Origin of the sequence: Bacillus sp. UMB0893, from assembly GCF_002858905.1 — a bacterium.
Taxonomy (GTDB): domain Bacteria; phylum Bacillota; class Bacilli; order Bacillales; family Bacillaceae; genus Bacillus_P.
Genome location: NZ_PKLB01000001.1, coordinates 317,442 through 375,112 on the forward strand (window position 1 = coordinate 317,442; position 57,671 = coordinate 375,112).

The following is a 57,671-nucleotide window of genomic DNA, read 5'->3' on the forward strand; positions in this document are numbered from 1 at the left end:
TTTGATAATACGAATTTGCAGTCTTTAGGAAAACGGGAATTGAGACAAGCCAGAACGAAAATTGGCATGATCTTTCAGCACTATAATCTTGTGAATCGTTTAAGCGTGATTGAAAATGTGCTGCATGGAAGACTTGGCTATAAATCAGTTTTCGCCGGTATGCTTGGTATTTATAAGGAAGAAGAAAAACAGAATGCTTTGAAAATCCTTCAAGCATTAGGACTTGGCGATCAGATTTATAAGAGATGTGATCAGCTGAGCGGCGGACAAAAACAGCGTGTTGGCATTGCAAGAGCATTAATTCAAGATCCAAGGCTGCTGCTGTGTGATGAACCGATTGCTTCGCTTGATCCAAACGCTTCAAAAATTATTATGGATCATTTAAAGACTATCTCCACATCGATGGGAATTACGGTCCTTGTTAATTTGCATCAAGTGGATGTTGCATTAAAATATTCTGACCGCATTATTGGTGTCAGTAAGGGTGAGATTGTTTACGATGGCCCTCCGAAAAATTTAACAACAGATCAAATACACAGTATATATGGCTCAGAAGCGGGAGAATTGATTATGGATGCAGGTGGTCGCAATGCAGTCTAACTTCTTTATGAAAAAACGAATTCAATCTGCAGTGATCTTGGCCGTTCTTTTATCGGTCACATACGGGGCGATGATGATCACGCAATTTAGTTTGCAAGATGGGCTAGCCTCCATTCCAAAAGCGATTGTTTGGGGATTTTCAAATTTTTATCCAACTAGTGAATCTTTAGAAAATCTTCCTTCAATCTTTGAAAAGCTAATTGAAACATTGCTGATTTCCATTGCAGCAGCATCTATGGCATCTGTGCTTGCGGTTTTCTTTGCGATTGCCGGTTCGAAAACAACGAAAGTAAATGGTTTTTTTGCAGGTGTAAGCAGGGGAATTGCTACTCTATTTCGGAATATCGATGTTGCTGCCTGGGCCATGATTTTGCTTTTTTCCTTTGGACAAAGCTCTCTGACTGGATACTTTGCTTTATTCTTCGTATCCTTTGGCTTTCTGACAAGAGCATTCATGGAAACGATTGATGAAGTCGGTCATGGCGCAGTTGAGGCTTTGCAGGCAACAGGTGCCGGTTATTTTACGGTAATCATTCACTCTGTCATCCCTGCAAGCCTGCCGCAGATGATCAGCTGGGTGCTGTTCATGATTGAAACCAATATTAGAAGTGCAACGCTGGTTGGTATCTTGACAGGGACAGGAATCGGATTTTCTTTTGACCTTTATTATAAAAGTCTTAATTATTCTTCAGCGAGCCTGGTCGTTCTTCTTATTGTTGCTTCCATATTGCTCATTGAAACCATCTCTAATTATGTGAGGAGGGTGATTTTATAATGAAGACAGATGGCTTTTCCATACCTCCTAATGCTGAAGGAAAACGGATTAAAGTAAAGCCGTTTAATAAATCGTCATTTATTATACAGCTGACGATGATGGCCCTTGCTATTCTTACAGTTTATGGGTTTATAAGCTTTGATTATAAGGATGTTACTTTGCTCGGAGGTCTTGCGTCTACATTTGATAACTTTAAAGTCATGTTTACTGAGGCTCATTTTGTTCACTTCACCTTTTCAGAAGCGATTTATCAAGTGCTTATTACAGTTGGGCTCGCAGCTCTTACTACCTTGTTTGGAGCTGTGATTGCCTTGTTTCTTGGGCTGTTTGCAGCACGGAATTTATCGAATGAAAAGGTTTCAGCTGTGATTAAAGGCGCTGTTGCTTTTATTCGTGCAGTTCCAACAGTTCTCTGGGTATTAATTTTTGCCGTGGCTGCCGGACTTGGCAGTGTAGCTGCGGTTATCGGGATGACTTTTCATTCTGTCGGATATTTAATCAAGGCCTATTCCGAGTCCTTTGAAGAGATGGATGAAGGTGTGATTGAAGCTTTGCGGGGCAGCGGCGCAAGCTTCTGGCATATTGTATTTCAGGCCGTTATTCCTTCGACTATTACTTATCTTATTTCATGGACATTTTTAAGATTTGAAATTAACTTCGGTGTAGCTGTTGCAATGGGTGCAGCAGCAGGTGCAGGCGGAATTGGCTTTGATCTGTTCATGGCAAGCGGTTTTTACTTTGATCTCAGAGAAGTAGGTATGATCACTTACTTTATATTAACATTTGCGATATTACTTGAAATTTTAGCGATACGAATTAAATCAGGACTTCATGTCCGCTAAAGGAACGCCGAATGCTTCGGCGTTTTTTTGTTGGATCTTAGTCTGCAGGATCCACCTTCTCTTTATCCCGATACATTCTAAACCGTATGAATGTAAAAAAACGACAATCAGGTCTTTAGCCCAAACATCTACTTCTCACTCAATAAGAGTTCCGTTTTTCGTTGCTTTACTCATTCTTAACCTTTTTTTACATTCCCTTAACCTTTGAAACTTGGCGACAAGTTAGATTGTAAGTAAGGTATATATCTTAAACATGATCTGAGAGGAGAACCTATGAAAAAATCAAGGTTATCAAAGATTTTAATCGAAGGAAATCCGCAGCTGCTTGAGAAATTGGCAGCACAAGTGCAAGAAACTCATACTGTGAATGTTAAGAGGTCACCAAGTACGGGTCTTGTCATGATGAAAACGCGTGACTCGGTATCAAGGCAGCCGTTTTATATGGGTGAAGTTCTCATAACAGAATGCACGGTCGAAATCGATGGCATTTTCGGAATGGGTGTGCTGATGGGTGAAGAGCCTGACCGTGCCTACTCAATCGCGCTTGTTGATGCAGCCTTTAATGCAAAGCTTCCAATTACAGACGTTTGGCTGACAGAACTAGAAGAGGAAGAAAGGAAAATAAATTCATATCAGCAAATAGAGATGTCAAAACTGGCTGGATCTAAAGTGAATTTTGACACCATGGAGGATTACAATGACAAAAGTTGACCTGCTGTTTGATGCTGTGCATGATACACAGCAAATCTACCGCAAGCTATTAGATTGTATGGCCAGGCCAGGAAAATTGAATTCCATTGAGCCTTTCGTTCAAAGTCTTGAACATGGTGATTTATTTCCAAAACCGCTGCTTAGTCTTGCCTATACCCTTGTTGATCGGGAAGTGAGCTTCCATGTCATTTCAAATCAAACGGAGAACATTCAAAAGAATATCCATTGGCAAACCTTTAGTCCGTATGCAGACCTGCATGAAGCAGACTATGTTTTTATCGGGAAGCAGCTGAGCAATGACGAAATCGGAGAACTTATGAAGAAGTTAATGATTGGAACACTTGAAGATCCTCACTTAAGCGCGACGGTCCTTATTGCAGTAAACGCATTGGCTGAAGTTCCTGGCGATGGATGGAAGCTGAGATTAACCGGACCTGGCATTCAAGGTGTAAAAGATATATATATTGATGGCCTGCCATGTGCCTGGATTGCAGAAAGAAATAAGTTAACCAGTGAGTTTCCTTTAGGAATTGACATGATTTTAACAACCGATACTGGTGATATGATAGCCATTCCCCGTACAACGGTGATTGAAAGCGAGGCGGTCTAGGGTGGGGTATGTTGCAGTGACTGGAGGCCAAAAAGCCATTCTGCATGCTGAGAGTCTAGTTAAATATTTTCGCCTGAGACAGGCAAAAGAAACGATCACAACGGATCAAATTGAGAGTCAAATGCGTTTGCTGATCGATCGGGTTATGGGGGAAGGCGGTCTTTACGCACCAGAATATGCGGCCCTCGCCCTAAAACAATCAGAGGGAGATCCAGCTGAAGCAGCCTTTTTATTAAGAGCATACCGTTCGACGCTTCCAAGAAACTACTATTCTCTAACCATTGAACCAGGGGATATGAGAGTCATGAGAAGGATTTCTTCATCCTTTAAAGATATTCCAGGCGGACAGCTCCTTGGGCCAACCTATGATTATACCCATCGGCTGTTAAATTTTGATTTGAGAACTGAGGATGACGATGAGATTCAATCATTTTTGGAATCTATGAACCTTGAAGCTCATGATTTGGAGTCTGAGCATTCTTTTCAAAAAGTCGCAGACTTGTTAAGAGAGCAAGGGCTGCTTTCGAATCGGGAGAAAAATGATGAGGAGCCGTTTGATATTACTCGTGAAAAAATTACGTTTCCAGCTTCGCGTTCAGCCAGGCTTCAGTCTTTAGCAAGAGGTGAAACAGGAGCCATGACAGCAATGGCCTACAGCAGCATGAGAGGATATGGAGTTGTCCATCCGACAATTGGGGAATTGCGTGTCGGACACTCAGATGTTCACATCCCATATCCGTTTGGAGATGAGGATGACAGTCTCTATATTGGTGAAGTCATGCTGACTGAAGTTGAAACGATCAACTCTTTTACTCAGAACGATCAAGGTGAAGTTGAATTTATGCTTGGCTATGGGCTGACTTTTGGTCAAAACGAAGTAAAGGCCATTGCGATGGCGATTTTGGAAAGAAGCCTTGAAACAAAAGGAACATCACCTGCACAGGATGAAGAGTTTGTCCTGCTGCATATTGACAGCATTGAATCAAACGGCTTTGTCTCTCACTTGAAACTGCCGCATTATATTACGTTTCAATCAACACTTGACCGAATTAGACAAGCGCAAACTGAATCTGCTTCTAAAAAGCCTCATTCTGAAAGAGAAGGATCATTCAGTCATACGTAATAAAAAGAGAAAGGAGTGCCTATTCATGAAACAGCAGCTGAAGCAATCGTATAATTATGCTTTTTTAGATGAAGGATCAAAAATGGAAATCCGCCGTTCCACATTGAAGGCCATTGCCATACCAGGTTATCAAGTGCCTTTTGCATCAAGAGAACTGCCAATCGGCAGAGGCTGGGGAACGGGCGGACTGCAGCTTACCTTATCACTGATTGGTGAAAATGATTGTGTAAAGGTCATCGATCAAGGCCATGATGACAGCGTGAATGCCGTCAGCATCAAGAAGCTGATTGAAAATTGTTCAAATGTCACAACAACCAATGATTCCAATGAAGCAACCATCATTCAAACAAGGCACAGAGTTCCTGAGGTACCTCTGCGGGAGGATCAGATTTTAGTTCTTCAAGTTCCGCTGCCTGAACCGCTTAGAAGAGTGGAAGCAAAGGAACAGGAAACGAAAAAACTCCATGCTGAAATGGATTACAGTACGATGTGGCTCAGATTATACGAAGATATTGTTCACTACGGAAAAATTACGATTGGCGCAGACTACCCAAGCTTGGTTAATGGCCGCTACATTTTTAATCCAAGCCCCATTCCGCGCTATGATTTACTGAAGCTTCATCAAGCGGAAGGGCTCTATCTATTCGGAGCAGGAAGGGAAAAGAAGATTTACGCGATTCCGCCATATACGAACGTGGCTCCGCTTGAATTTGACGATTATCCATTTGAAGTTGAACAGTTTGAAGGCAAAAGATGTCATGCTTGCGGAAGTGAAGATACATTTCTAGATGAAATCTATAATAGTGAAACTGGTGAGAAAGTGCATCAATGTTCTGATACCGGCCACTGTGCACAGGTTCAGGCTGAAAGGGGATTAGAAGTATGATACAGCAGGCAGTGGAAATCCAGGAAGAATCCCCTCTTTTAAAAGTAAGAAACATGAACAAACGATTTGGAAAAGGATGCACTCAATGTGAAACACCTCAGGCACTTAAGGGCGAAGACAACCGCTGCCCGCATTGCGGAAGTGTCTGGGCCTGCATTGATGTGAATTTTGATTTGTACAAAGGAGAAATTCTGGGGATTGTCGGGGAAAGCGGATCAGGGAAAAGCTCCCTGGTTAAAAGCCTTTATTTTGATGATACGATTACATCGGGTATAGCAACAATCTCCACTTATAAAGATGGAAATACAGATATTTTCTCAGTATCAGCCCAGCAAAAGCGTTACATTCGCAATTATATGATGGGAATGGTTTATCAAAATCCATGGCTTGGTCTTAAAATGTCCTTTTCAAGCGGAGGGAACATTGCTGAAAAATTAATTGCCTCCGGGACATATCATGTTGGGAACATTCGTGAACGTGCATCAGAGCTGCTGGAACATGTGGAAATACCGATCAGCCGAATGGATGAGCTTCCTAAAAATTTCAGCGGAGGCATGCAGCAGCGCGTTCAGATTTCAAAAGCGATGGCGAATAATCCCCCCATTCTTCTGCTTGATGAGGTCACAACCGGACTTGATTTATCGGTTCAAGCGAAAGTATTGGATCTGATCCGCAAAATTCAGCGTGAGTTAGGCGTATCCATGATTGTAGTTTCACATGACCTTGGAGTAATTCGAATGCTTGCCGATCGTACAATGGTAATGAAAAGCGGAAAAGTAGTCGAGCAAGGATTAACCGATCAAATTCTCGAAGATCCGCAGCATCCGTATACACAGCTGCTTGTGCATTCTCTTTTATAAATTCATTTTGATGAGGTGACCTATGAAAATTTATCATGCAAAAATTGTGACCCCTGAAAAAGTCATAGAGAATGGAACGATTGAAATTCTCGGCGAGAGAATCGTCTCGATTACAGAAGGCTATCCGGAATTGATTGATTTTGACGATATCGATGCTGAGGGAAAATGGGTACTTCCAGGATTGGTTGATTCTCATAGCGATGCGATTGAATTAGAGCTTGAGCCCCGTCCGAACAGTACATTTCCGATTGAAATCTCATTTTATGAGCTGGAAAAAAAGCTTGTTGGAGAAGGTATTACAACAATATATCATTCTTTATCGCTAATGGAAGAAAACGCGAAAAAATGGATCCGTCAAAACAATACGGTCCTGCAGGTGATTCATGATATTAAACGTTTGTCATCCGGAAGACAATTAATTCGCCACAAAACTCACTTAAGATATGAGATTACGAATACTGTTGCAGTCGAAAACGTGAAAAAAATGATGAAGGATGGAAAAATTGATCAGCTTTCCTTCATGGATCATACACCTGGACAAGGTCAATTTCGTGACCTCGAAGTTCATAAAAGGCTATTAATGGAGCACCGTCATTTTTCAGAGGAAGAAGCAAAGCTTGTCATTGAAGAAAGCAAGCTGATGCCAAAATTAGATGGTGAAATTTTAGCGGAGCTGTCAAAGCTCGCAGCTGAATACAAGATTCCCCTTGCCTCTCATGATGACGATACGCTTGAAAAAATTGAATTAGTGAAATCATGGAACGCTGTTATCAGCGAGTTTCCGATTGAACTGGAAGTAGCAGTGAAAGCGAAAGAAGAAGGGCTATATGTGGTAATGGGTGCACCAAATGCACTGCTCGGAAAATCTCACAGCAACAATGTTTCGGCATTAGAAGCCGTTATGCATGGAGCTGTTGATATTCTATGCTCTGACTATTATCCTTCATCTCTTTTGCATGCAGCTTTTAAATTATATAAAGAGGGAATGCCAATCTATCAAGCTTTTAATATGGTGTCATTGAATCCTGCAAAAGCACTTGGCATTGTGAATACAGTAGGTTCAATTGAAGAAGGAAAGCTTGCAGATCTGATTCTGGTTAGTGAAGAAGAAATGAGTCCGGTCCTGCAAACGGTCTTAGTGAACGGTCAGGTTGTCTGTCAGATGAATTATCACCGCCCGGCTGCAGTTCCAATCCCAATGTAAAGGAAATGAGTTCAGTGAAATTATCAGAAAAGCCAACCATTCACGAAGGTGCAAAGGTTTTTGAAAGTACACTTGGCGCTTGGACAGAAATTGGACCAAATTCGGTTATAGAGGAATCAGCAATTGGCGATTACACCTATACAGCAGGAGATGCTCAAATTACGTATTCTGAGATTGGGAAATATTGTTCGATTGCCTCTCACGTCAGGATCCATCCGGTCAATCATCCAATGTGGCGTGTGACGCAGCACCATATGACATACCGCAAAGTTCAATATGATTTAGGCGATCAAGACGATATGGAATTTTTCGAGTGGAGAAAAGATCATAAAGTAACAGTTGGCCATGATGTCTGGATTGGTCATGGTGCCATCATTATGCCTGGTGTATCGATTGGTACGGGTGCTGTTATTGGTTCAGGGGCTGTTGTTACAAAAGACGTCCCGCCATATATGATTGCAGTTGGAGTGCCGGCAAAGCCTATAAAGGAGCGGTTTCCGAAAGAAATTGCAGAAAAACTGCTTGAAATTGCCTGGTGGGAATGGGACCGCGCTACATTAGAAGAACGCTTTGAAGAGCTGAACGATGTCCGGCAGTTTGTCGATAAATATGGGAAATAATCTCCAGCATGTGAAGGAGGAAGAAAATTGAACGAATTACTGATAGTTGAAAACTTGCAAAAAACATTTAACATGCATCAGTTTAACGAAAAGCAGATTGTAGGCTGCAATGGAATCAGCTTTTCGTTAAAAGAAGGAGAATTCATCGGAATTACCGGTAAAAGCGGTTCAGGGAAATCAACGGTTCTTAAAAGCATTTACCGCACCTATACACCAACAGGCGGTGCCATTCATTACAGATCGGAGCTGTTTGGTTCCATCGATTTAGCGAAAGCAACAGAGCGTGAAATGATTGCTATTCGGAAAAATGAAATCGGCTATGTCTCTCAATTTTTAAATGTCATGCCAAGGGTCACTGCCATGGAGGTTGTTGAAGAAGCACTGATGGAAATGGGTGAAAAAAGCGAAGCTGCAATCGATCAGGCAAAATCGATACTGGCTCATTTCAAACTGCCGTCTTCCCTGTGGGATTCTTATCCCCGCACGTTCAGCGGCGGTGAAAAATTGCGTCTTAATCTGGCACAGGCCATGGTAAAACGGCCTAAATTATTATTGCTTGATGAGCCGACAGCTTCCCTTGATGATGCATCAAAAATTTCCGTAAAAGAAATGATCCTGCAGCTGAAAAATGAGGGAACGAGCATGATCGGCATTTTCCATGACCTTGATTTCATGGAGACAGTTGTGGATCGGGAATACAGTCTAGCTCAAGGTGTATTAAAGGATGAAATGATCGTATAAGAATGGAGCTGAGGTGAAAAATGATCGATTTGCATTGTCATACTAAGATTTCAGACTGCTCATATCCTACGGAAGAAGTCATTTCGATGGCTCAAGAAAAAGGTGTGAAGCATCTTGCGATCACGAATCATGATACTACTTATGGGTTAAATGAAGCAGTGGAAATTGGAAAATCACACGGTGTTGCTATTATACCAGGCATAGAAGTCTCAGCCTTTGACTACACTCGCGGAAATCGCGCCCATATTCTAGGACTGTATGTGACACCTGGACATCAAGCAATAACACAGTTATGTCAGCCATTAATAGAACAGCGGCATCGCGCATCACAGATCATGGTCAATACCTTGATAAAGGCAGGCTATGAAATATCCTGGGAAGAAGTCGAAGAACTTGCAGCAGGCGGAACAGGTGTCTATAAACAGCATATCATGCATGCTTTACTGAAAAAGGGATATACAAATTCCATCTATGGGACACTCTACAAAAAGCTATTTTCAAAAGGAAGTGCTGATGAAGAAAAAGGTGTGGCTTACGTTCCTATTGAATACGTTCCAGCAGAGAATGCCATTCAAGCTATACGTGATGCAGGAGGAATTCCTATCCTTGCACATCCCGCTCAATTTAATAACTTTGATGCTGTCGAAGAATGGGCAAAGCTTGGCTTAGAGGGAATCGAAGTGAATCATCCGCTGCATAATGAGCATGATAGAGAAAAAGCCTTTTATTTAGCAGAGCGCTTAAACCTAATACAAACCGGCGGTTCTGATTTTCATGGTTTTTACAGTGATACACAATCTGAAATTGGAGCATTTACAACCCATCAAGAGGAATTTGAAAAACTGATCGTGAGAAAAGAGCGAATGATGAAGATCTGATGGCAAGAAAAGATATCCAGCTGGGTATCTTTTTTTGAATTTTTTTGCTTGAGGTTAGTAAAGTTTCTGTTTCAGATTATAAAAACGGTTATTCAGATAATAAAAACGATCAATCAGATGGTATGTGCGGCTTTCTGGATAATAAGGCTGGGAACTTGGTATTCTGTAGAGCTGATTTTATTGAAGAGAATGTTTTCCATCTATATAATTAACCATATAATGGAGCAGATGTTTTCCTTTTGAGTATGGATTAATTATAAAAAACAGTAAAGATATCAGCAGAAAATTTCAAATACCCGTATCTTTTCATCCCCCTTCATCCGTTTAAAAAGCAGAGAGGGTTAAAAGGAGTGAGATCTATGCATGGCAACAGGCTGTCAGATATGAAAAAACAGGAATGGGCAACGTTTCAAATGGCTGAATATTATCCGAAATTGCAGCAATATTGCCAATTTCTTACCCAGAATAAATATGATGGAGAAGATGTGGCTCAGGAAGTCATGATAAAAGCAATTCAAAAGTATGAGCATAACCAGCTAAGTTCTGCCCTCTTGAATAAGATGGCCTATCATCAATGGGTAGATGTCATCCGCAAAAGGAAAAAGGAATTTCTTGGCGAGATGCCAGAATGCAGTGTGCAGGATCACGCATATCGAATGAATGAACTTATAGGATTGATCGATCATTTAACTTCAAAGTGCACTCCGAAGCAAGCTGTCCTTTTCCTGCTGAAAGAAGGATTTCAATTTCAGGCAAATGAGCTGGCAGAAATGCTCGATACATCCGAATCGTCGATTAAATCTGCTCTTTTTCGGGCTAAAAAGCGATTGGCTAAAGAGAAGGATGAAACAGATTCGTATTGGGAAGAGGAAGAACGAGAGCTTCTTTCTGATTTGATGTATACCTCTCTTCAGTTTCAGGATCCATCTCCATTACTAGAAGCATTGCCTGATATTCTTACATTTGACGGGACTGAACATCCAAAGCTTGTTCTTTCTTATGTGCGTCCGTTGCCGAGCTTCTCTTCTTCGACCTCTCTTCGCATGGCTGCATAGCCTGCTATAACGAAACGAGGAGGAACTTGGATGAGCACGATTCCATATGTAATTGAACAGTCAGGACGCGGAGAGCGTTCGTACGATATTTATTCCCGCCTTTTGAAGGATCGCATTATTATGATTGGTGATGAAATAAACGATCATGTTGCAAACGTGGTTGTTGCGCAGCTGTTGTTTTTAGCGGCAGAGGATAATGAAAAGGATATTTCAATCTATATAAATAGCCCTGGAGGTTCGACATCAGCAGGATTTGCCATTTTCGATACGATGCAATACATTAAACCGGATGTTCGGACGATTTGTACTGGAATGGCTGCTTCATTTGGAGCAATGCTGCTTTTAGCTGGAACAAAAGGAAAACGTTTTGCACTCCCGAACAGCGAAATCATGATTCATCAGCCGCTTGGCGGTGCCCGCGGACAGGCGACAGAAATTGAAATTTCTGCACGCCGGATTCTGAAACTCCGTGAACATATAAATGAAATTATTGCCGAGCGTACAGGTCAATCGGTTGAAAAGGTAGCAAGAGATTCTGACCGTGATTATTACATGAGTGCTGCTGAAGCGAAGGAATATGGGATTATTGATGAGATTATTGAGTCGAAATAAATGAAGAGATACACATTTGCCTTAATGGTAAATGTGTATCTCTTTTTTTGATGGAATTTTCAGAAAAATATTTGACCGATTGTTTAAAGGGTGTTTTAATTAAGATAATTGGTTGGGCCACTGGGGTGTGCAAGCAAATTCTATATTTTAGACTATTTCAAAGGTAGAGGTGAATGTGGATGAAAATATTAATTACTGAAATGATTTGGGATGAAGGAATTAACGAATTGGAAGAGTTAGGATTTGAAGTAGATTATGAGGAAAGTTTGTGGAAAGAAAGAGAGCGCTTACTTATTAAGGTAAAAGAGTATGATGCGGTTATTGTAAGAAACCAGACGAATGTAAATCAAGAGCTTTTGAGCGCGGGCCATAAAGTAAAGGTCATTGGAAGATTGGGAGTAGGACTGGATAATATTGATCTCCATGCGGCAAAAGAGAAAGGAATCAAAGTTGTATTTGGACGTCATGCAAATGCTACTTCTGTAGCGGAATATGTGATGGCTGCTATTTTGACCGCAAATAGACCGCTCTATTTAGCTGATGCAGATATTCGAAAAGGCGGCTGGGATCGTAAACAATATACAGGAGAGGAAATATATCAGAAAACAATTGGCTTAATTGGAATGGGAGAAATTTCACACCGAGTTGCTAAAAGAGCAAAAGCCTTTGGCATGAAAGTTGTCGGATATGATCCGTTTGTGACAGAGTATGATCACATCGTATCAGAGACTGATGTTGACCAATTGGACTCCTTGCAGCAATTACTGCAAATCTCGGATGTGGTTTCTTTACATATTCCATTAAACTCAGCTACAAAACATCTCATTTCATTACGTGAACTTGAGACTATGAAAACAAGAGCTTGTCTAATTAATACATCCAGGGGCGGCATTATTGATGAGGAGGCTCTTGCTTATGCTTTGAAAAATCAGCTGATTGCGCAAGCGTATCTTGATGTTCTTGAGGTCGAACCTGTCTCTCCATCAAATCCTCTCCTAACATGTAAAAATGCCGTTCTTACTCCCCACATTGCCGGGCTGACAAATGAATCTCAAGTGAGAACCTCGCGGCTTGTTGCTAAAGAAGTAGGCAAGATCTTAAAAGGAAAAGTTTCACTATGCAATGTGTAACGTGCAGAAGAAAATATGAATTCAAAAGTTGTTAGAAAATTTTAATTATTATATTGACTGAACAATAGAAAGATGGTTTAATAAATTTAAAGATATTGGTTGGGTCACTCAACCAATAAATAAAAAGGAGGATAAATAATGAGTATTGAAGCTCAAACTAGTACACTCTCCGAACAGACTAAAAAAGTCAGCACCCACAAATTTTTAATCCATCATAAAGGTGATCATGTTGGAGTAGCTACAAGTCCTATCGAACAAGGAGAAAAAGTAATTGGAATCTACATGGATCATAATGAAGAAGTAGAAATTACTTCTCTGGGAGACATTCCTTTAGGGCATAAAATTTCATTAGTATCACTTAATGAAAATGAATCCGTAGTAAAGTATGGCGTGCAGATTGGATTAACTACACGTAAATGGGCAGTAGGAGACTATGTTCACACTCACAATATTAAAACGGCGAGGTGGTAAATATGGAACAACAGCTTTTTGGTTATCGCAGAGAAAATGGAAAAGTCGGAATTCGCAATCATGTTATTATCCTTCCAGTAGATGATATTTCCAATGCTGCATGTGAAGCAGTAGCAAAACAAATACAAGGAACAATGGCACTGCCCCATGCATATGGAAGACTTCAATACGGGCCGGATTTAGACCTGCATTTCCGTACGATGATCGGCACTGGATCGAACCCAAATGTTGCTGCTGTTATCGTCATTGGAATTGAAGAAAACTGGTCTAAGAAAATTGCTGATGGCATTGCTGAAACAGGAAAGCCTGTCGCCTATTTTTCCATTGAAGGAAATGGAGATTTAGAAACGATACGCCAGGCATCTTGGAAAGCAAAAGAGTATGTTCAATGGGCGTCTGAGCTTCAGAGAGAGCCAATTCAATTAAGTGAGCTAACCATAAGCATTAAATGCGGAGAATCAGATACAACTACAGGACTTGGTTCTTGCCCAACTGTTTCTCAGGCAGTTGATCGTTTAGTTGATGCAGGTGCGACCGTCTTTTTCGGAGAAACTTCTGAATTGACAGGAGGAGAACACATTATCCGTAATCGTATGGCAACATCGGAACTCGAAGATAAATTTATGGCTATCTATGATAATTACGTAGGAGAAATTGAATCCAAAGGGGTAGACTTATTAGGTTCTCAGCCCACTCAAGGAAATATTGCTGGGGGCTTATCTACTATTGAAGAAAAGGCTTTAGGAAATATTGCAAAGACGGGTTCAAAACAAGTTATAGGTGTATTAGAACCAGCTGAGAAGCCTGAAAATGGAAATGGATTATATTTTATGGATACATCATCAGCTGCAGCTGAATGCATTACATTAATGGCTGCTGGAGGTGCGGTGCTTCATTTGTTCCCAACAGGACAAGGAAACATCATTGGAAATCCAATAGAACCGGTTGTCAAAATTACAGCAAATCCAATTACTGCTGGCACCATGAGTGAACATATTGATGTTGACGTTCAAGGGCTTTTATCCCGTCAAATTTCCCTTGAAGAGGCTGGAGATCAGCTAATGGAAGTTATCTGCAAAACCGTTAATGGAAGATTAACGAGTGCAGAAGCATTGGGCCACCGGGAATTTGTCATGACTAAATTATATCGAAGTGCTTAATTCAAATTCTCCCTGTGATGGATCAGCAGGGAGAATATTTTTTAGAAAAGGAGCCTGTTAAATGAAGCAATATGCAGAGGCTGATTTAAAGCGCTTTTGTGAAAGTGTGCTGATGAGGATTGGGATGAATCAAGACAATGCTTTGATTATTTCTGATTCGTTAATAAAAGCAAATTTAGAAGGAATTGATAGCCATGGAATCAGCAGGCTGCCGATCTATTCAAAACGCTTTAATGATAATCGTATAACCTTAAATCCGAAAATTCGGTTTGATGAACAGAGTTCATCCGCTCTCATAGTAGACGGTGATAATGGACTTGGTCATGTTGTCAGCTTCTTTTCCATCGAAAAAGGAATAAAAATGGCAAAGAAGTCAGGTGTTGCGGCCATCGCAATTCGCAATAGCAACCACTTTGGAGCAGCTTCTTACTTTTGTCAAATTGCCTGTGAACATAATGTCGCATGCATCGGATTTACGAATTCACCTCCTGGTATTGCACCATGGGGAGGGAAACACGCATTTTTTGGCACGAATCCAATCGCTTTCGGATTTCCGACTGGTGATGATAAGCCTGTCATTATTGATTTATCAACAAGTATTGCTGCTAGGGGGAAAATTATCATGGCTGCAAAACAGGGAGTGAAAATACCTGATGGCTGGGCAATAGATGAAGATGGATTGCCAACGAATGATCCAGAAGCTGCATTAAAGGGTTCTGTATTGCCCGTAGGAGGCGCAAAGGGTTCTGCTTTGGCCTTAGCTGTAGAAATCCTGACAGGTGTTTTATCTGGAGCTGCCTTTGGTCCCCATGTGAAGAATTTATATAACGATGACGAAAAAAATCATGCCAATGTAGGTCATTTTTTTATTTTGCTGGATATCGAAAAATTTATGAATATGGAGTTATTTTTCACTTCATTAAAGAATCTATTAAATGAAATGAAAATGGTTGACAAGAAACCAGAGATTGAAGAGATTCGCTATCCAGGAGAGCGAAGAAGAAGAGATGAAATTCAGCGCAGGCATAATGGGATACAGCTGTCACCCGAAGTAGTAGAGGAATTGATTCTGCTTGGAAATCATTATCGTGTTGAATTTCCATCTCCAATAACCAATGAAATGGTTTTATAAACGGATGAAAGAATTCCTAATAGATAATGCCCATTCATAACGGATGATAGATTTATTCTTATCACAGATGAATAGGCATTTTTTTATTCTATTTAGTCTGTTGTTTCCGATAAGCTGTTGCTGGTAATCGATTTTTCCACACTGTCCAAATGTTCCTGCATGCATTGCTGTGCTAAAGCTATGTCTTTCTTTTTAATGGCTTCAAGAATTTTAATATGCTCCTGAACAGATTGATAAGCTCGCCCAGGTATTTGCACTGATTTCATACGTGATTCTGAAAGCAAATCGACCAGGTAATTCATAATTCGTATAAGTACAATGTTTTTAGAGTTGTCAGCTAATGTCAAATGAAACTTGTGATCAAGTTCTGCCAGACGAACAAAGTTATTTGGATCTTTAGCTGTTTCTATAGCCTCTTCAATTATTTTTTCGAGTTCATTAAACTGATCTGTATCTGAGTTTTCAATAGACCATCTTACTGTCCACTCTTCCATAATTTTTCGGACAGAAAAAAAATCTTTGATTTGATCGGAAGAAACAAAAAAAGCTTCTGTCATTTTTTGAATTTGATGTTCAGGAGTCGCTACGAAAACTCCTGTGCCATGTTTCGCAGTCAGATAGCCGTAAGCTTCCAGAATTTTATAAGCCTCACGAACTGTATTTCTGCTGACAGACAGCTCAATTGCCATATCTCGTTCACCAAGAATTTTATCGCCTGCTTTATATTCTCCATTTTGAATTTTCTTTTTTATATTATCTGCAACTTGCTCTGAGACACCTTTTCTATTAAATTCCATCGTATCGCCCCGATTCCTGCCTTAAATAAATTAAATAGTCCAGCCTGCAATTGGCCCAACCTTACCTTAATTAAATCATTACATAAAGCAGTTTTCAAATAATTATTAAAAAATGGCCGTCATGAAAGAGACAGCCAACTCCTTTAAAGATGTGTGAAGAGTATTCCGAGAATGACTAAAGCTGCAGTACCTAAAGCACCTGTAAATAGAACCTTGGTGCTTAGTTTTTTAAATTCCTTGAAATTAACTCCAAGTCCTAAACCAGCCATAGCCATAGATAATAATAAAATGCTTAAAGCAATTAGAAATTGTGTAAGAGGTTCTGACAAAATACCTATCGTATTGACGAGGCACATAGCCAAGAAACCGAAGATAAACCAGGGAATGGGCAAATCTTTGAATGTTTGTTTTTTTAGGGGCTGCTGATCCTTTTTCTTGAAGAATAACCCCAGAACAAATGCAACAGGAATCAATAGTGCAACTCTTCCTAATTTTACTAAAATAGCAGTATCACTGCTTACATCACCGCCTGGTGCGGCAGCTGCAATCACATGGGCTAATTCATGAAGAGTTGAACCTGTCAGAATTCCATAATTATATGGATCCAATCCAAGAAAAGGATATAGAAAAGTATAGAAGATGGTCACAATTGTTCCTATTATTGCGATAAATGCTACAGAAATAGCAGTTAATTCCTTTTTTGCTCCGATAAGGGGGGCAACGGCTACAATAGCGGCTGCTCCGCATACGGCAGTGCCTACTGCAATTAAAGCGGAAAGGTGACGGTCAATCGACAGCAGCTTTCCAATATACATCATCAAAGTCAAAGTAAACACAATAACAATAACGTCTATTAAAATAATAGAAAAGCCAGCAGAAAGAATTTGTTCAAAATTAAGTCTTAATCCCATTAATATAATGCCGGCACGAAGCAAAAACTTGCTTGTAAACGTAATGCCAATTGGAGAATCAGCTGGTACATCCATAATTCCTTTCCAGGCCATTCCTAAGATGATCGATATGATCATGACACCCATTACTGAGAAAAATGGCAATTTTCCAATCATTCCTGCCAACAACGCCAAAACTAAAGTTAACAGGATGCCTTTCACTAATCCTTTATGATGATTTGAAAATTTTGGTCTTGAATGAGAACGGAAGGACATTGGGGCATGATTTTTTACTTTTGCGGCACCTGAATGATTCAAAGTAATTCAATACCTCCTTCAAAATTGAATTCTCTATAAAATTACGAATCTGACATATGTTAATTGGTATAGTGACCCAACCACTTAATATTATTAAACCACTTTTTACAAACTGAATCAACATTATTTTAGAGAATGAACAGGACATTTTATGATTTGGTTTAATAAATAAAAAAAGAAATAAATCTTAATTTGGATGTAAGAAGTTTTTTTAATTGCTTTTAGAGTTTTTATTAACTGAATATTTAAAATATAGTTGCATTTTAATTCAGTGTGTGTTTAACTTTAGTTAATATGGTTGGGTCACTCTACCACAAATGCGTCAAAAGTAGCAGGAGGAGTGTGAAAGAATGCAGGATCTATTTAAATGATCCTGCAAAATGGTTTTCATTTTAATATTTGCAATCAGCTATCCACCATTTTTATATCAGATTTACAACAGGAAACTATTTAAAATGAAAATCTCTGAATTATGGGGTTGGTTATTTTGTAAGTGCTTACATAATCATGAGGGGGGATTATTGTGAAAGGATTTTTTTATCTATTTCTTGTTATTGCTTTACTGACTGCCACCGGCTGTTCAAATGCTGCAGCAGGCAATAAACCGTCTGCAGAGTATGTCCTTAGACTGGGCCATTTACAGACAGAAACTCATCCATATCAAAAAGGGGCCATAAAGTTTAAAGAATTAGTTGAAAAAAAATCTGAAGGCAGAATACAAATTGACATCTTTCCGAGCAGTCAGCTTGGAAATGGAAGAGATCAGATTGAAGGCGCCCAAATTGGATCTATTCACTTTCATATTGGATCTGTTGCACCAGTAACTAATTTTGCCCCGAAATTTAACATTTTGAATTTGCCCTATTTATTTGAAAGCCGAGAGCATGCATTTCGGGTTCTTGATGGTTCTATTGGCAAAGATATTGCGGATGATTTGCAAAGTAAAGGACTGATCAATTTAGGATATATGGAAAATGGCTGGAGGCATCTTACAAACAATAAGAAACCAATTAAAACGAGTGAGGATGCATCCAACATGAAACTGAGAGTGCAGGAGTCTCCGCCTTATATCTCATTTGTCAAATCTCTTGGATCGACACCTGTTCCAGTACCATTTGGAGAGCTGTACACAGCACTTGAGCAAAAAGTAGTTGATGGACAGGAGAACCCGCTTGCACAAATTTACTTGAATAAACTGCATGAGGTTCAAGGTTATCTGACACTAAGTGCGCATAATTATGATGCTGCCATATTCCTGATGAGTAAAACAACCTTCGATACATTACCGCCTGAACTTCAAACCATCATAGAAGAATCTTCACAAGAAGCGATTAAATATGAAAGAAAAGTAGCATTAGAGGAAGAAAGTAAATTGTTGGATGAGCTTAGGAAAAGTGAGATACAAATTGAAGAAAATCCTGATTTAGAATCGTTCAGAAATGCAGTTAAGCCTGTTTATAAAGAGTTTGAAGCCTCAATCGGAAAAGAATTATTCAAAGAAATTGATAAATTAAAATAAGAGGGGGTTAACAGGATGGAGGCATTAAAAAAACTAAGCCATAAAATTGATCAGATAAGCCGATTTATTATTATCTCGTTATTTGTAATAGCATTTGTTGCTACTGTATATCAAGTATTCTCGCGTTTTGTTCTGCAAAGTTCGTTTGTTAATAATTCTTTGCCGATGATCAACTTTTCTATTTTTAACCTAACTTGGATTGAAGAGCTGATTCGGTATCTATTTGTATGGATCGTTTTTCTTGGGATTGGAATTGTATATAAAAATAATGGCCATGCAAAAGTAGAGATATTTTACAGTTACTTATCTGAAAAGTGGCGAATAAGATTATCAGGATTTGTAGAAATTGTAAACTCTTCTCTTTTTATCTTTTTAATGTTCTATGGTTCTAGCATTCTAAGATTTACCAGTCAGCAAATTTCTCCTTCTATGAGTCTTAATATGTCATTTATCTATGGCACTGTGTTAGTTTTCTCAGTAATATGTCTGGTGCATTCCGCAAACAATCTATGTGAAATTTTTGTTGCTAAATCAAGTAAAATCCATGTTACTGCTAAAGAGATTATGAAAGAGAACACAAACATTGTTTGAGAGAGGAGGAGGTCCTGAATGACAGTAGGTATTATCGTAATTGCGGTTTTGTTCTTCTTAATGATATTAGGTGTTCCAATTGCAATATCTTTAATATGGGCGTCCATTGCAGGATTTATATCTAGTGTTTATTATATACCTCTTGAAGTTGTACCGCAGCGCATGTTAACATCTGTAGATTCTTTCCCGCTTTTGGCCATTCCATTTTTCATGCTCACTGGAGAATTTATGATGTCAGGAAGCATGGGCAAAAGAATTGCGGGTTTTGCCTTTGCGACTGTTGGGTGGATTAGAGCAGGTTTAGCACAAGTGTCTACATTAACAAGTATGTTCTTTGCAGGCATTTCTGGGTCAGGGGCAGCAGATACGGCAGCTGTTGGTAAAATGATGATTCCTATGATGGAAGAAAAAGGGTATGATAAAGGATTTGCCGCCGCTACTGTAGCCAGTGCCGGTACAATCGCAGTCGTTATTCCCCCTTCGATACCAATGATTGTTTATGGTGTAACAGCAGGAGTTTCAATTGGAGATCTTTTTACTGCTGGAATTATCCCAGGTATATTAATTGGTATTTCAATTATGATGTTAAACTACTGGATCACGAAAAAGAAAAGGTATTCTGAAGAAATGGGAAAATTTGAATTTACTTCTTTCCGGAAGGCTTTCATAGATGGAATATTAGCTTTAATGCTTCCTTTGATAATTATACTAGGTATTCGAGGAGGAATCTTTACACCGACTGAAGCAGGAGCTGTCGCAGCTGCTTATGCTTTTATTTTAAATAAGTTTGTGTATAAAGATATGGAATGGAAAGACGTACCGGAATCATTTCTGAATGCAGCAAAAATGACAGCAATGGTTGTGTTTATCATTGCCGCAGCCAATCTATTCGGCTGGCTGCTGACAGCTGAACAAATACCTCAGGTGCTTGCAGGGCTTGTTACAGCATTCTCTGAGAATAAGTACATCATTTTACTTCTATTTAACATCATATTCTTTATTGCAGGTTGTTTTTTGAATGCTTCAGCAGCCATCACGATCCTTACTCCTCTTCTATTGCCAATTGCTTTAGCTGTAGGAATTGATCCTATCTTTTTTGGAGTAGTTATGGTCGTAAATCTTTCAATAGGACTTATCACCCCCCCTGTTGGTTTAGATCTATTCATCGTTCAAGGGATTGCCAATGTATCGTATGATAAACTCATTCGTTCAATCGTTCCTTTTATCCTAATCATGGTGTTTGATTTGCTCCTTATTACTTATATTCCTGCTATTTCAATGTTTTTAACTACTTTGTAAAGAAAATTATCTGCTTTAATGGATCTATTATTATCAGCTTCTATTAATAAAATATATTTTGTTGAAAAGAATTGCTGCTGGCAATTCTTTTTTATTGAAGGAAAAAAGAGGATTAAAACAAATTAATATATAAAGGAGGCTAAAGCTTATATGAAATTAAAATTCCAAGAATTCCCCCTTCCTCACCCAGACTCAGGTCCTTATAGCATAACAGCCGGTCTGGACGGGTCTCTTTGGTTTACTGAAAATAAAGGAAATCGGATAGGGAGAGTTTCTGATGCAGGAGTAATTCAAGAGTTCGAAGTTCCAACGTCAGATGCTGGTCTTTCAGTCATCACAGCTGGATCTGATGGGCATTTATGGTTTACGGAATATAAAGCAGATAAAATTGCGAAATTGTCTATGGAAGGTGAGATAACGGAGTATTCATTGCCAAGCAGCCAATCAGGCCCATACGGTATAACAGAAGGACCTGATGGAGCCATTTGGTTCACTGAACTGACAGGCAACAAAATTAGCAGACTGTCAGCATCAGGAGATTTCAAAGAGGCTGCATTACCTTTTCCAGGAGCGTTTCCATCTTTTATTGTTGCGGGTTTAGATGGAGCCCTCTGGTTTACTGAAAATCAAGGAAATAAGATTGGAAGAATTACATTGGATGGCGAGATCACAGAATACGAGATACCAACTGCAAAAGCAGGTCCAGTGGGAATAACAAATGGTCCTGATGGTGCACTATGGTTTACTGAAATAACAGGAAACCAGATTGGCAGAATTACAGTCTCTGGAGATATAAAAGAATATAAACTACCAGCAGAAAATGCAAAGCCTCATGCGATTACTGCTGGAAAAAATAACGATTTATGGTTCACTGAGTGGGGGAGCAATAAAATTGGGAGAATCACAACTGAAGGGATTATTGAAGAGTTTCAGATTCCGACTGACAATGCTGAGCCTCACGGAATTGTACTTGGAAAGGACGGTGCCATTTGGTTTGCAGAAGAATGCAATCAAATTGGAAAATTGACTAGAAAAGGCTGAACTTTGAGAGATAGCATTCTGCATTTTTATGAGAATGGTATCTCTCTTTTTTTGACTGTTTTTCTCATATAGATTGCAGGTATTCGTCCTAAAGCATATTAATAACGTTGAACGCACCTTAGAAATGAGCCTTTTCTTTATAAAAACTTAATAAAAACTTTCCTTTTCATATGGAAGAACTTAGCATATAATTAACTGTACTAATCATATTAATACAGTAGATACGATATTGAAAGAAGTTGGGAGGGCGGATATGTTTGATCTCGATCCAAGAAATAGAAAACCAATTTATGAACAGCTGGTGGAGAGGTTCGTTGAGCTGATTATCAGCGAGGTGCTGAGTGTGGATGAACAGCTTCCTTCTGTCAGGACACTTGCCCAGCAGCTGACAATTAATCCAAACACGATTCAAAGAGCCTATCGCGAGCTTGAAAGTCTAGGATATATATATTCGATCAAGGGGAAGGGCAGCTTTGTCAGCTTATCGAGTGAGCGGTCAAAATTAGAGAAGCTGAATAGTGTTATGGCTGAGCTTGAAAGGCTTGTAGCTGAAGCTATTTCTTTAGGAATGACAGTAGATGAGCTGCAGCAGTTTATTTTTACGATCAATCAGATAAGCGGAGGAGGGCATTCAAGTGATTCACCTAAGTAATGTTAAAAAAAGATTTAAGGATATTGAAGCAGTGGAGGATGTCACACTTCAGGTGAAAAAAGGATCCATTTATGGACTTCTTGGATCAAATGGTGCAGGGAAAACGACATTGCTGCGAATGATTGCAGGCATTCTAAAGCAGGACACAGGAGAAATTTCAATCAATGGCAATCATGTATATGAAAATCTAGAAATGAAAAATCGCCTGTTTTTCATTCCGGATTATCCGCTTTTTTTCTCACAATATACAATTAAACAAATGGCTAAATTTTATCAGCATACGTATGAAAACTGGAATCAGGAACGGTTTACCCGTTTAGGGGACGTTTTTAAAATTGACGTCAATAAAAAGATTCAATCCTTTTCAAAAGGTATGCAAAGACAAGTTGCATTCTGGCTTGCAATGTCAACGATGCCAGATGTGCTTATTTTGGATGAACCAATTGATGGTCTTGATCCGGTGATGAGAAAAATTGTTAAGAATTTAATTATTCAAGACGTAGCAGAACGTGAAATGACGGTTTTAATATCTTCGCATAATTTAAGGGAAATTGAGGATTTGTGCGATCATATTGGTATTTTACATAGAGGAAGCCTGCTTCTTGAAAAAGAAATCGATGATCTTAAATCAGATCATCATAAAATTCAAGTTTCCTTCAGAAATGAATTACCTTCAAACTGGCTGGATGGTCTTGATGTTGTATACAAAGAAAAACGCGGAAGTGTCTTTTTATTTATTATCAGAGGAAAAGAAGAAGCGGTGTCAGCGCATATAAAAGAATTTCAGCCAATCATTTTTGATCTTTTGCCGCTTACTTTAGAAGAAATATTTATTTATGAAATGGGGGGTGCAGGCTATGATGTCAACAACATCCTTGTTTAATAGAGAATTGCTTACTCAAATTCTCAGGAGCAATGGCTGGATTGCGGCGCTGTATTTATTAGGATTATTTTTTGCCTTGCCGTTATCAATGATCATGATTTTTACCAGTGACCAGCAAAATGCAATCCCTGCTAGGCTGGATAATCTATTTTCTCTCTTGATTGAGGTGCAGATCATGCTGCTGATTGCTGTACCTGTTTTGTTGGGAGTGTTTCTATTCCGCTATTTTATGGTTAAGCAATCAGCTGATCTGATTCATAGTTTACCAGTGAAAAGGGAGAAGGTTTTTCATCATTATGTTGTTATGGGAATTGCTTTTCTGGTCATCCCTGTTTTATTGATAGCTTTATTTATGCTTGGACTGCATCTTCTATTCCATTTGGACATGTATTATAGTCTAGGAGATATTTTTTATTGGACAGGTGTGAGCATTCTATTTAATCTGCTATTCTTTTTTGCCACAGTCTTTATTGGAGTTCTAACGGGAATTTCGGCTGTGCAGGGAGTCTTAACGTATATTTTTCTATTATTTCCTGCGGGAATTATGTATCTCCTATTCTATCAGGTGAACTTTTTCTTGTATGGTTTTTCAAGGGATTATTCTTTGAAACTCAGTATAGAGAAAGCATCACCCATCACTTTTTTGATTAATATCAACCATGAAGTTTTATCAATTGTGCAAGTGTTAATTTACATTGCTGCGATCATCTTATTTTATGTATTATCCATTTATCTTTATAAAAACAGAAAGCTTGAGAGAGTATCAGAAGCATTTGTATTTAGCGGCGTAATCCCTGTTTTCAAATATGGAACAGCCTTCTGCTTCATGCTATTGGGCGGTACGTATTTTGGAGAAACACAGGGTCATTGGATATGGCGGATCTTTGGATATGCAGCGGGTTCCTTATTCGGCTACTTTATTGCCGAAATGGTGTTGCAAAAATCATGGAGAGTGTTCAAATCAATTAAAGGCTATTTTCTCTTCTCTGCTGTGATGATTGGAATATTTGGAGTGTTTCAGCTTGATGTAACTGGATTCGAAAAAAGATTGCCGCAGACAAGTGAAATAAAGAAAGTTTACTTTGGAGATAGCCCATATTCTTATATGGATGATCCAAACGTTCGTTTTTTTGAAGAGGAAGAAAACATTGAAACGGTTCAGAATCTTCACAAGGAAATCTTAGAAAATGATGAACGTAATCAGAGTGCATCTCGTTTTAGCCGTTCCGCATTTTTCATCTATGAATTGCATTCCGGGAAACAGATTGTAAGAGAATATTTGATTTCAAATATTGATGACTATGCATCATTGTACAAGCCGATTGTTGAATCGGAGGAATATAAAGAAATGCATAACGAGATCGTAACAATTGATCCTGATGATGTTGACAAGATTTCGATTTACTCACATAGAGATTCACTTCAAGATGGTGCATCAATAACTGACGAAAAAGACATTCAAGAAGCGATCAAGTTAATAAAAGATGATATTTATAGTGAAACATATGAAGAAACCGAAACTTCTTCTGCATTAGAATCTAGTATCGAAGTTCTGCTTGCGAATAATAAATCAATTCATCTGACATTAAAGAATTCATATGAAACAGTGAATCAATGGCTTAAAGATAAAAAATTATTTGACTTGGCGACAATAAATGCCGATGATGTTTCACATGTGTGGGTGATGAAAAATGATAGACACAATCAAGAGGATCTTCTCAATATGGATGTTGAAACTATCATTAGCACGATGGAAAGCAACGGGATAAAACTAGAAAATAAAAGTGAGATTCAGGAAAGCCTAGATGCTTTTCAATGGGATTCCGACGGCTTATACATGATTGCCGTTATTTATAAAGGAAATGACTTTCATGATATCGGAAGTTTTTCAGGAGATGCCGCTCCAGATTTTATCAGAACAAAACTAGATTAATTGAAAGATGGGTGAAAGATTATTATGCCCGCAGAAGCAGCAGTGAAATACGAACAAATTTATTTTAATGATATTTACCAGTGCTATTATTCATCTGTTTATCGCATAGCCCTGCGTATAACGAGAGATCCTCATCTGTCTGAAGATATTGCCCAGGAAACCTTTCTAAAGGCTTTTCTGAAAATGGATACGTTATTCGAAAAAGAAAAGCTTAAGAATTGGCTATCTGCAATTGCAAGGAGAACAGCCATTGATTTATTTATAAGAAAAAAGAGAAATGAGGTTTCAATTGAAGATGACTATTTGACTCTGGCCGATCAAGGGGAGCGAATAGAGGATAGAATCGACTATTCCTTATTAAAAGAAAAAACGCAATATGTTATTAATACCCTTAAATCTGATTATCGTGAGATCATGATCTTAAAACTATTTTTTGAAATGAAAGATCATGAAATCGCTGATTTTCTTTCTTTGAACACATCAACTGTTAAAACAAAAATTCATCGGGCCAGAAAACAGATAAAAGCTGCATTTTAATGAAAGCACCTAGTTCCCATAGGTGTTTTTTCTTTACAAAACCAATACGAAAAAATTACAAAAATCTGATAGTTTCCGACATGGTTTTCACGCTACTCTAGTAAATAGGTCGTAAGAATAGCAGATGTCCATTAAACCATGTTCAGGAGGAAAAGGATGAAAAGCACAAGTTTGTTTCGTAAGTTAGGCACATTTTCGTTAGCTGGTGTTTTATTGCTGACCAGTAATCCGGCAAGTTTTGATTTGACAAGCGCTGAAACAACTGCTGAGACAAAGGTAATCATTAATGAAGTATATGGCGGCGGAGGAAAGACTTCAAAAGATGGTGCGGTCGAAGCTCCTTTTAAAAATGATTTTATTGAGCTGTATAATCCTACAAATGAAGATGTGGCATTGAATGGTTTTGTTCTTACTTACACAAACAGCAGCGGTGACACCGTTCAGACATATGAGTTTAACGAAAAACATGTTATTAAAGCAAATGATTATTTCCTCCTTCGGGGCGAGGCGACAATTGGAAATGAGGGAGACAAGGACTTCGGCGAAATATTCGAAGCAGATGTCTATTTTGATGCACCAGAAGCAGGTATTGGAATGAGTGATGAAAAAGGAAATGTGGAGCTGAAAAAAGAAGAATCCGTCATTGATGCTGTCAGTTATGGCGAGCCAAAAATCATAAAAGGCGAAGGATCTCCGATTAGCGGCTTGACCTTCGAAACGTCGGCACGAAGAATGGCGTTTGCAGATACAAATGAAAACAGTGCAGACTTTGAAGCTGTAAAGCCATCACCAACAATGTCTGGGAAAAAAGAAGGCGACGTGGCCTTGATTGAAATGATGAAGATTTCGGATATTAAGTCCGGAGAAAATCTTTCCGGTAAGCAGATTACTATGGAAGGAATCGTTTCAGCAGGAAGCATAAAAACAAGTGCAGAAGCTGCAATGCCTGTCACTTATGTACAAGATAGCAGCGGAGGAATAGCAGTAGCTGGGCTGGATGCTAAAAAAGGACAGCGTGTGCGTGTAACGGGTACGGTCCAAGACGTCAATGGCACCCGTACCCTGTTAACGCAGGAGACCATTGTTCTGGATGAAAAAGAAGCCGATGTTCCTGTTTTGTCAGTTCCTGCAAAAGATGCAGCAGCGAATGAAGGCTTTCTGGTCAGTGTGACTGGAGACATTACAGCAAAAACAGAAAATACATTGACAATTGATAATGCACTTACTGTGTATGTAGATGCTTCAATAGGTTCAACGAAGGATTATAAAACGGGAGATTTCATATCTGCATCAGGTGTCATTGCTTTAAATGAACAGAAACAGCCAATACTGGTCCTTAGCAGCTTAGGAAATATCGTTTTAAATGAAGCAAAATTGCCGAACACGCTTGAACTTGAAAAGATAGCAGGTTTCAGTACAGGTGTGACGGATGAAGAAGGCGGAGTGGCTGAGATTGTGAAATACAACTCAGATAACCGAAAGTTTTACGTAATTAACGGAAAGAGCCAAACCATTGATATTGTAAGCCTTAATGAATTAACATCCGATAAAGGGCAGAATCTTCAAAAAGAAAAATCCATTAATATCGCAGCTGCAGTCAATACAGCAGCTTTTCAATACGGGGATCTAACTAGCATTGAAATCAATACAAATCATAAAGTAATCACTGCAGCGGTTCAAGATGCCGACTATACAAAACAAGGCAAGATTGTTGTGATGGATTATGATGGAAAGATTCTAAAAACTTTTGATGCAGGCATTCAGCCTGATATGGTGAAAATGACAGACGATGGAAAATATATTTTGTCAGCCGATGAAGCTGAACCAAGAGAAGGACTAGAAAATGGAGTCGATCCTGAGGGATCGGTAACTATTGTAAACTATGAAACTGGTGAAGTAAAAAAAGTGAAATTTAATGATGCCAGTGTCATTGATAATAATGTCCATATCCGCAATAACGGAACGAAAACAGATGCAGTTCGGGACCTGGAACCAGAATACATTGCGCTTTCTAAGAATGGAAGCAAAGCGTATGTCACCCTGCAGGAAAACAATGCAATTGCTGCAATTGATGTTGCTGCAGGCAGCGTTTTATCAGTTAAATCACTGGGCTATAAAGATCATTCTCTCACAGGTAATGAGCTAGATGCCGCAAGAAACGGAAAAATAGAGATTGAGCAGCTGCCGATCCTTGGCGCCTATATGCCTGATTCAATTGTACAGGTGGAAATGGGCGGGGTGAGCTATCTGATTACTGCAAATGAAGGCGATGCAACAGAATGGGAAGAGTTTGAAAACATCGCTGAATTTGCTGATGTTAAAGACAGCATAACTCTTGATTCGTCCCTTCTTAAAGGGATGACTGGTAAGGAAGCAGATGCAGCTCTAGATAAAATGAAAAATTCTGGAGATTACGACAAGCTTGAAGTGCTGACAGACCGAGGAACAGATGCTATCTATACACTTGGCGGCAGATCATTCTCCATTTGGAAGGCAGACACGATGGAGCTTGTCTACGACAGCGGCAGCGATTTTGAAAAAATAACAGCTCAGCGTTACCCTGAAGTATTTAACTGGTCAAACGATGACACAGCATTTGAAAAACGAAGTGCAAAAAAAGGACCTGAGCCTGAAGATGTAAAAGTTGGAATGATTGGCGATGAAGTATTTGCATTTGTAGGCCTGGAAAGAATCGGCGGAGTCATGACGTATAACATTTCAAATCCTGAGAATTCTCAGTTTGCAAATTATATCAATACAAGAGATTTTTCAGCCGTGATTGCTGGTGATGTTGCGCCTGAAGGACTTGATTTTGTACCGGCGCAAATGAGTCCGACAGGCCGTCCGCTTGTACTTGCTGGAAATGAAGTGAGCGGGACGGTTGCAGTAAATGAAGTACAGGTTGAACCTATGAAAGAAATAGAAGGCATTAAGCTTGATCGTACGGAGGCAAGCCTGGAAATAGGGGAAACAATAGAGCTTAAAGCGTCGATTCAACCCCAAGACACGACTGAAAATAAAGCTTTAACATGGACTAGCTCAGATGAAAAAACTGCAAAAGTTAGTGGCGATGGAGTAGTCACGGCTTTAGCTGAAGGAAAAGCAGTTATCACTGTTCAGACTCATGACGGGGAACATACTGCAGAAGCATTGGTTACGGTAAATCAGCCAGCTGCTGTTCATGAGGAAGAAACGGAAGAAGAGGAAACCATTGATGAAGAAGATACAGTTGTAGAAGAAATTGAGAATGACACAAACTCGAATCAAGATTCAGATGAAACTGCCAGCAACACACTTCCAGAAACAGCAACTGCAAACTATCAATATATCCTATGGGGTTTGCTGCTTGCATCGGCTGGAGGAATTCTGTACTTGAACTACAGACGCAAAACCTCAAAAGAGTAAAATAAAAAAAGCAGGAACTCCGAACCGTTAGGCTGGAGTTTCTGCTTTTTTCTTTGGTTTTTTAACAGGAACTTGATTCATGCCAAGTTCTTTTGCTTCTTTTGTTAATGCCTTCATTAAGCTTATGGTCATCAGTGCCATGATGACAGAAAATGGCAAGGCTGCAATAATCATTGTGTTCTGCAGAGCCTGCAATCCGCCTGAATAAAGGAGGACAAGAGCGATCGCGGCCAAGAATACGCCCCAGATCACTTTTACGCTGCCGCTCGGATTTTGCGAGCCATTCGTTGTCATCATACCAAGGACGAATGTTCCAGAGTCTGCCGATGTAATGAAGAAGGTACCGACTAAAAGCATGGCAATAATAGAAAGAATGGTGCCCATTGGATAATTTTCAAATACACCAAAGAGTGACTCTTCTGTTGCTAATGCTGAAATTTTCGCGACTCCCTCATGTTCAAGCAGGAGAGCTGAACCGCCAAAAGTTGCAAACCAGATAAATCCGATAAGTGAAGGAATAAGCAAGACGAAAATAACAAACTCACGAATCGTTCTGCCTTTTGAAACACGTGCGATAAAGATGCCGACAAAAGGAGACCATGCAATCCACCATGCCCAATAGAAAATTGTCCAGCCTTTGATCCAGCTGCGGTTTTCTTCATCAAGAGGAGAGATACGGAAGCTCATATTCATCAGGTTTTGCAGATACGTTCCGATCGTGTCTGTAAACAGATTAAGCGTAAATAAGGTTGGTCCAAAAATGAACATTAAAAGGAAAAGAGCAAATGCTAAAATCATATTGGCGTTACTGAGTATCTTTATTCCTTTGCCTAATCCGCTAAGCGCAGAAAGGACGAAAAGGATTGTAAATACGACAACAATAATGAATTGAACTGCCAAATTTGAAGGAATGTCATATAAGAAGGATAAACCTCCGTTAATTTGCACAGCTCCAAAACCAAGTGTTGTGGCTACGCCAATTACAGTTGCAATAACAGCGATGACGTCAATTGCTTTTCCGATCGGTCCATTTGCATGGTCACCGATAATAGGTTTCAGTGTCGCACTGATTAATCCAGGCTCGCCTTTTCTGAATGTAAAGTATGCCAGGACTAATGCAACAATTCCATAGATGGCCCAAGCATGGATCCCCCAATGGAAAAAGGTAAATCTCATTGAATTCCGAATCGCTTGATCTGTGCCGGTTTCACCAGTAGGAGAACTGATCGCATAATGACTGATCGGCTCAGCCGCTCCCCAGAATACCAGACCGATTCCCATTCCCGCACTAAAGAGCATTGCAAGCCAGGTTGGTCGTGAAAACTCAGGCTTATCCTCCTGTTTCCCAAGTTTAATCCGGCCAATCGGACTTACCAGCAGATACAAACAAACGAAAACAAATACCGTGACAATAATCAGATAATACCATCCAAGTTTATCTGTAATAAAACCTTGCATACTGCCTGTGACACTCTCAAGTGAAGATGGTGCAACTACACCAATCAAAACAAGAAGCGTCAAAATAGCAGCTGAAACATAAAAAACAGCTGAAACATTTTTCATATTAAAATAAAATCTCCCATCTTTGATAGATTCGCAGAGGGCTTTACTTCAATTGGAAAACACAAAAACATGCAAAACCAACAATTTCTACTTTTCTCTTTTTTTATGAAGCAATAGTAACTAACCCTTAAAGATTGCGTTAATAAAATACGTTAACTAATCATTTTCACTTAGCTATTATTTCCTCATGAACACTAAGCTGCCTGAACATTAATTCAGGCAATAACACCTTGTTTTTGGATGGATATTTGATTGTCTGTTTATTTTTCTGTCTCGCGGACAAACTGCTCGAATGCGGGGGAGTTATGGGTATTTTCCTAAAAGATACTTCAATAGTATATACTACTGAGCAGAAAATGTCTGTTCCTAAGGAGTCTTTTAACAAACTTGTAATCGGGAAATTAGAATGATTGTTTCGCAGATTTTTGTGTTTTGAAGCAAACCTATGAGAACAATTCCCTATATGATCGGGATACAAACCAAAAATGAACATTTATCCATCATCTATTATTTTTTCAATCAGAAGAAAAACTAAATATGGATCATTTTTCCTGAAAAATATGAAACTTTCTGTCTGGTGATTCGTACCTATAGTACGGTTCGAAAAGCTTAGGAGAATACATATTTTTTAAACGTCTTCCAATCTTTGCTCACGAATTGAATTTTAACATCCGATCAGGATGAAGATGACCAGGGGGAAATGAGAATGTCGATCGCTAAAGCCTATTCATGCAATGGAAGAAGTTCATGGACAGAAGATGTACGTACAGAAAATGAAGGGTATCAATGGATTGTAAATACGTCTGACAAGGGATATGTTCAATCTGGCACAGAAATATGCGGAGTTGTTCTAAGCAATACTACTATAGACTTTGGATCTGCGTACCTGGCCAAAAATGGCTATTCCGGTAACAAGGCTTCGTATGTAACGGGTATCCAAAGAACACTGTCATGTCTTGGGTATTCACCAGGTGCAGCTGATGGTATATTCGGAAGTCAAACGGAAAGAGCAGTCAAGGAGTTTCAGGCGGATAAAGGACTTGCTGCAGATGGTATTGTTGGAAAGGATACGTATTATTGTCTTTCAACTGCGAGAAGCTAGATGGAAAAACTGGTTCCTTAAGGGGGAATCAGTTTTTTTGTGAATTTAGGAGGTGAATGGTAGAAAGTATTTTACATGTTTTGGCAAGTAATTCAGGTGTTTTGAGAAGTGAATTTAACGAAAAGGAATGCACTTTTGAAGATTAGCCTTGCAAATTCATCATAAACCTATGAATAAAAAAGAAAGAAGCTCTGACAATTGTTAAATTGCCAGAACTTCCATGTTTAACGCTTATTTTTTGCCCATCCATACAATCTGCACAAATGATTTCTGCATCAATCCGCAATTTGGCTTTGATTTCATTAAATAAGATCCTGGCCTTTAATTCTTTCTTGCAGGTTGATCATTTTGTGCATTTTCAGACTTAATCATCAAGCTTTAGTATTCTCATTGGATCAAATTCAACTAGCTCCGCACCTTCTGGAGGACTTGTATCAAATAATTTATGACCTTTTTCTACTTCAATCACGTTGAATTCGAGAAGTTTTGGTCCATCATCATTGGGCAATCTTTCTCCATTTTCTAGCCTATACTCATTAATAATCCAGTTTGTTTCCTTGTCAAACCAGTATTCAACCATTGTTCCGTCACCAAAGTCAATTTCATACATATTGGCTTTACGCCCAACAATTGTCGTTTCTCCTAAATTTTTAATTTGATCAGGATCGAGATCCTGAAAGATGTCCTGTGTCATTTGCGAAACTGTACCGCTCAACTTTTCAGACGTATAAACATTTTCTTCTTTATAGTAGGTGATGAGCACGCTGCCATCTATAATTTCAAGATTTCCATTTTCGTACTCACGTCTGCTTTTAGAACCTGACTGATAAGAGATAAATTTATTTCCTTTAGGAGTTTCATGAACCGTATAAATGATCCTTTCTATATTCTTCTTCTTCTCTTTATCCTCACCCTTATGCTCGAGCGGTTTGTCCATTTCCAAAAACTTATTCCCGATTAATTCGTTCAGCGCTCTTTCAATCGCTGCTTTAACTGGGGGTGTGTTCCACGCGGCAAGGCATATAATGAATAGGGATGCACAAATGAGTGCTGCGCGTTTTAAATATTTATATGGATTTGGTTTCTTTACCATTTTTTGCGGAAGGATGGCGACTTCATCTTGAAGGATGACGTCCAGCGCTTCTTCTACTTGCAGAAATTGTTCAAAGGCTTCCGAACATTCATCGCATTCTCCAATATGTTCAAGTAAGGTATCTTGTTCAGCCTCTGATAGCTGATCAAAGATCAGAATCTTCTCTTGGCATTTCTCGCAGCTCATTTATAGCACCCCCTTACTTTTAAGAGCGTCCATTAATTTCTTGCGGCCCCGAAATACTCTTGTCTTCACTTTTGCAAGGGAAATTTTAAGTGCTGCAGCGATTTCTTCATATGAACGGCCTTGATTTCTTAAGACGAGGATATCTCTTGTTTCTTGATCAAGTGTTTGAAAGGCTTCTTTTACTTCCCCAATCATTTCTTTTGATAGAAAAGCTCTCTCAGGTGTTTCAGGTTCTACATTGACATGATGTTTATATTCTTCACTCACATGCTGAACCGTATCTTGATTGCGTTTCATTTTTCTTAGATGATCATAGGTTGTGTTTTTCGATAGTATTGTTATCCAAGCTTCGATATTTTCAGGAAATTCTCTCTCTTTTTCTGTAAAATACCGAAAGATTTTGATGGAAGCGTCTTGAAGGATGTCGTCAACAAGAGAAGGATTCTTGATTAATTTCCTGATTGTCTTCTCCATTCTTGGACGGTGCGTTTCAATCAGCTTTTCAACATTCACTGTATCCAATCTTCCCCACCCTTTTTGCTTACTGTAATGACGTCAATAAAATCAATAAGTTTCAAGAATATGTAAATTAGCTGATAAAAAATCCAAACCTATGTCATTATATCAAAGGAAAGCTTGTTCAAATTAAATAATTTTAAGATAATGGAAACTTTTTTCCTGCTGCTGCGTATTACAAATGAATACATAAATTGACAGAAAGAAATGAGGGACTAAAAACATGACGCAGTATGCACTTGAAGTGCAGTCTCTGACAAAGAGGATTGGTAAAAAAACGATTGTTGATGATGTCAGTTTTCAGGTTGAAAAAGGAGAAATATTCGGACTGCTCGGTCCAAATGGAGCAGGCAAAACAACCATCATTCGAATGATCGTAAGTCTTATCAATCGCACAGGCGGAAAGGTTATCATTAATGGCCACAATTTAGATGATTCTTTCAAGGAAGCAATGAGTGAAATCGGTGCGATCGTTGAGAATCCGGAATTCTATAAATATATGAGCGGATTAAAAAACATCCGTCATTATGAACGGATGGCTGTAAAAGAGATTTCAGAAGAACGCCGAAGCGAAGTCATCAAGCTGGTTGGTTTGGAAGATGCGATTCACCAAAAGGTAAAAACGTATTCTCTTGGAATGCGTCAGCGGTTAGGCGTTGCGCAATCATTGCTGCATAGTCCTTCTTTATTGATTTTAGACGAACCGACAAATGGACTTGATCCACAGGGGATTAGGGAATTCAGGGATTATTTGCGGGGACTTGCTAATCAGGGGATTTCAGTTTTAGTATCATCGCATCTACTCTCTGAAATGCAGCTGATGTGCGATCGTTTTGCCATAATTGAAAAAGGAAAATTAATCCACATTTCTTCAATCAACGAATCATTTGATGAAAATGAAAAAATAACGCGCGAGGTTCTATTTGAAGTGAGTGACTCTTCCAAGGCAGCGATTCTCATAAAAGAAAATGGTTTATATAAAGAGGCGATTGAAGTGAATGGTGAACAACTGAAGCTTCATATTGACAAGGAAACGACCATGGAAATCAATCAGCTCCTTGTTTCAAATGGAATTGGCGTTTATGGAATTGCAAGCCATAAAGCTACCCTCGAGGATCGTTTCTTAGAGCTGACGAACAAAGAGAAGAAGGAGCAAATGATATGATCGGGCTTATTCAAAATGAATTGATGAAGATATTTACGAAGGCGTCCAGCTGGGTCTATCTGGTTTTAATCGTTGTGATGGTGACAGGAGCTGGTTTGATTTATGACAGATTTACAGACGAGCCAAGTGAGGATTGGCGTCAGGATCTGCAAATGGAAATTGGTCAGCTGGAGAAGGATTTGACAGAAACACCTGCAGAAGAACAAGAATGGCTTCACATGCAAATCGCTGAAAAGCAAATGTATTTAGAAGAAGATATAAACCCTAATGCAGAGAGTGCTTGGCATTATCTTAATGATATCGTGTCTATGATGACAACCGTTGTAACATTATTTGCAGTTATTGTGTGCAGCGCAAACGTAGCATCCGAATTTTCTGACGGAACAATCAAACAGCTGCTGATTCGCCCCCATAGAAGGTGGGCCATTCTCCTTTCTAAATATATCTCAGTAACATTATATTCGCTGCTGTTGCTGGCAGTATTAATGATTATGGGTTATTTAGCAGGACTTGTGTTGTTTGGAGCAGGCAGCTTCAGCGAAAAAATGTTTGAGATGTCAATGGATGGACAAATGAATCCAGAAAACATCGTTGCGGTTGGGGATCAAGTTTTTCTGAAACTTCTTTATTTCTTGCCAAGTCTAGTTATCGTTACAGCAATTGCATTTATGCTGTCAACTCTATTCAAAAGCCAGGCACTTGCAGTTGGAATTGGAATCTTTGTTCTCTTTTTCTCATCGACAGTGGGGAATGTCATTCTCTTTGTAGCTGAAAAATACGCGTGGACAAAATTTTTGATTTTCCCGCATCTCGATCTTACGGTTTATGCGTATCAGGATAAGATTCTAGAAACGATTACGCTTCCAATTTCTTTAACCATTTTAGCTGTCTATTATGCGGTTTTTATGACAGTGACGTTTCTTTATTTCCAAAAAAGAGATATCAGTATATAATTTTCCTCCTTAAAAGAACCTATTTATTTGGTTCTTTTTTGAATTATAGAGTAAAATAGGTGAAAAAGAAAAGTGGAGTATTCAGGAGGAGAAACAACTTGCACAGAAATCAAAAGTTCTACAACTATTTACAGCAGCGGGCTCATCATTTGACAGAAGAATGGTATCAAACTCTTGATCAATCCAAAACTGGCGGTGTTTATGCATCCAATGATCCTGAAGTTATTCAGGCGCTTAAAGCGCAGAATCAGCAATTTCACCAGCAATTTATACAAGTCTTCGCAGAAGATGAGATCGATTTTCTCGAACTTTTTGAAGAGTGGGTCGTTAAAACGGCTCAGGATGGCGAACATTTAAGTACGCCGATTCAGTTCATTATAAAAGAATTTATGAGAACGAGAAGCCAATACTTAAATGAAGTGGCGACTTTCGTAAGCCTTCATCCTGATGAATATTCCCAAGGTCTGATCGATGCTTGGAAAGATATTATCGTCAGAGCGCACGATCAAGTCATTTATAAATTTGTTGAGGAAACTCAGAAAAGCTCAGAGTTACAATTAAGAGCACAGCAGGAAATGATCTATGAACTTAGCTCGCCTGTGATCAGACTTCAAGATGACACAGCATTGCTTCCGCTTGTAGGTGACATTGATACAGCAAGGGCTAAAATGATTCTTGAAAATACACTGAATCAATGTGCTGAAAAAGGAATTTCTCATTTGTATATCGATTTATCTGGTGTTGTAATGATTGATACGATGGTAGCACATCAGATTTTCCAGCTTATTGATGCATTGAATTTAATTGGCATTGAATCAACCCTATCTGGCATTCGCCCAGAAATTGCTCTGACTTCCATGCAATTAGGACTTACTTTTGATAAAATCTCCATTAAATCGACGCTTTCTCAGGCACTCGCTACTTATACAGCAGAATAATGTACAATCCTTTTATGCATACCAATTCATTAAGAATTGGTTCTTTTTTAACTTTGAAATAGCAAGGTTTAACTGCATAATTAAAACAATTTATTACATGTATACAATAATAAAACTTCCATATGCTCTAGCTTTTAGCTAAAAAGGGGAAATGAACATTGGAAAGGAAAATTCTGCAGCTGACAAAAGAATTGCAGCAATCAACAGGCGGCCACATCTTTTACTATTTTAATGATTTAGATCGATATATTGAAAATACAGTTTCCTATATTCGCTCAGGAATTGATCAGAAGGATCGCGTGATTGTCATAGAAAACGAAAGAGTATATTCATTAATATATAAGAAATTGGTGCTTCATTTAACAGAAGACGAGCTTACTAAGGTACACTATGTAAATAATTTTGATTTCTACTGTTTGAACGGTGATTTTCATGCTTCTACGATACTCAGTTATTTTTCTTTAATATTAGAGCCATACATAATAGAGATCACCCCGATTCGAACTTGGGCCCATGTAGAGTGGGGAAATGTAGCAGAAATTACAGAAGTGATCGGAGAATTTGAAAAACAAGCAAATAGAGCAGTGTCTTCAATGGGGCTAATTTCAGTTTGTGCTTATAATGCTGACAGAGTACCTGCATCGCTTAAGGCATCATTAAAGAGGTCCCATGGATTTTTAATGACGGATGATGACATCATTCCTTTATTAAATGAGCAAGAATAGCTTGTTTCTTGCTTTTTACACTTAAGAAAAGAAGAGCGGGGAAAATCCTAACGGGTTCGGTTCAGAGGTGCAAAACATTAAAACAGCATAGTAAATAACACATCGTTTAACACACCAATTAGCAGAATAATTGGTGTGTTTCATCTTGCAAAATACCCTTTTTAACAGTGTATTTGTGATAAAATGGAAATAACAGTTATTCAGCAATCAGGCAGGATTGTTGAATAAGCAGGAATTAAATTAAAAGGCGTACACTATATTAATGGAAAGGCAAAACAACTGTTTCAATGTAAGGGGAGACGTTATGGGAAAGTACATTAGGATTTTCTTCTTAACCATAATGGTGAGTGTGGTTTTCTATTTTATATTTAGTTCTATATATACGGGCGGTGGCAATCCCGCAGAAGAAGCAGTTTACACATTTGGCACCATCATTATTATTTTTCTTTCATTTTTAATTTCACAAATTTACTGTTTAATTGATTTGATTAATAAAAGAAGGTAATTCTTGTTTCGCTAAAGGGCTTTAATGGAACAAGGGAACTCCAAGGAAATATGGAGTTCTCATTCTTTATTTTAAAAATCAACATTATTCTTTAACATAGATTATTTATTAAAAATAAGCATTTACTCAACAATCGGGGGCAATAATTCAAGAAGGAAAAGGAACTCCATAAAAATCTGGAGTTTCTCATTTTTATATACGCACTTAAAATGGTATTAGAATTAGCAGTACAAATAAACGCACTCTGCTGACCGGCAGATGCTTGCTAAATCTTATGCTAATATGTTTGCACCCCGCAACCGAACACGTTAGGAAAATCCGTTCTTCTTTTTTGCAATGATAAAAAGTCAATTTGCTATTTTCGTTTTTATTTTGGCTAATATCGTTGTGATTTTGCCATTCAGCTCTTTTTCCTTTATGGGAATCACGCGCCACCCTCGTTTCTTAAGATATCTTCTTTTTTTGATATCTTCCACCTTGTTTCCTTCTGTATCACATCGCAAGGCGATTCTATAATAGGGAAGCACTAAATCTAATGTATAGGGTCCGCATTTTTCTTTAACTCTTACATAATAACCGTTGTTCCTAAGCGTATCATATAGTCTGCGTTCCATCCTATTTTCACATTTTTCATCTTGATTTTGAAAGAAATCATCCCTCTTTCCTTTATGAAAATAGATGAGTGCAATCAGTAAGGGCAGCCATAAAAAGAATAAAAATAAAAGCGTAATTTGTGTCACTTTATCACCTCTGCACATTAGCATTTGCCAGTTTCCGAGGAAACATTCTAGTTAGAATTAGTGGTAAATTATACAAACATTCATGATAAAATAAATGGGGGCAGTAACAATCTCAAATCGCTTCGCTTCTTTTTATTGCACTCTAACCTGTATAATGGTCATTATCAAAATCCAGAAAGAAGTGGAAGGCTTGAAGCTAAGTATTCTCGATCAATCGCCAATCGCAAATGGTGCCACACCGCAGGAAGCTTTGCAGGCATCCTTGAAGCTCGCACAAACAGCTGAAAAATTAGGGTATACCAGATATTGGATCGCGGAACATCATGATATGCCTGGATTAGCCTGTTCAGCGCCAGAAGTGATGCTAAGCTATATCGGTGCTCAAACGGAAAAAATCCGCATTGGAGCCGGAGCCATTTTACTGCCGCACTATAAACCTTATAAAGTAGCTGAAACATTTCATATGCTATGCACACTTTTTCCCGGCAGAATAGACTTAGGTATTGGAAGGGCACCTGGAGGATCAGCGGAAGCGACGATGGCGTTATCTGATAATTTTCTCGGCAACGTGAAGATTATGCCTCAAAAATTGGATGAATTGCTTCATTTTTTACATAATGACTTTCCTAAAGAGAATATGTTCTCTAAAATTAAAGCTGCACCCATTCCTAACGATTCACCTGAAGTGTGGATTTTAGGTACAAGTGATAAAAGTGCAAAGCTTGCTGGACAAACCGGATCAGCATATGCGTTCGGTCAGTTTATGAGTGACCGTGACGGAGAGGACCTGCTAAGTATGTACCATGATCATTTTCAGCAAAAAAATGGATTTCAGCACCCTAAATCTATTTTGACAGTGAATGCTATTTGTGCAGAAACAACAGAGCAAGCTGAAAACATCGCTCTTAGTTTACATCTTTGGCGAATTCTGCAGGCACAGGGGAAAACTACTGGTATTCCATCTATTCAAGAAGCAAAAGCTTATGAATTCAGTACTGAGGAACTTGAAATGATCAAGGCTGCCAATGAAAAAATGTTCATTGGCAATCCGGCAAAAGTAAAGAAGCAGCTTGTGGAAATCAAGCAAAACTATGGCGCAGATGAACTAATGATCGTTACGATCACACACAGCTATGAAGACCGCTTAAAATCGTATCAATTACTTGCAAATGAAATGGGAGAGATGATCAAATGAAAAAAATAGGTTTTGTCATCATGACGATGTTTCTGCTTCTAATGGCAGCATGCGGAACGCAAACAGATAATTCAGGCTCTGCTGATAAACCGGCAAAAAAAGTTGAGAAAAATCCTATTGTAACGATTACAATGGAAAACGATAAACAGATTAAAGTAGAATTGTATCCAGAAACAGCACCAAATACAGTTGCCAATTTCATTTCGCTTATTCATGATAAATTCTATGATGGCTTGATTTTTCATCGCGTCATTCCAGACTTTATGATACAAGGAGGAGACCCTGAAGGGGTTGGAACGGGTGGCCCCGGCTACTCCATAAAAGGTGAATTTACTTCAAATGGATTCGAAAATAAGCTCAAGCATGAACGCGGCGTGATTTCTATGGCACGGGCACAAGATCCTGACAGCGCCGGCTCACAGTTTTTCATCATGGTTGCTGACTCACCAAGCCTTGATGGCGAATATGCGTCTTTCGGGAAAGTAACCGAAGGCATGGAAGCAGTTGATGAAATTGTGAATACGGAAACAGAAGGTGAAAAACCGCTCAAGGATCAAAAAATTAAATCAGTCACTGTTGATACATTTGGCGAAGAATATGAGAAGCCGGAAACGGTGGAATAAGGAAAAGCAGCGGGAAACCGCTGCTTTTTGTTTTTATTTTCTTTTTCATCATTTTAAATAGATTTACACATTTAAAAACTTCACACACACCGGATCTGGAACTTTTACGTCTGATTGAAGCAGCTTCAGCGTTCCTGTTTCAGGGTTTCGTTCAAATAAGACAAGGTTGCTGCTTTCCTGGTTTGTTGCAATCAGGAATGTTTCAGTTGGGTCAAGGACGAAGTCACGAGGCCAGTTACCTTCTGTTGACGTGCGGTCGACAAATGTCAATTCTCCGTTGTCTTGATTGACACTGAATATCGCAATGCTATCATGTCCTCTGTTTGCTGCATATACAAATCGGCCATCTGATGAAATGTGAATGGCGCTGCCCTGGTTATTTTCAGTGAAATCATCCGGAATCGTAGAGATGTATTGTTTTTCAGTAAAGCTGCCATCTTCTTCATTATAATCAAGTACAACAACTTCATTGCTTAGCTCAGTCATTACATAAGCCACTTTACCATTCGGATGGAAGGTCAAATGCCGTGGTCCGCTGCCTGCATGTAAATGAAGGCTGTGGATTTCATTTAGTTCACCGTTATTTAATTTGTACGTATACAATTTATCCGTTCCCAAATCAATGGCGGCAACATATTTTTGGTCAGGAGTAAACCCCGCATAATGGGCATGAGGTCCATCCTGTCTGTCTTTATTCGGGCCAGAACCTTCGTGCTTTTTAATTGATAGAGCGGGGTAAAGGGTTTCGCTTTCAGCGTTCATTTCATAAGACTCAATGGTGCCGTTATGATAGTTGGCGGAAACAATGAAATGATTTTCACTGTCAACACTGACGTGGCAAGGTGAAGCGCCTTGAAGCAGCTGGCGATTTAATTCCCTTAAATCACCTGTTTCCTCGTCTCTGGAAAAGGCAGCCACTCCTCCTGCTTCACCTTCTTTTGCAACAGCATATACAAAGCGGTTATCCTTGCTGATCGTTAAATATGTAGGATTGTCGAGAGCTGCAGCGACGCTTGCTTCACTTAATTTTTTTGCTTCTGCATCAAGTGTAAACGTGTAGATGCCTTTGCTGTCCCCTTTTGTGTATGTACCGATATAACCAGTAAACTTCATTTTAACTCCTCCTCGTATAATACGTCCTGAATTTATTTTAGCACATGAAGCATGTGAACTCTTCATTTAAGCGTTTCTCTATTATCTATACCCTAACTTCTGTATGAGAAAAACTCATTTTTTGTAAAAATATGCGGGGGCAAATCCCTCATTTTCGACACATTTTTCACAAATTTTCACTATGCTATAAGGTATTATAAAACATCTTTAATAGGAAGAAATGGAGGTCTATACCTTGAGTTTACATGAACTTTTTAGCCTGAAAAATAAAACTGCGATTGTAACAGGCGGGGGAAGGGGTCTTGGCGCAAGGATGGCGATGACACTTGCAGAAGCTGGAGCGAATATCGTCGTTTGCTCACGTGACTTGAAGAATTGTGAGCAATTTAGTGAAAAAATAAAGGGAAAAGGTGTTCAATCATTGGCCCTATCATGCGATGTTACAAATCAGCAGGATATTGAGAGAGTGATTGCTGAAACACTCAGCAAGTTTGGAACGATTGATATCTTAGTAAACAACAGCGGAACATCTTGGACGGCACCAGTGCTGGAACTTCCTGCTGATAAATGGGACAAAGTCATGAATGTAAATGTCAGAGGCTTGTTCTTGTTCAGTCAGGCTGCGGCAAAAGTGATGACGAAGCAAGGCAGTGGAAAGATTATAAATATCGCATCTGTAACCGGCATGGGAGGGACTCACCCTGAATTGCTGGATACAATAGCTTACAGTACGAGCAAGGGCGCAGTCCTGACATTTACAAAGGATTTAGCAGTTAAGCTTGCAAGATACAATATTCAGGTGAATGCTATTGCGCCAGGATTTTTTCCTACAAAAATGTCGCGCAGTGTTCTTGAAAAAGAAAATGCGATGATTCTAAAAGGAGTTCCGGCAAGACGGTTTGGACAAGAGCAGGATTTAGATGGTGCGATTCTTTTTTTATCAGGCAAAGCGTCTGATTATGTCATCGGGCACGTCTTAGTTGTTGATGGGGGAATAACGACATTAGTTTAATCGATTTTTTAAGGAGGAATCCGTTCAAATGGAACGCAGTTTTTATGACCTTTTGAGTGAAAAAGGAGGAGAGCTTGAACACCTTCTGAACAATAAGATTCATAGTAAAATCAATCAAAAGGAAGTGGTTGAGTTTGCCGGTATACTAGTGAGATCAGGAATTGGGAAAATAAAGAGGGCAAAGGAACTTTCAGAAAAGCATTCAGAAAATCTTAATCTGGCGAAATCAGCAAAGCTGATGCTGCAAATGGATGAAAAAATAGCTCATATGTCAGTCTGGCCGAACGAGATGAAAAAAAATCCCGGTGCTTTAGTGGAGAAAGCGGAAGTTATGATTGATGAGCTTGAGGATAAAGCCGCATGCTTATGCAAAGCAGTGCAAGATTTGAAAAAAAATCATACATTTTCCTGCGCGGCAAAAAAGCTTGAAGCACATCTGGAATGTTTGCAAAAGTCAGTTTGCGAGCTGAAACACAAGCAAACGCATGAAAAAAAACGGAACTCTTCTGAGAGTTTGATTATTTCTAGTCAAAGAAAAAATGAGAATACAAAGAAGGGAAGAATTCTTTTTGACGATTGATTTGGATAATGAGATGGAGCGGTGGAAAAATTTCATCAGCAGTCTGAATGATAATGAAATACGAACAGGCTTTACACCAAGAGTAGCCGTGTGGAAAAAGAACAAAGCAACCTTATGGTGTTATCCTGCTTCAGAAAAGAAATATCGTACCCCTTTATTTATGGTGTATTCACTTGTGAACGAACCATACATTCTTGATTTGCAGCCAGGCATCAGTGCGATTGAATCCTTTGTCAACAATGGCTTTGATGTTTATTTATTGGATTTTGGAATTCCTGACTACGAAGATAAAGACTTATCAATTGCAGATTATATTTTAAGTTATATAAAAGAAGCAGCAAGGCATGCTCTAAAACATTCAGGTGCAGGAGATCTGACAGTGATTGGCTACTGTCTTGGAGGCACACTTGCTGCGATTTATGCTTCCTTGGCTGACGAACCAATCCGAAATCTGATTCTATATTCCGCTCCAATCGATTTTCGTCATTTTCCTTTATTTGATGAATGGACGAAAGCGCTCAGAAAAAATAAAATTGATTTTGATGAAGCCATAGATTTATACGGTCTGATTCCTGCAAGCCATGTCGAAGCAGGAATCAGACTCCTGACATCACCAATCTACTACAGCCCCTACCTCACCCTCCTTGCAAAATCCGACGATCAAGAGTATGTCATGAAATGGAGACGTTTCAACAAATGGACAAAGAGCTACGTTCCTTTTCCTGGTGCAGCTTTAAAGGATTTGATTCATGAACTTGTGAAGAAGAATAAGCTGGCAAAAGGAAAACTGCGGATCAATAATCAAAATGCAAATCTAAAAAAAATCAAAGCAAGTGTTCTCGTGATTTCATCAGCATTTGATCGTTTAGTTCCGAAAGAGCAAAGCGAATCTATTATGAAACTTATCTCAAGCAAAGATAAAGAATTTCGCCTCATACAAAATGGTCATGTTCCTCTGACTGTGAAAGATGGAATGCTGCCGGAAGTCCTTTCAGACTGGCTGCCGCAGCGTTCAAATCCAATTTTATGAAAGGTGGAAAAGAATGTATTATTTCGAAGAAGCTATGAAACCCGAGCTTGCCCCAGTACTCGAATATTTCGGTTTTGCAGGCATTGTATATTATTACTTTTTAATAAATCTTACAAAATAAAGTGGATAAGCAGAAAGAGAATGCTGATGGTATTCTCTTTTTTTATATTTTCAAACTATTAGAAAAATTTATATTGAAAAAAGAACGGTCAACTAATATGATAGAAAAAAAGTGCATTCATGTTAAGAAAGTTCACATTTCGTTATTTTATAGGAAAAAAGGAGGTGGAAAACGAAAGGATCGAACGAGCAAAACGTATGACAAACAATTAGAAATGGGGAAAATTCTATGAAAAACAACAGTAAACTTATATTTGTCTTATTATTTTCATTCGTTCTCATGTTATCAGGCTGCGGAAATAGCGAAAAAGCGAGTACTGGTGCTGCGTCAGAAGAGAAAAAAGTTCTTAAAGTTGGAACCGATGCAGCATTTGCTCCATTTGAATACATGGATAAAGATAAAATTGTCGGCTTTGATGTTGATTTTCTGGAAGCTGTTATGAAAGAAGCAGGCTATAAGCATGAACTCGAAAACATCGGATGGGATCCATTATTTGCATCTGTACAAGGCAAACAAATTGATTTGGCTATCTCAGGGATAACAATTAATGACGACCGCAAACAAAGCTATGATTTTTCAACTCCTTATTTTGAATCGACACATATGATTGTTTTTAAAGAAGGTACTGATATTAAAAGCGCTGAAGATCTTAAAGGGAAGAAAATTGGCGTACAGAATGGAACAACCGGCCAGTCAGCAGCTGAAAAGGTAGTCGGAGCAAATAATAATATATCAAAATATGAAACTACAGCTGTTGCTTTTATGGCACTTGAAAACAATGACGTTGAAGTAGTTGTGACAGATAATGTTGTTGCAAGTGAATATGTAAAAAATAATCCAAACAGTAAAGTAGAAGCAATTGAAGATAAAAAGAGCTTCGAATCAGAATTTTACGGCTTAATGTTTCCGAAAGACAGCAAGCTGAAGGCGGAGTTTGATAAAGCAATTAAAGAGGTCATTGAAAGCGGGAAGTATGCAGAAATCTATGAAAAGTGGTTTGGCAAAGAGCCTAGTGTTGAGACTCTCTTAGATGCTGAATAAGCAGGGCTTTTCATTCGATTTACATTGCAAAGGAGACAACTATGGATTTCCGTTTTGATATCATACTTGATTATTTACCGCTCTTTTTAAAAGGCACTCTATGGACAATCGGCATCACATTTTTCGGAGTTTTGTTCGGGGCAATCTTAGGTCTTTTTATTGGAATAGGAAAAATGCTGAATCATCCATTAGCTAAACTTCCTTTTGTCTGGTATGTCAATTTTTTCAGAGGGACACCTCTATTGGTGCAGATATTTATTATTCATTTTGGCGTGATGCCATTGTTTATGTCTACAGTGAATCCAATTATCTCAGGTGTTGTCTCTCTAGCTTTAAATGCAGCCGCCTACATTGCAGAGATATTCAGGGCTGGCATAAAATCAATTGACAGAGGACAGATGGAAGCAGCAAGATCTCTTGGAATGAACCATTTTCAAGCGATGAAAGAAGTAATCTTGCCGCAGGCTGTGAAACGAATGATACCGCCGCTTGGAAATGAATTTATTGTGCTGTTGAAAGATTCTTCGCTGATTTCGTTAATCTCAGTGCCTGAACTAATGTACTGGGGCAGGGCAGCAACGGGTCAATATTACCGGATTTGGGAACCGTACTTAACAGTCGCTTTCGTTTACTTAGTACTCACACTCAGCCTAACCTATTTACTAAATTACGTAGAAAGAAGGTTAGACACAGAATGATCTCGGTAAAAGCGCTGAAAAAATCTTTTGGAAAAAACGAAGTCTTAAAGGGAATTTCGATGGAAATACAGCAAAAGGAAGTTGTCGTCGTTATTGGACCCTCAGGCTCTGGTAAATCAACCTTGCTGCGGTGTATAAATTTATTAGAAACCATTACAGATGGACATGTGTATATCGAGGGAGTCGATTTGACTGCCCGATCAACCGACATAAATGCTGTCAGAAAAGATGTCGGAATGGTCTTTCAGCACTTTAATTTATTTCCGCACAAAACCGTACTTGAAAATCTGATGGTGTCTCCAATCATCGTGCGAAAATGGAGCAAGGAAAAAGCGAAGACAAAAGCACTTGAACTTCTAAAAAAAGTGGGATTGTCTGAAAAAGTAAATGTCTATCCTGATTCCTTATCAGGCGGTCAAAAGCAGCGTGTTGCCATCGCGAGGGCCCTTGCAATGGAACCGAAAATCATGCTATTTGACGAGCCTACCTCTGCTTTGGATCCAGAAATGGTCGGAGAAGTGCTGGAAGTCATGAAGCAGCTTGCTAAAGAAGGAATGACAATGATGATTGTCACCCATGAAATGGGATTTGCCCGAGAAGTGGGAGATCGTGTCATTTTTATCGATGAAGGATTGATTATCGAAGAGGATACTCCAAAGGAACTATTTGAGAATACGAAGCATGAACGAACGAAGAGTTTTCTTAGTAAGATTTTATAAAGAGATGAGAATGCCCAATTAGGCATTCTCTTTCAACCTGAAAAATGGCTGGAAATTAATCTCTATTCTTAATCCTCTCAATAATCTCCCCAAGCTCATCCGGCCGATGAAACTCAATTGGTGAAACACCCTTTTCAAACTGAATCGAGTCTGATTCAACTAAGAGCACATACCGTCCATTTATCTTTCCTAAATGAATACTATCTCCAAAATCAGCAAGCAATCCTTTTATAGATGTTTCACCAAGCTTCATTTTTAGCTCAGCTTCAGGCGTATGTTCTACAATCTGCGCAGCTGCTTCAATAACCTGATGCGTGTCAAGCCTTTCTTGTATCTCCCGTTTTTCACTTGCTTCCCAAATTTCCATGTCATGCTCGAACTGCTGGCGTTCCTGGCTGTTTTCCTCATATGTTTCGAGGACATGCTCCTGAACCATGCTCATGACTTGAGTTTTCATGATTTCCGGCATAGATTCTCCGTACTCCACGAATTTTAAGAAGTCCTCAAAGTAGCGGGCATGGGATGCCTGGTGAATTTTCAGTTCGCCCGGTTCGGTCATCCCTTCCTCTGGCATAAAGGGGTATTGAATGGATTTCATGTTTTTTGTAGTGATCGCCATTTGTACGTTGCGGATCAATGTAGATTCATCTGAGATAGAGGCAACTTTTGGCTCAAAATCACATTTTAGAATGAACAGAAATGTATCCTCAAAGTACTTTTCGGGAGTTGCTGAAAGAACTAAAAAGGCTCCTCCCCGAACGGCACTGGCATCCAAATAGGCGCCGACAAATCGTTCGCTTGCTTCTTTAAAGGATTCCTTTGTATCAGCCGTCAGCGCTTTGTGGAAAAGGTTATAGTTCGGGTTTGAGTCTAGCTCATATCCTGGCTCTACGACAAAATAGCCAAGTTTTGTTGGAACTTGTTCGCTGCGCGGATTCTTTTCGACCTTGCGCTTGACGATTTTCTTTAATTCACCGTCTAAAAAGTCTTTCAGTGCATTCCCTTCGTATTCTTCACTCGTTAATGTTTGAAAGTGTTTGTATTGCTTATTGGCATTCTCGTCTTTTCCATCGACCTGGATGAGGTAAAAAGAGAGATAGTTGATCTTAAATTCCATAGGTTCACCTGCTTCTTTTTCAATTCCTCAAGTGTAAAAGATTGGACTATGTCCGTCAATCTAATAAAATGGAATTATCAAAAGAAGAATGATGGAAAGTTTTGAACCCTAGTGATTGATAAGCAGGAGAGTGGATCAAAACAGAGATTATGCCTTTCACTTTGGCAGATTTACCAGAAGGTGACGCCACAATTAAAGTTGCTTATTCCAGCATCCATTATAAAGATGGCTTAGCCACACTTCCTAAATCAATTGTTAAAAATTATCCGATGGTTCCAGGTATTGATTTAGCCCGGACAGTTGCAGATTCTAGCAATGAATCTTTTTAAAATAGCGATGAAGTGATCGTTACAAGCTACGGGCGTCCGTTCTAAAGAAACGCTGGAAAAGCTGATTGAAGATGAATTGAAAAAGCAAAATCAGAAGAATATCTAAAAATATAGAATTTTCAATTAAATAATTGCGTTTTTATTCTGTTATGTGTATAATCCTCTTACATAAACGTATTTCACGCCTATTGAGTTAGCCCTCTTGTGATCCGTGGAATAGGTTATGACCAGCTTAATTAATAACTAATTCAAATCTGCTGATTTGTCTATGGAAGAGATTCTTTAACGTTGACATAAGCCAGCTGCCTTTATTGTGCAGCTGGCTTTTTTTGTTCAAAAGCTGGAGTTTCCTAAATTCAAAAAGGGGATGGGATTGAATGATGAACTTTAATCTGTCAGAAGAGCAACATGCAGTGAGAAAAATGGTGCGCGATTTCGTAGACAAGGAGATCAATCCAAATATCGCAGAATGGGATGAGTTGGGGCATTTCGAACCTGCAATTTTGAAAAAGCTTGCCGAACTTGGGCTAATGGGGATTTGTATTCCTGAAGAGTACGGCGGGAGTGCAATGGATTACAATACGCTTGCGATTGTGTGCGAGGAACTTGAGCGCGGGGATACGGCGTATCGGACTGCGGTTTCTGTTCATACGGGTTTGAACAGTTTGACCTTGCTTCAATGGGGAAATGAGGAGCAGAAGCAGAAGTACTTGGTTCCTCAGGCGAAAGGTGAAAAGGTTGGTGCATTTGGATTAACAGAGCCTAATGCCGGATCTGATGTAGCTGCGCTGCAGACAACAGCGGTCTTAGATGGGGATCATTACATACTGAATGGTCAGAAGACATGGATTTCATTGTGTGACTATGCTGATCATTTCCTTGTGTTTGCTTATACGGACAAGAGCAAAAAGCATCATGGCATATCCGCGTTTATTGTTGAACGGACGATGGAAGGATTCGATTCAAAAGCAATCAAAGGCAAGCTTGGGATACGCGCAGGAAACACGGGAGAAATCTTCTTCGATCATATTAAAGTTCCAAGAGAAAATTTGCTTGGCCAAGAGGGAGACGGATTTAAAATCGCGATGTCTGCTCTCGATAATGGCAGATTCACAGTGGCAGCAGGCGCATGCGGGTTAATCCAAGCATGTATTGAAGAAAGCGTGAACTACTGTCACGAAAGGAAAACGTTTGGGAAAGAAATCGGCAGGCATCAGCTTGTTCAGCAAATGATTGCAAAAATGGAAGCTGGCTATCACATGTCACGTCTGCTTGTCTTCCGTGCAGGCTGTTTAAAAAATGAAGGAAAACGAAATACGAGAGAAACGTCCCTTGCAAAATGGCAATCTTGTGATTTCGCAAACGAAGCGGCAAACGATGCCGTACAAATTCACGGTGCATACGGATACTCTAATGAATACCCCGTGGAACGCTTCTTGAGAAATTCCAAGGCTCCGGTTATTTATGAGGGTACAAGAGAAATTCACACGATTATGCAGGCTGAGTATGTTTTAGGCTACAGAGAAGATAAGGCGCTTTCGAGTATGCTGCCAAGCTGGCCGTTTGAGGATGCTAAGGAAAAAGTTGAAAGTTAATTGAATGAAACCCGCAGCCTTAAGCTGCGGGTTTTGATATGGTATTGAATTGAAGCAAATTATGAGTTGAAAATTGAATAATGTTTTTCTCCAGTAAAAAGCAATTTATGATAGTTAGATCACCGAAGTTGATAGTTGGCCCTTCAACTTGATAGTAAGCTAGCCAAAAGTAAGAAGATGAAAATAAAACTAAGGTTTTCGCTAGTAAAAGTCAATTTATGATAATTGAATCATCGAATATGATAGTTGGCACTCCAATCTTAATAGTAAGCTAGTCCAAATTAAGAAGATGAAAATAGAACAAAGGTTTTTGATAGTAAAAAGCAATTTATGATAGTTAGATCACCAAATTTGATAGTTTGCCCTGCGAACTTGATCGTAAGCTGGCCATAAGTAAGAAGTTGAAAATAGAACAATGGTTTTCGCTAGTAAAATGATAATTGGATCACGAAATTTAATAGTTGGCTGTTCATTTTTGAAAGTTGAAACTGGAAATGCCTGTCCATCCTTTAATATCACTATTAAATGCAGGAAATCCTCGGGTAAATAAAGAAGTAAGTCATAAACAAATTGAGGTTCTTGTCGAAAGGACGGGCTGCACGATGCATTCACAGACGATGTTTATTGCCGGCCATGCACGTTTGCCTGCAGGGATGGCTGCAAAAAACGTGTACGATATGTTGACTATCACAGTTGAAATTGATAAAAGATTCGCTGTCATTTTAGAGGCTTCCTGTACGCTGGCAACTGAACATGGCAGAGATTTTGTCGGACGCTTGCTAAGAGGCTATAGTCTGCAGAATGGCGTAGAAGAATTGATACAGCACGTAAAAGAAAATTACTGCGGCAAAGCAATACATGCAATTGTTGCTGCTTTATCTGATCTTCATTTTCAATATCAGCAATTAAAAATGGTGAGGTGACAGCCATGAATGCGAAGATCATCGAGAGCATTCCATTTCCATGTATTGTTACTGCAGGGAACAATGAAATTTTACACAGCAATGCGTTTGTTATGGAATTCACCAAACGCAGTTCTATCCAAAATATCAATGTGAAAGAGTTATTCGATGTATGGGAAGAACTGGAGGGCGGGAAGCTGATCCATGCGAGCTGCAGCGGTTCAAGCTGTATTTTTATCAAGACGGGGCTTGATGCCACTAAAAGGAATCTCTATATTGGAACCGCTTCCACAGAGTTGATCTCCTTGATTAATGAGCTGAAGGAATCAAAACGGGTTAACCGGGAACTTGATGCAATTATTGAGAATTCCTATGATGGGATCTATATTACTGATAAAGACGGTGTGACGTTAAAGACGAATTCCGCTATTGAACGGATTACTGGAATTCCAAAACATTACTATATCGGGAAAAGCGTTAATGAATTGATTGATCGCGGTATTCTTGAAAATTCGGTTACGCACAAAGTGTTAGAAAAAAAACGCAGCGTTTCAGTCGTTCAGCTGAACCGGGCCGGAAAAGAAACGCTGCTGACGGGAAATCCGGTTTTTAATGATCATGGTGAAATTGAGAGTATCGTAACGAATATTCGTGATCTTTCTGAGCTGAACGACTTGCAGAGCGCACTTCGAAAAGCGACGAAACTGAACGACAGCTATAAAAAAGAAATTGAGCGCTTAAAAGGAAAGTCCAATGGAAGCCAGGATGTAGTCATTGAAAGTGAAGAGTTGAATGCGATTTATGAAACGGCGGACAGAGTTGTGAATGTGGATGCGACGATACTGATTTTAGGTGAAACAGGTGTCGGGAAGGATGTGTTTGCCCGATATATCTACAGTAAAAGCGTCCGTGCACGAAAAGGACAGTTCATTAAAGTGAATTGCGGGGCGATCCCGCCAGAATTGCTTGAATCGGAGCTTTTCGGTTATGAAGCAGGCGCCTTTACCGGAGCAAATAGACAGGGGAAACCAGGTATGTTTGAGATGGCCGAGAAAGGCGTCTTATTTTTAGATGAAGTTGGCGAGCTTCCTTTAAATTTGCAAGTGAAACTTTTAAGAGTCATTCAAGAAAAAGAAATACAGCGTGTGGGCGGTACAGCTGCGAAAAAGGTGGATGTCAGAATTTTGGCTGCAACGAATAAAGATCTCAAAGATATGGTTCAAAGAGGTGAGTTTCGCGAGGATTTGTTTTATCGGTTAAATGTTGTTCCGATCCTTATTCCTGCCTTGCGTGACCGGAAAAGCGATATTTTGCCGTTAACAGCTCTTTTTTTAGAAAAAGCAAATAAAAAATACAAAAAACAAAAAGAAATGAATGCTGCACTAAAAAACTATTTTTACACCTTCAGCTGGCCGGGAAATGTACGGGAACTTTCCAACTTAATTGAAAGACTAGTCTTAATAAATGAAGAGAACCTCTTAAAGATTGAACATTTGCCTGCTGAATATCAAAAGCCAGATCAATCTCCTCTGCAAGTGTCAAAGATTGTGACCTTAAAGGAAGCGGCAGAGCTGGCAGAAGAAAAAATATTGGCACTTGCGGTTAAAACGTATAAATCAACGTATGAAATTGCAGATGCTTTGGACAGCAGCCAGCCAACAATCGTGAGAAAGCTTAAGAAATATGGATTGAGTTTTGATTAAGCTGTCCATTTTTAAGCATCTGATCTATATAATTTTTGCGCAGATCCTTCATACAATTGTCGAATCTTAGCAGATAATCTCGTGGTACAATAGGAGATATTGAATCATGAGGAGAGAATACTATGGAAGAAACAGCTCGCTCAGGCAAGAATTATACAGCGATTATTGTGACACTTTCCCTGGTCGTAAATGCGATTATATTGGGTTTGTTCTTTTTACCGATAGGCTATGGCGGCGAAGTTAAGTTTGATATTCATATATTTCCGCGCATAAACGCCGTGCTAAACAGTTTTACATTTGTGTTTTTAGTGATCGCGCTCGTCTCGATTATCAAAAAAAATGTTAAGCTGCATAAAGGCTTTATTTTAGCCGCTTTTACAACAACTTTGCTTTTTTGTGTGTCATATCTGACGTATCACTACATGTCAGGGGAAACGACTCGTTTTGGAGGAGAAGGATTCATCCGCAATGTATATTTCTTTATCTTGATTACACACAGCTTCCTTGCTGCAATTATTGTGCCGCTGGCATTGTTCTCCCTTGTATGGGGCTGGACAGGACAGCTTACAAAGCACCGTAAAATCGTGCGCTGGAGTATGCCGATCTGGCTTTATGTAAGTTTCACGGGTGTTATTGTTTACTTGATGATTTCTCCGTATTATTAAGAAAAAGCTCAGCAGCTGCTGAGCTTTTTCTATTCTTCCGTAGGTGTGTTGATAAATAGAGAGTCTTTTAGAGAGGTTACGCTTACTTGTTTGCCATTCTTTTCAAAAGCTGTTGTGCCGCCCATCCTCTCTGCTTTTTCCCATCCCCAAAGCCGAATGGCTGCGAGATAAGCCGAAGGAAGGCCATCCTCTTCTGAAGCGAGCGACCAGGTGTACTCCTCAAAGCTCCCGTCTTTTGACAACTTTAATAGGGTGGCGCTGACCGGTACAGGAAAATCGTCAACCGTTTGGGACGACTGATAATAACCGTAATAATAAAAAATGACTCCTGCTAGCATGAAAAAGACCAGGATTCCTGTAAATATCTTCTGTTTTTTCATTTATACAACGACCTCCATAAATAAAAAACCGCATACGCTTCCAAGCCTTTCCATCCGGCAGAAAGCTTCAGAATTTCCTCTATTGAAGGCTTACGCTCTAAATCAAGCTGAGCTTTTATCGCATTGTGAAGTCCCACATCTGCAATCGGAAAAGCTGCTGGATCTTTCAAGCATTTCATCAATACGTAGTCAGCTGTCCAGCCTCCTATCCCTCTGATGCTTAATAGGAAAGCCCTGGCTTCTTCTTTTTCTAATAAAAGCAGCTGTTCTTTAGATAAGGTTCCATCAGATATCGAACGGGCGATTCCAAGAATATATTCTGCTTTTCTCGTTGTGAATTGAAGTTTTTGCAGATCCGAAACATGTAAGGCGGCAATGATTTCTGGCTCGGGAAAAATCCACATCGTTTTACCATCAAACTCGTAGTTCTCTCCATACACCTCAGTCAATCTTCTTTTTAACGTATAGGCGAAATTCAGGTTAATCTGCTGTCCTATAATGGCCCATGTTAATGCCTCGAACAAATCAGGAATTCCAATAATGCGGAGTCCATGATGAGTAGAGACGACTGTATTTAATAGTGCATCTTTTTCAGCAAGCTCATAAAAAGGCTTCATGTCACGATCTAAATCAAACAAGTTCCAAATGTATTTAGCTGCCTGTAATCGGCTGAACTTGTTTGGTAGAACATCAGGAAACTCAATTACTAGTTTTTCCTGCTTCATAGATACTTTCATCAAAATCTTTTTTTCTTCAATTTTTATACATTTAAAGAATGAGTTTTCATGAATGAGGTGAAGCACTTCAGCGTCAGATCTTCCTAAAAACACAAGACATTCTTTGAAGTTAAAATCACTTGGAGGCACGAGCTCTATATGATTTTTATGGTCAATCCATATGCCTGGCGAAAGATCAGGAAAACATTTTTTACATGCTCGGAAGTGATGTTTTTCAGCTTCATCTGCTGAATGGAAAAACACAACATTCTCAGGAAACGGTTTTTTTGCATAGCAAGAAGGCAAACAATAGATTTTGGTGGTTTTCACTCCAGTGTAAAACATACCATCAAAGGCTTTGTCACCTGAAAGCATCGCTTCGATCATCGTGCTGCGGGGTAAAACGGCCATTAGCAACAACCCCTTTCATATGAAAAAATGATACCACTTTTTTACAAGTTTTTGTATAATGACGTAGATTTTAATTTTTGAAACTTTTCTCATAAAGGATTCCTCTAACATGTGAAAGGAGAGGAAAGCGTGAATCATTTATATACGGTGAAAAAAGCAATAAAAGGGAATGAAGATGCATTTGAAGAGCTAATAAAAATAGAGAGTGCCAAACTATATAAAACGGCTTTTTTATATGTTCGAAATAAAGAAGATGCCCTCGATATTCTTCAGGATACAGTTTGCAAAGCATTTGTTTCAATAGGGAGCTTAAAGCAGCCTGAGTATTTCAGTACTTGGCTGACGAAAATATTAATTCGCACTGCTTATGAATTTCTTAAGAAGAAGAAAAAAGTCGTATTAATAGAAAGTGCATTTTTTGAAAATAAGGCGGCTGTGAATAAAGAAAGCGAGCTCGATCTCCCATATGCTATTTCTACCTTAAATCATCACTATCAAACCGTTATTATTTTATTCTATTACCATGATTTATCCATCCGCACGATCGCTGAAACCATGAAAAAACCTGAGGGAACGATCAAGACATATTTGCGCAGAGCAAAAGCAGAGCTGAAGCATGTGCTCGAAGGAGGGCATCAATATGGACAAAAAATGGTTTAATAGTCAATTAGCAGAAATTGAATTGCCTGAAGATGAAATTTTTTATGCGATTGATTGCGGGATTAAGGCTGGGAGAGAACAAAAGCGTTTTAAGAGACGATTCACTGGAAAGTCAGCTGCTATTCTTTCAGCAGCGGCAGCATCAATCGTATTAGCATTTGGATTTGTTTTCGCTCCTGTAACGAATGTATTGGCAAGTGTTCCATTATTAGGTTCAATCTATGAAAACTTCTCTTTTTCTATTGGAAAAGAATTATCTGCAAGTAACTTAGTGACAGAACTGAATGAAAAAGCAACAAGCAATGGAGTAAGTGTTACACTGACCAGTGTCTTTTTTGACGGAAATGTCGTCGGTGTGACATTTAAGGCAGAAGGCGATTCTCTTCCTGAAAAATGGGTGGAAGGACCAAACGATCCAGTAAGCGGCTACAGTCATTATCTCTTTGATGGCAGTGAATCTAAGCAATGGTCAGGGGGACACTCTGGAATTGTTAAAACGGAAAAGGGATACATTGGGTCGATGGAATTGCATAATCCGAGTAAGGATTTGCCGTCAGATTTCACATTGCCATTAACATTCTATTATATGGCAGGTCAAAAAGGAGAATGGAAATTCAATGTTCCAGTGAAACAAATCCCGCCTGAAACAATTGCTGTAATGGGTAAATCGGAAGTTGGGAATTACACTTTAAATATGAAATCAATCACTATGGGAAAAGCAACAACCATGCTCGAATTTGAAACGATGTTTCCGCTATCTGGTGAAGATGATCAAATCACGATTCATGTTACCGATGATCAGGGAAGAGAGTTTTCACCGAGTCATGGAGATATTCTGCAGAAAGAAGAAAAAAATGGAATGCTGCTAGAACAAGTCCGCTATTTGTTTACAAATAAAATGTCAAGTGAGAGTAAGTTCTTAATGATTTATCCAGAAGTAGAACGAGATGAACCACGGATCTTAGAAACGATAAAATCTGCACCATTTAAAGTGGAAAGTAAACGATTTGAGTATAAGATTGACATAAATTCGATAGAAAAAAAAGGAACCGAGCTGATCCTTGATTATCGTGTGGAAAATGTGAAAGCGTCTGATTATAAGGAAGATATTTTAGTTAATTTTGCAGATTCAATCTCATTAGAAAAAGGCAAATCAATTATTTATGGAAACAAGGGGAAACTGATTGATAAGGAAAAAATGCAGTTTCAATCGAGGTTTAGTGTCCCGGATGATTTTAATAGCAGTGAGTTTTCCATATCCGTGCCTTTTGGAATCTTCAGCAAAAATGCAGATCCAATGAAGATGGAGCCGTTACGAGTGATGATAAATAATGATTAGGGAATAATTGGAACAATGCAAAGAAAAAGATTTTATCCGCACTGAGTCAAAATAGATTGCAGCAATATGAAAAAATCTGTTGGATCAATGCTCATACACCTAAAACCGGTCAATTGCTGACCGGTTTTCTGCATTCTTAAGAACGTAATTCAATCCTGAATCCAATGATTCAAAAATGAATCACATAGCAACAGCAATCTAACCTCGGGCAATTCAAATTTGAATCACTTCATTTCATCAGGTCAACTGGAGCGCGAACCGCATGCTTGGCACACTTCTTGCATCTACTATAGCAAGTATCATAAAAGGGGGATATACATATGCAAACAACGGTAACACAGGAAATCGAACAAATGAAAAAAATGGTAAAGAGTTTTGTGGAGAATGAGGTTGAGCCTTATGCTCAGCAGATTGAGGATGAGGACAGGATTCCAGATCATTTAGTTGAGCAGGCGAAGGACTTGGGGCTTTTCGGCATCAGCATTCCTGAAGAGTACGGAGGGATCGGACTGAATGCAGTTGGCAAAGCTGTCGTGCTTGAGCAGCTGGGACATACGCATAACGGGTTTGTCAGCTTAATAAGTGCACATACAGGAATCGGGAGCACAGGTTTGGTCAAGCTTGCTTCTGAGCAGCTGAAGCAAAAGTATTTGCCGGATATGGCTGCAGGAAAGAAAATCGCCGCTTTCGCTTTGTCTGAGCCAGGAGCTGGTTCAGATGCAACCAACTTGGCAACGCGTGCCGAGAAACGCGGAAATCAGTGGGTTCTAAACGGGACAAAACATTTTATTACGAATGCACCTGTTGCAGATGTGTTTACTGTTTTTGCGCTAACGGATAAGGAAAAAGGTGCGAAGGGCGGTATTACGGCATTTCTGGTAGAAAAAGATTTTCCGGGATTCATGGTTGGAAAAAAGGATAAAAAGATGGGGCTTCGAGGATCGCATACAGCTCAATTGAT

58 protein-coding genes (2 of these 58 cut by a window edge) are annotated in these 57,671 nt (G+C 39.1%); 48 read left to right on the top strand and 10 right to left on the bottom strand.

Annotated elements, in window-relative coordinates; genetic code table 11:
• From phnC to CYJ36_RS01710, 18 genes are all read left to right on the top strand, one after another.
• A protein-coding gene (gene phnC / locus CYJ36_RS01625; RefSeq protein ID WP_101564183.1) for a phosphonate ABC transporter ATP-binding protein crosses the window boundary here: on the top strand, positions 1-600 show its 3' portion. Its footprint begins 189 nt before the window's first position; 600 of the gene's 789 nt are visible here — the last part of the coding sequence; the start codon falls outside the window, past its left edge; its stop codon occupies positions 598-600.
• A complete protein-coding gene (locus CYJ36_RS01630) occupies positions 590-1,375 on the top strand; it encodes a PhnE/PtxC family ABC transporter permease (protein WP_101564185.1) in 786 nt (261 codons plus the stop codon). The genes phnC and CYJ36_RS01630 overlap by 11 nt, the downstream gene beginning before the upstream one ends.
• Positions 1,375-2,217 (top strand): PhnE/PtxC family ABC transporter permease, encoded by an 843-nt coding sequence (locus CYJ36_RS01635; RefSeq protein WP_101564186.1) that lies wholly within the window; start codon positions 1,375-1,377, stop codon positions 2,215-2,217. Before CYJ36_RS01630 ends, CYJ36_RS01635 begins: the two co-directional genes overlap by 1 nt.
• 273 nt (positions 2,218-2,490) lie before the next feature.
• Positions 2,491-2,928: a phosphonate C-P lyase system protein PhnG gene (phnG, locus tag CYJ36_RS01640; RefSeq protein ID WP_101564188.1), complete on the top strand. Its 438-nt coding sequence runs from the start codon at positions 2,491-2,493 to the stop codon at positions 2,926-2,928.
• Positions 2,915-3,538 carry a phosphonate C-P lyase system protein PhnH gene (phnH, locus tag CYJ36_RS01645; RefSeq protein WP_101564190.1) on the top strand — a complete coding sequence of 208 codons (624 nt, stop codon included), beginning with the start codon at positions 2,915-2,917 and terminating at the stop codon, positions 3,536-3,538. Before phnG ends, phnH begins: the two co-directional genes overlap by 14 nt.
• A 1-nt stretch (position 3,539) precedes the next feature.
• A complete protein-coding gene (locus tag CYJ36_RS01650) occupies positions 3,540-4,661 on the top strand; it encodes a carbon-phosphorus lyase complex subunit PhnI (RefSeq protein WP_101564192.1) in 1,122 nt (373 codons plus the stop codon).
• Between the two features lie 37 nt (positions 4,662-4,698).
• Positions 4,699-5,547 carry an alpha-D-ribose 1-methylphosphonate 5-phosphate C-P-lyase PhnJ gene (locus CYJ36_RS01655; protein ID WP_308315264.1) on the top strand — a complete coding sequence of 283 codons (849 nt, stop codon included), beginning with the start codon at positions 4,699-4,701 and terminating at the stop codon, positions 5,545-5,547.
• Positions 5,544-6,407 carry an ATP-binding cassette domain-containing protein gene (locus CYJ36_RS01660; protein ID WP_101564200.1) on the top strand — a complete coding sequence of 288 codons (864 nt, stop codon included), beginning with the start codon at positions 5,544-5,546 and terminating at the stop codon, positions 6,405-6,407. Before CYJ36_RS01655 ends, CYJ36_RS01660 begins: the two co-directional genes overlap by 4 nt.
• Before the next feature lie 22 nt (positions 6,408-6,429).
• Positions 6,430-7,611, top strand: coding sequence for an alpha-D-ribose 1-methylphosphonate 5-triphosphate diphosphatase (locus CYJ36_RS01665; RefSeq protein ID WP_101564201.1), 1,182 nt, complete (start codon positions 6,430-6,432; stop codon positions 7,609-7,611).
• 5 nt (positions 7,612-7,616) lie between these two features.
• Positions 7,617-8,231 (top strand): DapH/DapD/GlmU-related protein, encoded by a 615-nt coding sequence (locus CYJ36_RS01670; protein WP_101564203.1) that lies wholly within the window; start codon positions 7,617-7,619, stop codon positions 8,229-8,231.
• 27 nt (positions 8,232-8,258) lie between these two features.
• A complete protein-coding gene (gene phnL / locus CYJ36_RS01675; RefSeq protein ID WP_101564205.1) occupies positions 8,259-8,972 on the top strand; it encodes a phosphonate C-P lyase system protein PhnL in 714 nt (237 codons plus the stop codon).
• A gap of 20 nt (positions 8,973-8,992) precedes the next feature.
• Positions 8,993-9,850 (top strand): PHP domain-containing protein, encoded by an 858-nt coding sequence (locus tag CYJ36_RS01680; protein WP_101564206.1) that lies wholly within the window; start codon positions 8,993-8,995, stop codon positions 9,848-9,850.
• Positions 9,851-10,209: 359 nt separating this feature from the next.
• A complete protein-coding gene (locus CYJ36_RS01685; protein WP_101564207.1) occupies positions 10,210-10,905 on the top strand; it encodes a sigma-70 family RNA polymerase sigma factor in 696 nt (231 codons plus the stop codon).
• 30 nt (positions 10,906-10,935) lie between these two features.
• Entirely contained in the window at positions 10,936-11,517 is a 582-nt protein-coding gene (clpP, locus tag CYJ36_RS01690) for an ATP-dependent Clp endopeptidase proteolytic subunit ClpP (protein WP_101564208.1), read from the top strand.
• Positions 11,518-11,696: 179 nt separating this feature from the next.
• The gene (locus CYJ36_RS01695; RefSeq protein WP_101564209.1) at positions 11,697-12,647 is read left to right on the top strand and encodes a hydroxyacid dehydrogenase; all 951 of its coding nucleotides are present in this window, start codon (positions 11,697-11,699) and stop codon (positions 12,645-12,647) included.
• A 138-nt stretch (positions 12,648-12,785) separates the two neighbouring features.
• On the top strand, positions 12,786-13,118 hold the full coding sequence (locus CYJ36_RS01700) for a UxaA family hydrolase (protein WP_101564210.1): 333 nt from the start codon (positions 12,786-12,788) through the stop codon (positions 13,116-13,118).
• Positions 13,119-13,120: 2 nt separating this feature from the next.
• Positions 13,121-14,278: a UxaA family hydrolase gene (locus CYJ36_RS01705; RefSeq protein WP_101564211.1), complete on the top strand. Its 1,158-nt coding sequence runs from the start codon at positions 13,121-13,123 to the stop codon at positions 14,276-14,278.
• A 61-nt stretch (positions 14,279-14,339) separates the two neighbouring features.
• Positions 14,340-15,410 carry an Ldh family oxidoreductase gene (locus tag CYJ36_RS01710; protein ID WP_101564212.1) on the top strand — a complete coding sequence of 357 codons (1,071 nt, stop codon included), beginning with the start codon at positions 14,340-14,342 and terminating at the stop codon, positions 15,408-15,410.
• Positions 15,411-15,502: 92 nt separating this feature from the next.
• Here CYJ36_RS01710 and CYJ36_RS01715 read toward each other — a convergent pair whose 3' ends face one another.
• A complete protein-coding gene (locus CYJ36_RS01715; RefSeq protein ID WP_101564213.1) occupies positions 15,503-16,207 on the bottom strand; it encodes a FadR/GntR family transcriptional regulator in 705 nt (234 codons plus the stop codon).
• A 143-nt stretch (positions 16,208-16,350) separates the two neighbouring features.
• Positions 16,351-17,415 (bottom strand): YeiH family protein, encoded by a 1,065-nt coding sequence (locus CYJ36_RS01720; RefSeq protein WP_257962364.1) that lies wholly within the window; start codon positions 17,413-17,415, stop codon positions 16,351-16,353.
• 523 nt (positions 17,416-17,938) lie between these two features.
• Here CYJ36_RS01720 and CYJ36_RS01725 point away from each other — a divergent pair.
• The 9 genes from CYJ36_RS01725 to CYJ36_RS01765 all read left to right on the top strand — a co-directional run bounded on the left by CYJ36_RS01725 (position 17,939) and on the right by CYJ36_RS01765 (position 29,275).
• A complete protein-coding gene (locus CYJ36_RS01725) occupies positions 17,939-18,934 on the top strand; it encodes a TRAP transporter substrate-binding protein (protein WP_101564214.1) in 996 nt (331 codons plus the stop codon).
• A gap of 15 nt (positions 18,935-18,949) precedes the next feature.
• The gene (locus CYJ36_RS01730; protein ID WP_101564215.1) at positions 18,950-19,525 is read left to right on the top strand and encodes a TRAP transporter small permease; all 576 of its coding nucleotides are present in this window, start codon (positions 18,950-18,952) and stop codon (positions 19,523-19,525) included.
• Between the two features lie 18 nt (positions 19,526-19,543).
• Entirely contained in the window at positions 19,544-20,824 is a 1,281-nt protein-coding gene (locus CYJ36_RS01735) for a TRAP transporter large permease (RefSeq protein WP_101564216.1), read from the top strand.
• 150 nt (positions 20,825-20,974) lie between these two features.
• Entirely contained in the window at positions 20,975-21,865 is an 891-nt protein-coding gene (locus CYJ36_RS01740) for a Vgb family protein (RefSeq protein WP_101564218.1), read from the top strand.
• A gap of 253 nt (positions 21,866-22,118) precedes the next feature.
• Complete coding sequence (locus tag CYJ36_RS01745; RefSeq protein WP_101564219.1) at positions 22,119-22,517, top strand: GntR family transcriptional regulator; 399 nt, start codon at positions 22,119-22,121, stop codon at positions 22,515-22,517.
• Positions 22,501-23,400, top strand: a complete 900-nt coding sequence (locus CYJ36_RS01750; RefSeq protein ID WP_101564220.1) for an ABC transporter ATP-binding protein — start codon at positions 22,501-22,503, stop codon at positions 23,398-23,400. The genes CYJ36_RS01745 and CYJ36_RS01750 overlap by 17 nt, the downstream gene beginning before the upstream one ends.
• Positions 23,375-25,333, top strand: coding sequence for an ABC transporter permease (locus CYJ36_RS01755; RefSeq protein WP_101564221.1), 1,959 nt, complete (start codon positions 23,375-23,377; stop codon positions 25,331-25,333). Before CYJ36_RS01750 ends, CYJ36_RS01755 begins: the two co-directional genes overlap by 26 nt.
• Before the next feature lie 24 nt (positions 25,334-25,357).
• Positions 25,358-25,870: an RNA polymerase sigma factor gene (locus CYJ36_RS01760; protein ID WP_101564222.1), complete on the top strand. Its 513-nt coding sequence runs from the start codon at positions 25,358-25,360 to the stop codon at positions 25,868-25,870.
• Between the two features lie 156 nt (positions 25,871-26,026).
• Positions 26,027-29,275 carry a choice-of-anchor I family protein gene (locus CYJ36_RS01765; RefSeq protein ID WP_180850003.1) on the top strand — a complete coding sequence of 1,083 codons (3,249 nt, stop codon included), beginning with the start codon at positions 26,027-26,029 and terminating at the stop codon, positions 29,273-29,275.
• Between the two features lie 27 nt (positions 29,276-29,302).
• Here CYJ36_RS01765 and CYJ36_RS01770 read toward each other — a convergent pair whose 3' ends face one another.
• On the bottom strand, positions 29,303-30,838 hold the full coding sequence (locus CYJ36_RS01770; RefSeq protein WP_101564224.1) for a glycine betaine uptake BCCT transporter: 1,536 nt from the start codon (positions 30,836-30,838) through the stop codon (positions 29,303-29,305).
• A 706-nt stretch (positions 30,839-31,544) separates the two neighbouring features.
• On the opposite strand from CYJ36_RS01770, the gene CYJ36_RS01775 reads away from it, so the two are divergent.
• Positions 31,545-31,940, top strand: coding sequence for a peptidoglycan-binding domain-containing protein (locus CYJ36_RS01775; RefSeq protein ID WP_101564225.1), 396 nt, complete (start codon positions 31,545-31,547; stop codon positions 31,938-31,940).
• Positions 31,941-32,304: 364 nt separating this feature from the next.
• Here CYJ36_RS01775 and CYJ36_RS01780 read toward each other — a convergent pair whose 3' ends face one another.
• Together CYJ36_RS01780 and CYJ36_RS01785 are read right to left on the bottom strand one after the other, a co-directional pair.
• Complete coding sequence (locus CYJ36_RS01780) at positions 32,305-33,219, bottom strand: hypothetical protein (protein WP_101564226.1); 915 nt, start codon at positions 33,217-33,219, stop codon at positions 32,305-32,307.
• A complete protein-coding gene (locus tag CYJ36_RS01785) occupies positions 33,220-33,732 on the bottom strand; it encodes an RNA polymerase sigma factor (protein ID WP_224773444.1) in 513 nt (170 codons plus the stop codon).
• Positions 33,733-33,958: 226 nt separating this feature from the next.
• Here CYJ36_RS01785 and CYJ36_RS01790 point away from each other — a divergent pair, with 226 nt between their 5' ends.
• The 4 genes from CYJ36_RS01790 to CYJ36_RS01805 all read left to right on the top strand — a co-directional run bounded on the left by CYJ36_RS01790 (position 33,959) and on the right by CYJ36_RS01805 (position 37,516).
• Positions 33,959-34,900 (top strand): ABC transporter ATP-binding protein, encoded by a 942-nt coding sequence (locus CYJ36_RS01790; RefSeq protein ID WP_101564228.1) that lies wholly within the window; start codon positions 33,959-33,961, stop codon positions 34,898-34,900.
• Entirely contained in the window at positions 34,897-35,853 is a 957-nt protein-coding gene (locus CYJ36_RS01795) for an ABC transporter permease (protein WP_101564229.1), read from the top strand. The genes CYJ36_RS01790 and CYJ36_RS01795 overlap by 4 nt, the downstream gene beginning before the upstream one ends.
• 98 nt (positions 35,854-35,951) lie before the next feature.
• Positions 35,952-36,791 carry an STAS domain-containing protein gene (locus CYJ36_RS01800; RefSeq protein ID WP_101564230.1) on the top strand — a complete coding sequence of 280 codons (840 nt, stop codon included), beginning with the start codon at positions 35,952-35,954 and terminating at the stop codon, positions 36,789-36,791.
• A 158-nt stretch (positions 36,792-36,949) separates the two neighbouring features.
• On the top strand, positions 36,950-37,516 hold the full coding sequence (locus tag CYJ36_RS01805; protein ID WP_101564231.1) for an MEDS domain-containing protein: 567 nt from the start codon (positions 36,950-36,952) through the stop codon (positions 37,514-37,516).
• An 852-nt stretch (positions 37,517-38,368) separates the two neighbouring features.
• On the opposite strand, the gene CYJ36_RS01815 is transcribed toward CYJ36_RS01805, so the two are convergent.
• Positions 38,369-38,761, bottom strand: coding sequence for a DUF559 domain-containing protein (locus CYJ36_RS01815; RefSeq protein ID WP_101564233.1), 393 nt, complete (start codon positions 38,759-38,761; stop codon positions 38,369-38,371).
• A 190-nt stretch (positions 38,762-38,951) separates the two neighbouring features.
• Here CYJ36_RS01815 and CYJ36_RS01820 point away from each other — a divergent pair, with 190 nt between their 5' ends.
• Both CYJ36_RS01820 and CYJ36_RS01825 read left to right on the top strand, forming a co-directional pair.
• Positions 38,952-39,956 carry an LLM class flavin-dependent oxidoreductase gene (locus CYJ36_RS01820; RefSeq protein ID WP_101564234.1) on the top strand — a complete coding sequence of 335 codons (1,005 nt, stop codon included), beginning with the start codon at positions 38,952-38,954 and terminating at the stop codon, positions 39,954-39,956.
• Positions 39,953-40,579 carry a peptidylprolyl isomerase gene (locus CYJ36_RS01825; protein WP_101564235.1) on the top strand — a complete coding sequence of 209 codons (627 nt, stop codon included), beginning with the start codon at positions 39,953-39,955 and terminating at the stop codon, positions 40,577-40,579. The genes CYJ36_RS01820 and CYJ36_RS01825 overlap by 4 nt, the downstream gene beginning before the upstream one ends.
• Before the next feature lie 63 nt (positions 40,580-40,642).
• Here the strand turns inward: CYJ36_RS01825 and CYJ36_RS01830 are convergent, their stop codons facing one another.
• Positions 40,643-41,692, bottom strand: a complete 1,050-nt coding sequence (locus CYJ36_RS01830; RefSeq protein WP_101564236.1) for a lactonase family protein — start codon at positions 41,690-41,692, stop codon at positions 40,643-40,645.
• Between the two features lie 235 nt (positions 41,693-41,927).
• On the opposite strand from CYJ36_RS01830, the gene CYJ36_RS01835 reads away from it, so the two are divergent.
• The 6 genes from CYJ36_RS01835 to CYJ36_RS01865 all read left to right on the top strand — a co-directional run bounded on the left by CYJ36_RS01835 (position 41,928) and on the right by CYJ36_RS01865 (position 46,893).
• Positions 41,928-42,704: an SDR family oxidoreductase gene (locus CYJ36_RS01835; protein WP_101564237.1), complete on the top strand. Its 777-nt coding sequence runs from the start codon at positions 41,928-41,930 to the stop codon at positions 42,702-42,704.
• 28 nt (positions 42,705-42,732) lie between these two features.
• Entirely contained in the window at positions 42,733-43,284 is a 552-nt protein-coding gene (locus CYJ36_RS01840) for a hypothetical protein (RefSeq protein ID WP_101564238.1), read from the top strand.
• Positions 43,274-44,314 (top strand): alpha/beta fold hydrolase, encoded by a 1,041-nt coding sequence (locus CYJ36_RS01845; protein ID WP_257962365.1) that lies wholly within the window; start codon positions 43,274-43,276, stop codon positions 44,312-44,314. Before CYJ36_RS01840 ends, CYJ36_RS01845 begins: the two co-directional genes overlap by 11 nt.
• Before the next feature lie 349 nt (positions 44,315-44,663).
• The gene (locus tag CYJ36_RS01855) at positions 44,664-45,476 is read left to right on the top strand and encodes a basic amino acid ABC transporter substrate-binding protein (RefSeq protein WP_101564241.1); all 813 of its coding nucleotides are present in this window, start codon (positions 44,664-44,666) and stop codon (positions 45,474-45,476) included.
• Between the two features lie 41 nt (positions 45,477-45,517).
• The gene (locus CYJ36_RS01860) at positions 45,518-46,174 is read left to right on the top strand and encodes an amino acid ABC transporter permease (protein WP_101564242.1); all 657 of its coding nucleotides are present in this window, start codon (positions 45,518-45,520) and stop codon (positions 46,172-46,174) included.
• Positions 46,171-46,893 carry an amino acid ABC transporter ATP-binding protein gene (locus CYJ36_RS01865; protein WP_101564243.1) on the top strand — a complete coding sequence of 241 codons (723 nt, stop codon included), beginning with the start codon at positions 46,171-46,173 and terminating at the stop codon, positions 46,891-46,893. Before CYJ36_RS01860 ends, CYJ36_RS01865 begins: the two co-directional genes overlap by 4 nt.
• Positions 46,894-46,948: 55 nt before the next feature.
• On the opposite strand, the gene CYJ36_RS01870 is transcribed toward CYJ36_RS01865, so the two are convergent.
• Positions 46,949-48,010, bottom strand: a complete 1,062-nt coding sequence (locus CYJ36_RS01870) for a DUF3900 domain-containing protein (protein WP_101564244.1) — start codon at positions 48,008-48,010, stop codon at positions 46,949-46,951.
• A gap of 149 nt (positions 48,011-48,159) precedes the next feature.
• Here CYJ36_RS01870 and CYJ36_RS01875 point away from each other — a divergent pair, with 149 nt between their 5' ends.
• The 5 genes from CYJ36_RS01875 (at position 48,160) to CYJ36_RS01895 (ending at position 53,204) form a co-directional block, all read left to right on the top strand.
• A complete protein-coding gene (locus CYJ36_RS01875) occupies positions 48,160-48,339 on the top strand; it encodes a hypothetical protein (RefSeq protein ID WP_101564245.1) in 180 nt (59 codons plus the stop codon).
• A gap of 380 nt (positions 48,340-48,719) precedes the next feature.
• Positions 48,720-49,934: an acyl-CoA dehydrogenase family protein gene (locus CYJ36_RS01880; RefSeq protein WP_101565597.1), complete on the top strand. Its 1,215-nt coding sequence runs from the start codon at positions 48,720-48,722 to the stop codon at positions 49,932-49,934.
• Between the two features lie 602 nt (positions 49,935-50,536).
• On the top strand, positions 50,537-50,857 hold the full coding sequence (locus CYJ36_RS01885; RefSeq protein WP_101565599.1) for a DUF3870 domain-containing protein: 321 nt from the start codon (positions 50,537-50,539) through the stop codon (positions 50,855-50,857).
• A 5-nt stretch (positions 50,858-50,862) separates the two neighbouring features.
• Complete coding sequence (locus CYJ36_RS01890; RefSeq protein WP_101564246.1) at positions 50,863-52,539, top strand: sigma-54 interaction domain-containing protein; 1,677 nt, start codon at positions 50,863-50,865, stop codon at positions 52,537-52,539.
• A gap of 122 nt (positions 52,540-52,661) precedes the next feature.
• Positions 52,662-53,204 (top strand): DUF420 domain-containing protein, encoded by a 543-nt coding sequence (locus CYJ36_RS01895; RefSeq protein ID WP_101564247.1) that lies wholly within the window; start codon positions 52,662-52,664, stop codon positions 53,202-53,204.
• A 29-nt stretch (positions 53,205-53,233) separates the two neighbouring features.
• On the opposite strand, the gene CYJ36_RS01900 is transcribed toward CYJ36_RS01895, so the two are convergent.
• A complete protein-coding gene (locus tag CYJ36_RS01900; RefSeq protein ID WP_101564248.1) occupies positions 53,234-53,584 on the bottom strand; it encodes a hypothetical protein in 351 nt (116 codons plus the stop codon).
• Complete coding sequence (locus CYJ36_RS01905) at positions 53,581-54,711, bottom strand: DNA-3-methyladenine glycosylase family protein (RefSeq protein WP_101564250.1); 1,131 nt, start codon at positions 54,709-54,711, stop codon at positions 53,581-53,583. Before CYJ36_RS01905 ends, CYJ36_RS01900 begins: the two co-directional genes overlap by 4 nt.
• A gap of 129 nt (positions 54,712-54,840) precedes the next feature.
• On the opposite strand from CYJ36_RS01905, the gene CYJ36_RS01910 reads away from it, so the two are divergent.
• From CYJ36_RS01910 to CYJ36_RS01920, 3 genes are all read left to right on the top strand, one after another.
• Positions 54,841-55,371, top strand: a complete 531-nt coding sequence (locus CYJ36_RS01910; protein ID WP_101564255.1) for a sigma-70 family RNA polymerase sigma factor — start codon at positions 54,841-54,843, stop codon at positions 55,369-55,371.
• Positions 55,352-56,710 carry a DUF4179 domain-containing protein gene (locus tag CYJ36_RS01915; protein WP_180850005.1) on the top strand — a complete coding sequence of 453 codons (1,359 nt, stop codon included), beginning with the start codon at positions 55,352-55,354 and terminating at the stop codon, positions 56,708-56,710. The genes CYJ36_RS01910 and CYJ36_RS01915 overlap by 20 nt, the downstream gene beginning before the upstream one ends.
• 320 nt (positions 56,711-57,030) lie before the next feature.
• Positions 57,031-57,671, top strand: the 5' portion of a protein-coding gene (locus CYJ36_RS01920; RefSeq protein WP_101564259.1) for an acyl-CoA dehydrogenase family protein. The gene runs 508 nt beyond the window's last position; 641 of the gene's 1,149 nt are visible here — the first part of the coding sequence; it begins with the start codon at positions 57,031-57,033; the stop codon falls past the right edge of the window.

Coding starts and splice junctions, on each gene's coding strand:
- CYJ36_RS01700 (WP_101564210.1), top strand. CDS start 12,786: ATGAGTATTGAAGCTCAAACTAGTACACTCTCCGAACAGACTAAAAAA.
- CYJ36_RS01865 (WP_101564243.1), top strand. CDS start 46,171: ATGATCTCGGTAAAAGCGCTGAAAAAATCTTTTGGAAAAAACGAAGTC.
- CYJ36_RS01795 (WP_101564229.1), top strand. CDS start 34,897: ATGATCGGGCTTATTCAAAATGAATTGATGAAGATATTTACGAAGGCG.
- CYJ36_RS01670 (WP_101564203.1), top strand. CDS start 7,617: ATGAGTTCAGTGAAATTATCAGAAAAGCCAACCATTCACGAAGGTGCA.
- CYJ36_RS01895 (WP_101564247.1), top strand. CDS start 52,662: ATGGAAGAAACAGCTCGCTCAGGCAAGAATTATACAGCGATTATTGTG.
- CYJ36_RS01755 (WP_101564221.1), top strand. CDS start 23,375: ATGATGTCAACAACATCCTTGTTTAATAGAGAATTGCTTACTCAAATT.
- CYJ36_RS01770 (WP_101564224.1), bottom strand. CDS start 30,838: ATGAAAAATGTTTCAGCTGTTTTTTATGTTTCAGCTGCTATTTTGACG.
- CYJ36_RS01745 (WP_101564219.1), top strand. CDS start 22,119: ATGTTTGATCTCGATCCAAGAAATAGAAAACCAATTTATGAACAGCTG.
- CYJ36_RS01630 (WP_101564185.1), top strand. CDS start 590: ATGCAGTCTAACTTCTTTATGAAAAAACGAATTCAATCTGCAGTGATC.
- CYJ36_RS01705 (WP_101564211.1), top strand. CDS start 13,121: ATGGAACAACAGCTTTTTGGTTATCGCAGAGAAAATGGAAAAGTCGGA.
- CYJ36_RS01685 (WP_101564207.1), top strand. CDS start 10,210: ATGCATGGCAACAGGCTGTCAGATATGAAAAAACAGGAATGGGCAACG.
- CYJ36_RS01790 (WP_101564228.1), top strand. CDS start 33,959: ATGACGCAGTATGCACTTGAAGTGCAGTCTCTGACAAAGAGGATTGGT.
- CYJ36_RS01660 (WP_101564200.1), top strand. CDS start 5,544: ATGATACAGCAGGCAGTGGAAATCCAGGAAGAATCCCCTCTTTTAAAA.
- CYJ36_RS01855 (WP_101564241.1), top strand. CDS start 44,664: ATGAAAAACAACAGTAAACTTATATTTGTCTTATTATTTTCATTCGTT.
- CYJ36_RS01780 (WP_101564226.1), bottom strand. CDS start 33,219: ATGAGCTGCGAGAAATGCCAAGAGAAGATTCTGATCTTTGATCAGCTA.
- CYJ36_RS01730 (WP_101564215.1), top strand. CDS start 18,950: ATGGAGGCATTAAAAAAACTAAGCCATAAAATTGATCAGATAAGCCGA.
- CYJ36_RS01710 (WP_101564212.1), top strand. CDS start 14,340: ATGAAGCAATATGCAGAGGCTGATTTAAAGCGCTTTTGTGAAAGTGTG.
- CYJ36_RS01860 (WP_101564242.1), top strand. CDS start 45,518: ATGGATTTCCGTTTTGATATCATACTTGATTATTTACCGCTCTTTTTA.
- CYJ36_RS01695 (WP_101564209.1), top strand. CDS start 11,697: ATGAAAATATTAATTACTGAAATGATTTGGGATGAAGGAATTAACGAA.
- CYJ36_RS01905 (WP_101564250.1), bottom strand. CDS start 54,711: ATGGCCGTTTTACCCCGCAGCACGATGATCGAAGCGATGCTTTCAGGT.
- CYJ36_RS01830 (WP_101564236.1), bottom strand. CDS start 41,692: ATGAAGTTTACTGGTTATATCGGTACATACACAAAAGGGGACAGCAAA.
- CYJ36_RS01735 (WP_101564216.1), top strand. CDS start 19,544: ATGACAGTAGGTATTATCGTAATTGCGGTTTTGTTCTTCTTAATGATA.
- CYJ36_RS01890 (WP_101564246.1), top strand. CDS start 50,863: ATGAATGCGAAGATCATCGAGAGCATTCCATTTCCATGTATTGTTACT.
- CYJ36_RS01915 (WP_180850005.1), top strand. CDS start 55,352: ATGGACAAAAAATGGTTTAATAGTCAATTAGCAGAAATTGAATTGCCT.
- CYJ36_RS01635 (WP_101564186.1), top strand. CDS start 1,375: ATGAAGACAGATGGCTTTTCCATACCTCCTAATGCTGAAGGAAAACGG.
- CYJ36_RS01740 (WP_101564218.1), top strand. CDS start 20,975: ATGAAATTAAAATTCCAAGAATTCCCCCTTCCTCACCCAGACTCAGGT.
- CYJ36_RS01875 (WP_101564245.1), top strand. CDS start 48,160: ATGCCTTTCACTTTGGCAGATTTACCAGAAGGTGACGCCACAATTAAA.
- CYJ36_RS01715 (WP_101564213.1), bottom strand. CDS start 16,207: ATGGAATTTAATAGAAAAGGTGTCTCAGAGCAAGTTGCAGATAATATA.
- CYJ36_RS01885 (WP_101565599.1), top strand. CDS start 50,537: ATGCATTCACAGACGATGTTTATTGCCGGCCATGCACGTTTGCCTGCA.
- CYJ36_RS01765 (WP_180850003.1), top strand. CDS start 26,027: ATGAAAAGCACAAGTTTGTTTCGTAAGTTAGGCACATTTTCGTTAGCT.
- CYJ36_RS01900 (WP_101564248.1), bottom strand. CDS start 53,584: ATGAAAAAACAGAAGATATTTACAGGAATCCTGGTCTTTTTCATGCTA.
- CYJ36_RS01840 (WP_101564238.1), top strand. CDS start 42,733: ATGGAACGCAGTTTTTATGACCTTTTGAGTGAAAAAGGAGGAGAGCTT.
- CYJ36_RS01825 (WP_101564235.1), top strand. CDS start 39,953: ATGAAAAAAATAGGTTTTGTCATCATGACGATGTTTCTGCTTCTAATG.
- CYJ36_RS01775 (WP_101564225.1), top strand. CDS start 31,545: ATGTCGATCGCTAAAGCCTATTCATGCAATGGAAGAAGTTCATGGACA.
- CYJ36_RS01680 (WP_101564206.1), top strand. CDS start 8,993: ATGATCGATTTGCATTGTCATACTAAGATTTCAGACTGCTCATATCCT.
- CYJ36_RS01665 (WP_101564201.1), top strand. CDS start 6,430: ATGAAAATTTATCATGCAAAAATTGTGACCCCTGAAAAAGTCATAGAG.
- phnH (WP_101564190.1), top strand. CDS start 2,915: ATGACAAAAGTTGACCTGCTGTTTGATGCTGTGCATGATACACAGCAA.
- CYJ36_RS01760 (WP_101564222.1), top strand. CDS start 25,358: ATGCCCGCAGAAGCAGCAGTGAAATACGAACAAATTTATTTTAATGAT.
- CYJ36_RS01880 (WP_101565597.1), top strand. CDS start 48,720: ATGAACTTTAATCTGTCAGAAGAGCAACATGCAGTGAGAAAAATGGTG.
- CYJ36_RS01870 (WP_101564244.1), bottom strand. CDS start 48,010: ATGGAATTTAAGATCAACTATCTCTCTTTTTACCTCATCCAGGTCGAT.
- clpP (WP_101564208.1), top strand. CDS start 10,936: ATGAGCACGATTCCATATGTAATTGAACAGTCAGGACGCGGAGAGCGT.
- phnG (WP_101564188.1), top strand. CDS start 2,491: ATGAAAAAATCAAGGTTATCAAAGATTTTAATCGAAGGAAATCCGCAG.